The sequence below is a fragment of the Streptomyces flaveolus genome (genome assembly GCF_000716535.1).
In the GTDB taxonomy this organism is placed as follows: domain Bacteria; phylum Actinomycetota; class Actinomycetes; order Streptomycetales; family Streptomycetaceae; genus Streptomyces; species Streptomyces flaveolus_A.
This window is the reverse complement of the sequence record NZ_JNWV01000028.1, coordinates 57,332-113,920: the sequence shown is the minus strand read 5'-3', so window position 1 is coordinate 113,920 and position 56,589 is coordinate 57,332. Positions and strand designations below refer to the sequence as shown.

52 protein-coding genes and 2 pseudogenes (2 of these 54 only partly in view) are annotated in these 56,589 nt (G+C 72.5%); 18 read left to right on the top strand and 36 right to left on the bottom strand.

The window, feature by feature from the left end:
• From OO52_RS28905 to OO52_RS28870, 8 genes are all read right to left on the bottom strand, one after another.
• Positions 1 to 371 carry the 5' portion of an acyl carrier protein gene (locus tag OO52_RS28905; RefSeq protein WP_030652511.1) on the bottom strand. 31 nt of this gene lie to the left of the window's left edge, so only the first 371 of its 402 coding nucleotides appear in the window; it begins with the start codon at positions 369 to 371; the stop codon falls past the left edge of the window.
• Between the two features lie 96 nt (positions 372 to 467).
• Complete coding sequence (locus OO52_RS28900; RefSeq protein ID WP_030652514.1) at positions 468 to 1,502, bottom strand: AvrD family protein; 1,035 nt, start codon at positions 1,500 to 1,502, stop codon at positions 468 to 470.
• 2 nt (positions 1,503 to 1,504) lie between these two features.
• The gene (locus tag OO52_RS28895) at positions 1,505 to 1,786 is read right to left on the bottom strand and encodes a phosphopantetheine-binding protein (protein WP_030652517.1); all 282 of its coding nucleotides are present in this window, start codon (positions 1,784 to 1,786) and stop codon (positions 1,505 to 1,507) included.
• Complete coding sequence (locus OO52_RS28890) at positions 1,780 to 2,550, bottom strand: SDR family NAD(P)-dependent oxidoreductase (protein WP_030938671.1); 771 nt, start codon at positions 2,548 to 2,550, stop codon at positions 1,780 to 1,782. The genes OO52_RS28895 and OO52_RS28890 overlap by 7 nt, the downstream gene beginning before the upstream one ends.
• A complete protein-coding gene (locus tag OO52_RS28885; protein ID WP_030657099.1) occupies positions 2,547 to 3,893 on the bottom strand; it encodes a class I adenylate-forming enzyme family protein in 1,347 nt (448 codons plus the stop codon). Before OO52_RS28885 ends, OO52_RS28890 begins: the two co-directional genes overlap by 4 nt.
• Positions 3,890 to 4,690: an HAD family hydrolase gene (locus OO52_RS28880; protein ID WP_030657098.1), complete on the bottom strand. Its 801-nt coding sequence runs from the start codon at positions 4,688 to 4,690 to the stop codon at positions 3,890 to 3,892. The genes OO52_RS28885 and OO52_RS28880 overlap by 4 nt, the downstream gene beginning before the upstream one ends.
• Before the next feature lie 431 nt (positions 4,691 to 5,121).
• Positions 5,122 to 5,976, bottom strand: a complete 855-nt coding sequence (locus OO52_RS28875; protein ID WP_051819018.1) for an MBL fold metallo-hydrolase — start codon at positions 5,974 to 5,976, stop codon at positions 5,122 to 5,124.
• Between the two features lie 78 nt (positions 5,977 to 6,054).
• Entirely contained in the window at positions 6,055 to 7,500 is a 1,446-nt protein-coding gene (locus OO52_RS28870; protein WP_030657096.1) for an MFS transporter, read from the bottom strand.
• Positions 7,501 to 7,745: 245 nt separating this feature from the next.
• On the opposite strand from OO52_RS28870, the gene OO52_RS28865 reads away from it, so the two are divergent.
• Entirely contained in the window at positions 7,746 to 8,168 is a 423-nt protein-coding gene (locus OO52_RS28865) for a MarR family winged helix-turn-helix transcriptional regulator (protein WP_030657095.1), read from the top strand.
• Positions 8,169 to 8,202: 34 nt separating this feature from the next.
• On the opposite strand, the gene OO52_RS28860 is transcribed toward OO52_RS28865, so the two are convergent.
• On the bottom strand, positions 8,203 to 9,171 hold the full coding sequence (locus OO52_RS28860; RefSeq protein ID WP_234339814.1) for a helix-turn-helix domain-containing protein: 969 nt from the start codon (positions 9,169 to 9,171) through the stop codon (positions 8,203 to 8,205).
• A 290-nt stretch (positions 9,172 to 9,461) separates the two neighbouring features.
• Here OO52_RS28860 and OO52_RS28855 point away from each other — a divergent pair, with 290 nt between their 5' ends.
• The gene (locus OO52_RS28855) at positions 9,462 to 10,091 is read left to right on the top strand and encodes a TetR/AcrR family transcriptional regulator (RefSeq protein ID WP_030657090.1); all 630 of its coding nucleotides are present in this window, start codon (positions 9,462 to 9,464) and stop codon (positions 10,089 to 10,091) included.
• A gap of 198 nt (positions 10,092 to 10,289) precedes the next feature.
• Here the strand turns inward: OO52_RS28855 and OO52_RS28850 are convergent, their stop codons facing one another.
• From OO52_RS28850 to OO52_RS28840, 3 genes are all read right to left on the bottom strand, one after another.
• The gene (locus tag OO52_RS28850; protein WP_078877111.1) at positions 10,290 to 11,042 is read right to left on the bottom strand and encodes an SDR family NAD(P)-dependent oxidoreductase; all 753 of its coding nucleotides are present in this window, start codon (positions 11,040 to 11,042) and stop codon (positions 10,290 to 10,292) included.
• Between the two features lie 75 nt (positions 11,043 to 11,117).
• Positions 11,118 to 12,038 (bottom strand): NAD(P)H-binding protein, encoded by a 921-nt coding sequence (locus OO52_RS28845; RefSeq protein WP_037630888.1) that lies wholly within the window; start codon positions 12,036 to 12,038, stop codon positions 11,118 to 11,120.
• Positions 12,035 to 12,676, bottom strand: coding sequence for a ScbR family autoregulator-binding transcription factor (locus tag OO52_RS28840; RefSeq protein ID WP_030657084.1), 642 nt, complete (start codon positions 12,674 to 12,676; stop codon positions 12,035 to 12,037). The genes OO52_RS28845 and OO52_RS28840 overlap by 4 nt, the downstream gene beginning before the upstream one ends.
• A 130-nt stretch (positions 12,677 to 12,806) precedes the next feature.
• Here OO52_RS28840 and OO52_RS28835 point away from each other — a divergent pair, with 130 nt between their 5' ends.
• The 9 genes from OO52_RS28835 to OO52_RS28795 all read left to right on the top strand — a co-directional run bounded on the left by OO52_RS28835 (position 12,807) and on the right by OO52_RS28795 (position 23,485).
• Positions 12,807 to 13,814 carry a ScbA/BarX family gamma-butyrolactone biosynthesis protein gene (locus tag OO52_RS28835; RefSeq protein WP_030657083.1) on the top strand — a complete coding sequence of 336 codons (1,008 nt, stop codon included), beginning with the start codon at positions 12,807 to 12,809 and terminating at the stop codon, positions 13,812 to 13,814.
• Between the two features lie 245 nt (positions 13,815 to 14,059).
• Complete coding sequence (locus tag OO52_RS28830) at positions 14,060 to 14,764, top strand: AAA family ATPase (RefSeq protein ID WP_014672609.1); 705 nt, start codon at positions 14,060 to 14,062, stop codon at positions 14,762 to 14,764.
• Positions 14,765 to 14,861: 97 nt separating this feature from the next.
• Positions 14,862 to 15,461, top strand: coding sequence for an AAA family ATPase (locus OO52_RS28825; RefSeq protein WP_030657082.1), 600 nt, complete (start codon positions 14,862 to 14,864; stop codon positions 15,459 to 15,461).
• 120 nt (positions 15,462 to 15,581) lie between these two features.
• The gene (locus tag OO52_RS28820) at positions 15,582 to 16,736 is read left to right on the top strand and encodes an LLM class flavin-dependent oxidoreductase (protein ID WP_030657081.1); all 1,155 of its coding nucleotides are present in this window, start codon (positions 15,582 to 15,584) and stop codon (positions 16,734 to 16,736) included.
• Between the two features lie 243 nt (positions 16,737 to 16,979).
• Positions 16,980 to 18,605, top strand: a complete 1,626-nt coding sequence (locus OO52_RS28815) for an ABC transporter substrate-binding protein (RefSeq protein WP_030657080.1) — start codon at positions 16,980 to 16,982, stop codon at positions 18,603 to 18,605.
• Between the two features lie 4 nt (positions 18,606 to 18,609).
• The gene (locus OO52_RS28810; protein ID WP_030657079.1) at positions 18,610 to 19,566 is read left to right on the top strand and encodes an ABC transporter permease; all 957 of its coding nucleotides are present in this window, start codon (positions 18,610 to 18,612) and stop codon (positions 19,564 to 19,566) included.
• Positions 19,566 to 21,545: a dipeptide/oligopeptide/nickel ABC transporter permease/ATP-binding protein gene (locus OO52_RS28805; protein WP_030657077.1), complete on the top strand. Its 1,980-nt coding sequence runs from the start codon at positions 19,566 to 19,568 to the stop codon at positions 21,543 to 21,545. The genes OO52_RS28810 and OO52_RS28805 overlap by 1 nt, the downstream gene beginning before the upstream one ends.
• A complete protein-coding gene (locus OO52_RS28800; RefSeq protein WP_030657075.1) occupies positions 21,542 to 22,546 on the top strand; it encodes an oligopeptide/dipeptide ABC transporter ATP-binding protein in 1,005 nt (334 codons plus the stop codon). Before OO52_RS28805 ends, OO52_RS28800 begins: the two co-directional genes overlap by 4 nt.
• Positions 22,547 to 23,485, top strand: coding sequence for a dihydrodipicolinate synthase family protein (locus OO52_RS28795; protein ID WP_030657072.1), 939 nt, complete (start codon positions 22,547 to 22,549; stop codon positions 23,483 to 23,485).
• A gap of 77 nt (positions 23,486 to 23,562) precedes the next feature.
• On the opposite strand, the gene OO52_RS28790 is transcribed toward OO52_RS28795, so the two are convergent.
• The 3 genes from OO52_RS28790 to leuA all read right to left on the bottom strand — a co-directional run bounded on the left by OO52_RS28790 (position 23,563) and on the right by leuA (position 27,489).
• Positions 23,563 to 24,798: a sialidase family protein gene (locus OO52_RS28790; protein ID WP_030657070.1), complete on the bottom strand. Its 1,236-nt coding sequence runs from the start codon at positions 24,796 to 24,798 to the stop codon at positions 23,563 to 23,565.
• A gap of 87 nt (positions 24,799 to 24,885) precedes the next feature.
• Positions 24,886 to 25,581, bottom strand: coding sequence for a TerB family tellurite resistance protein (locus OO52_RS28785; protein ID WP_030657068.1), 696 nt, complete (start codon positions 25,579 to 25,581; stop codon positions 24,886 to 24,888).
• A gap of 186 nt (positions 25,582 to 25,767) precedes the next feature.
• The gene (gene leuA / locus OO52_RS28780; RefSeq protein ID WP_030657066.1) at positions 25,768 to 27,489 is read right to left on the bottom strand and encodes a 2-isopropylmalate synthase; all 1,722 of its coding nucleotides are present in this window, start codon (positions 27,487 to 27,489) and stop codon (positions 25,768 to 25,770) included.
• Between the two features lie 341 nt (positions 27,490 to 27,830).
• Here leuA and OO52_RS28775 point away from each other — a divergent pair, with 341 nt between their 5' ends.
• Genes OO52_RS28775 through OO52_RS28765 form a run of 3 tightly spaced genes read left to right on the top strand, consistent with a single transcriptional unit; the run spans position 27,831 to position 30,569 of the window.
• Positions 27,831 to 28,901 (top strand): M4 family metallopeptidase, encoded by a 1,071-nt coding sequence (locus OO52_RS28775; RefSeq protein ID WP_030657064.1) that lies wholly within the window; start codon positions 27,831 to 27,833, stop codon positions 28,899 to 28,901.
• A 21-nt stretch (positions 28,902 to 28,922) separates the two neighbouring features.
• On the top strand, positions 28,923 to 29,189 hold the full coding sequence (locus OO52_RS28770) for a protealysin inhibitor emfourin (RefSeq protein ID WP_030657061.1): 267 nt from the start codon (positions 28,923 to 28,925) through the stop codon (positions 29,187 to 29,189).
• Between the two features lie 57 nt (positions 29,190 to 29,246).
• Positions 29,247 to 30,569: a GH1 family beta-glucosidase gene (locus tag OO52_RS28765; protein WP_030657059.1), complete on the top strand. Its 1,323-nt coding sequence runs from the start codon at positions 29,247 to 29,249 to the stop codon at positions 30,567 to 30,569.
• On the opposite strand, the gene OO52_RS28760 is transcribed toward OO52_RS28765, so the two are convergent.
• A complete protein-coding gene (locus tag OO52_RS28760) occupies positions 30,564 to 31,409 on the bottom strand; it encodes an NAD-dependent epimerase/dehydratase family protein (RefSeq protein WP_030657057.1) in 846 nt (281 codons plus the stop codon). The genes OO52_RS28765 and OO52_RS28760 overlap by 6 nt on opposite strands.
• A gap of 134 nt (positions 31,410 to 31,543) precedes the next feature.
• Here OO52_RS28760 and OO52_RS28755 point away from each other — a divergent pair, with 134 nt between their 5' ends.
• The gene (locus tag OO52_RS28755) at positions 31,544 to 32,398 is read left to right on the top strand and encodes a helix-turn-helix transcriptional regulator (RefSeq protein ID WP_030657055.1); all 855 of its coding nucleotides are present in this window, start codon (positions 31,544 to 31,546) and stop codon (positions 32,396 to 32,398) included.
• A 221-nt stretch (positions 32,399 to 32,619) separates the two neighbouring features.
• On the opposite strand, the gene era is transcribed toward OO52_RS28755, so the two are convergent.
• Positions 32,620 to 33,573, bottom strand: coding sequence for a GTPase Era (gene era, locus OO52_RS28750; RefSeq protein WP_030657053.1), 954 nt, complete (start codon positions 33,571 to 33,573; stop codon positions 32,620 to 32,622).
• Between the two features lie 174 nt (positions 33,574 to 33,747).
• On the opposite strand from era, the gene OO52_RS28745 reads away from it, so the two are divergent.
• On the top strand, positions 33,748 to 35,055 hold the full coding sequence (locus OO52_RS28745; protein ID WP_030657051.1) for an ammonium transporter: 1,308 nt from the start codon (positions 33,748 to 33,750) through the stop codon (positions 35,053 to 35,055).
• Between the two features lie 3 nt (positions 35,056 to 35,058).
• Complete coding sequence (locus tag OO52_RS28740; protein ID WP_030657043.1) at positions 35,059 to 35,397, top strand: P-II family nitrogen regulator; 339 nt, start codon at positions 35,059 to 35,061, stop codon at positions 35,395 to 35,397.
• Here OO52_RS28740 and OO52_RS28735 read toward each other — a convergent pair.
• The 11 genes and pseudogenes from OO52_RS28735 to OO52_RS28685 all read right to left on the bottom strand — a co-directional run bounded on the left by OO52_RS28735 (position 35,291) and on the right by OO52_RS28685 (position 46,861).
• Positions 35,291 to 36,325 (bottom strand): WxL protein peptidoglycan domain-containing protein, encoded by a 1,035-nt coding sequence (locus OO52_RS28735; protein WP_037630887.1) that lies wholly within the window; start codon positions 36,323 to 36,325, stop codon positions 35,291 to 35,293. The genes OO52_RS28740 and OO52_RS28735 overlap by 107 nt on opposite strands.
• Positions 36,326 to 36,384: 59 nt before the next feature.
• Positions 36,385 to 37,710 (bottom strand): beta-xylosidase, encoded by a 1,326-nt coding sequence (locus OO52_RS28730; protein WP_030657038.1) that lies wholly within the window; start codon positions 37,708 to 37,710, stop codon positions 36,385 to 36,387.
• Positions 37,711 to 37,860: 150 nt separating this feature from the next.
• A pseudogene (locus OO52_RS28725) lies at positions 37,861 to 38,338 on the bottom strand (hypothetical protein).
• Positions 38,339 to 38,570: 232 nt separating this feature from the next.
• Entirely contained in the window at positions 38,571 to 38,924 is a 354-nt protein-coding gene (locus tag OO52_RS28720) for a cytidine deaminase (RefSeq protein WP_030657037.1), read from the bottom strand.
• A 47-nt stretch (positions 38,925 to 38,971) separates the two neighbouring features.
• Entirely contained in the window at positions 38,972 to 39,331 is a 360-nt protein-coding gene (locus OO52_RS28715; protein ID WP_030657035.1) for an MmcQ/YjbR family DNA-binding protein, read from the bottom strand.
• The gene (locus tag OO52_RS28710) at positions 39,328 to 40,629 is read right to left on the bottom strand and encodes a hemolysin family protein (protein ID WP_030657033.1); all 1,302 of its coding nucleotides are present in this window, start codon (positions 40,627 to 40,629) and stop codon (positions 39,328 to 39,330) included. The genes OO52_RS28715 and OO52_RS28710 overlap by 4 nt, the downstream gene beginning before the upstream one ends.
• Positions 40,630 to 40,638: 9 nt before the next feature.
• Complete coding sequence (gene ybeY, locus OO52_RS28705; RefSeq protein WP_030657030.1) at positions 40,639 to 41,136, bottom strand: rRNA maturation RNase YbeY; 498 nt, start codon at positions 41,134 to 41,136, stop codon at positions 40,639 to 40,641.
• A gap of 12 nt (positions 41,137 to 41,148) precedes the next feature.
• Positions 41,149 to 42,228: a PhoH family protein gene (locus OO52_RS28700; protein ID WP_030657027.1), complete on the bottom strand. Its 1,080-nt coding sequence runs from the start codon at positions 42,226 to 42,228 to the stop codon at positions 41,149 to 41,151.
• 1,115 nt (positions 42,229 to 43,343) lie between these two features.
• Positions 43,344 to 44,501: a carbohydrate kinase family protein gene (locus OO52_RS28695; protein WP_030653733.1), complete on the bottom strand. Its 1,158-nt coding sequence runs from the start codon at positions 44,499 to 44,501 to the stop codon at positions 43,344 to 43,346.
• A 75-nt stretch (positions 44,502 to 44,576) separates the two neighbouring features.
• A complete protein-coding gene (locus OO52_RS28690) occupies positions 44,577 to 45,866 on the bottom strand; it encodes a glucarate dehydratase family protein (RefSeq protein ID WP_030653735.1) in 1,290 nt (429 codons plus the stop codon).
• Positions 45,863 to 46,861 (bottom strand): annotated as a pseudogene (locus OO52_RS28685) (5-dehydro-4-deoxyglucarate dehydratase). The gene OO52_RS28690 and the pseudogene OO52_RS28685 overlap by 4 nt, the downstream one beginning before the upstream one ends.
• A gap of 199 nt (positions 46,862 to 47,060) precedes the next feature.
• Here OO52_RS28685 and OO52_RS28680 point away from each other — a divergent pair.
• Complete coding sequence (locus OO52_RS28680; protein ID WP_030653737.1) at positions 47,061 to 48,308, top strand: MFS transporter; 1,248 nt, start codon at positions 47,061 to 47,063, stop codon at positions 48,306 to 48,308.
• Here the strand turns inward: OO52_RS28680 and OO52_RS28675 are convergent.
• The 8 genes from OO52_RS28675 to OO52_RS28640 all read right to left on the bottom strand — a co-directional run.
• A complete protein-coding gene (locus tag OO52_RS28675; RefSeq protein WP_030653739.1) occupies positions 48,281 to 49,285 on the bottom strand; it encodes an adenosine deaminase in 1,005 nt (334 codons plus the stop codon). The two genes, OO52_RS28680 and OO52_RS28675, sit on opposite strands and share 28 nt — an antisense overlap.
• Positions 49,286 to 49,305: 20 nt before the next feature.
• On the bottom strand, positions 49,306 to 50,211 hold the full coding sequence (locus OO52_RS28670) for a ribonuclease Z (RefSeq protein ID WP_030653742.1): 906 nt from the start codon (positions 50,209 to 50,211) through the stop codon (positions 49,306 to 49,308).
• 6 nt (positions 50,212 to 50,217) lie between these two features.
• Positions 50,218 to 50,571: a histidine triad nucleotide-binding protein gene (locus OO52_RS28665; protein ID WP_030653744.1), complete on the bottom strand. Its 354-nt coding sequence runs from the start codon at positions 50,569 to 50,571 to the stop codon at positions 50,218 to 50,220.
• Between the two features lie 42 nt (positions 50,572 to 50,613).
• Complete coding sequence (locus tag OO52_RS28660) at positions 50,614 to 53,868, bottom strand: S41 family peptidase (RefSeq protein ID WP_199819985.1); 3,255 nt, start codon at positions 53,866 to 53,868, stop codon at positions 50,614 to 50,616.
• 46 nt (positions 53,869 to 53,914) lie between these two features.
• Positions 53,915 to 54,427 (bottom strand): hypothetical protein, encoded by a 513-nt coding sequence (locus OO52_RS28655; protein ID WP_234339813.1) that lies wholly within the window; start codon positions 54,425 to 54,427, stop codon positions 53,915 to 53,917.
• A gap of 405 nt (positions 54,428 to 54,832) precedes the next feature.
• Positions 54,833 to 55,225, bottom strand: a complete 393-nt coding sequence (locus tag OO52_RS28650) for a VOC family protein (protein WP_030653750.1) — start codon at positions 55,223 to 55,225, stop codon at positions 54,833 to 54,835.
• Positions 55,226 to 55,240: 15 nt separating this feature from the next.
• Positions 55,241 to 55,993 carry a 16S rRNA (uracil(1498)-N(3))-methyltransferase gene (locus OO52_RS28645; protein ID WP_030653752.1) on the bottom strand — a complete coding sequence of 251 codons (753 nt, stop codon included), beginning with the start codon at positions 55,991 to 55,993 and terminating at the stop codon, positions 55,241 to 55,243.
• Positions 55,990 to 56,589: the 3' portion of a nitronate monooxygenase gene (locus OO52_RS28640; protein WP_030653755.1), read on the bottom strand. The gene runs 477 nt beyond the window's last position; the window shows 600 of its 1,077 coding nt (coding positions 478-1,077); its start codon lies beyond the right edge, outside the window; the stop codon is at positions 55,990 to 55,992. The genes OO52_RS28645 and OO52_RS28640 overlap by 4 nt, the downstream gene beginning before the upstream one ends.

Here is a 56,589-nt window from a genome sequence, read left to right as displayed (position 1 = left end):
CCGAGCAGGTCCACGAGACGCAGGGCCAGGACGTGGGTGTTCTCGGCTCGCAGGATCGTGGGGAGGTCGGGTGCGACGCCGAGGGCCGCCCGGATCCGCCGTTGCAGCTCCAGGCCGGTCATGGAGCCGACGCCGAGGTCGGTCATCGTCTGGTGCCGGTCGACCTTCCCGGCCGGGCAGCGCAGGACGCGGCCGATCTCCTGGCGCAGGTAGTCGCCGAGCAGGCGCTCCTGCCGGGCGGGGCTCGCCGCCGCCAGTTCGGGGCGGGTGGGCGGGGTCACGTGGGCCGGGAGGGCGTCGTCGTCGGGTGCGCCGGACTCGTCCGGGTCGCCGGGGGCGGTCCGGAACCAGTCGAGCAGTGCCTGATCCACTGTGCCGCAACCTCCGTTTCAGGGTGTCGGTGAGCGATGCGCCGCCGCGTCCGGGACGGACACGGCGGCGCATCCGGGGGTCGGTGCCGCTGTGCGTCAGGCCGCGGTGGCGGCCGCCTGCGCGGGCAGTTCATGGGCGAAGCCGCAGCGCAGCCGGACGCCGGCCAGGCCCGCCTTGATCTCGACGCTGCGCCAGATGCCGCCGCGCAGGGGCAGCAGCCGCTTGCCGGTGAGGGCGGCCTCGGCGGCGATCGGCGCGTCCGGGCGGCCTGGCACCGGGGAGCCGTCCTGCGGCGCCTCCAGGACCGTCTGCATCATCCACAGGGTGTTGCTCTCCGCCCGGCTGATCGAGTCCAGCTCGTACATCAGGACCTGGACGAGCTGGAGGTTGACCACGAAGGCGTCGATGAGGGAGACGGACGGCTGGGTGTCGCCCTCGATGCCCTCCCGGCCGCCGTCCGGCTCCGGGGCGAAGTGCACGTCGGCCCGGGCCGCGAGGGCGTCCAGGTCGACGCGGACGTCACGGATGAAGTGCCGCCGGTTCTTGAACCCCTCGCCCCAGAAGCGTTCCGTGCCGGGGCCGAGCGCCTTCTCCAGGCTCTCGTGGCGCGCCTCCTCCACGGTGCGGGTGGCGATGTCGTGCTCGATCTCGCACCGCACGCGCAGGTTGCCCACGGTGCAGTCGTGCACGGACAGGTGCCGTGCGGACGGCCCGGGGAGCTCCTCGGTCCGCACCAGACGGGCCGCGAGCGGGATGTCCGTCAGCTCCTCCTGGGGGGCGCCGCCGGCCCGCAGGACGACCTTGCGCAACCGCATCCGGGTCCGGGCCGCGCCGTCGAGTCCGTAGCCGTGGGCGAGGTGGAGTTCGGCGAGCTGGACGCCGAGGACGAGCGCGTCGACGGTGCTCAGGTGGGGCCGCAGGTCGGTACCGTCCTTCTTGCGGGACCAGTCGGCGGGATAGGTGACGTCCACCGTGGCCCGCACGCCCGCGTCGGGGGCGTCGGCCGGGGTGACGACGACGTCCCTGACCTGGTATCCGGCGCGCTGGTAGCCGCGGGAGAAGAAGCGGGTCTCGCTCGGGCCGAGGTAGTCGTCGATGGACGTGAGCGACAGCTGCTGGCCGGTTCCCACGGTCACACCCCCGCCGAGGCGGCGCGTATCGCCTCTTCGTAGACGTCGATCAGTTCGCCGACGGTGCGGACGTCGGTGATGGAGCGGTCCTCGCCGAAGGGGTCGACGCCGAGTTCGGCCTCGAGCTGGAGCAACAGCTGTGCCAGCAGCAGGGAGTTGAGGCCGGCCGTCAGCAGCGGGTCGTCCAGGGAGTAGCCGGTGCCGCCCTCCTCGTCGAGCAGGACGCTGTCGATCTCGCGCTGGACGGCTGCCCTGACGTCGGACGTCCGCGTGTTGTTCAGCATGTGATGCCTCCATCGATGACAAGGGTGTGTCCGGTGATGAACCGGGCCTCGGGCGAGGCGAGGAAGAGGACCGCCTCGGCGATCTCGTCCACGGTTCCCAGGCGGCCCAGCGGGGTGCGGTGCTGGATCTTCTCCCGGTTGGCCGAGGTGACGTCCGCGGTCATGTCGCTGTCGAAGAAGCCGGGCGTGACGGTGTTGACCCGGATGCCCAGGGGCCCGAGTTCGCGGGCCAGGGCGCGGCCGAGCCCTTCGAGGCCGGCCTTGGCCGCGGCGTACACGGCGACGCCCCGGTAGCCGCGGATGGCGTTGATGGACGAGACGTTGACGATGGTGCCGCTGCCCGTCCGCGTCATGACGCGGGCGCAGGCCTGGGCCAGGTGCATGGGCGCCAGGAGGTTCGCGCCGACGAGGTCGTTCATCCGGGCGGGGGCGCCGGTCAGGAAGAGCTCCTGGTGGAGCACGCCCGCGTTGTTGACCAGCAGGTCGATCCGGCCGAAGCGGCGCGCGCTGTCGCGGGCGAACTCCCGCAGCCCGGTGAAGTCCGTCAGGTCGGCGGCCGCCCAGTGGAAGGAGTCCGGGTGCTTGCCGGCCATCGCCTCGGTGAACTCGTTGGGCCTGCGGCTGAAGGTGGCCACGCGCCGGCCGTCGGCGAGGAGCCGTTCGACCAGGACCCGGCCCAGTCCCCGGCTGCCGCCGCTGACGACGGCGACGGGGGCGTCGGGGCCGTCGGCCGCGGAGCCGGAGGGGCCGGTGGCCGGGTTCACGCGGCGCTCCGGATCTTCTTGAAGCGGTCGGAGTGCTGGTCGTCGTCGGTGATCTCGACGAGCAGCGGCACCTTGTAGGCCTCCAGCCGCCGGCTGCAGTACGTGCGGACGCGGCGGGCCACTTCCCGCGGGTCCGCCGGCTCGGTGAGCTTCACCCTGGCCTGCACCACCTGGCCGGTGATGTGGCTGTGCCGGCCGGAGACCGTGGCGTCGGCGATGATGTCCATCTCCAGCAGGACGTTCTCGACCTCGCTGGGGTAGACCTTCTCCCCGGCCACGTTGATGATCTCGGACTTGCGGCCGAGGATGCGGACGTAGTCGCCGTCGGTCTCCACCGCGTCCTGGGTGTTGAAGTACCCCTCCTCGTCGAAGGGCGCGGGGGCGTTGAGGTAACCGAGCATGGCCATGTCGGAGCGGATCCACAGGATGCCGTCGCGGATCCGGTACTCGAAGCCCTCGCCGCCGAGCTTCACCCAGAGGCTGTCGTTGTCGCGGGACCGGGTGGACAGGATGCCTAGCTCGGACAGGCCGTAGGTCTGCTTCAGGCGGACGCCGGGCAGCGTCGCGTCGAGCCGCTGCAGCACCCCGAGCGGCATGGGCTCGGTGCCGTAGGTGATCAGTTGCAGGGAGCTGAGGTCGTGGCGCGTGTAGGCGCGCGAGATGAGCAGCATGTTCAGGAACGTGGGCGTGGTGGGCAGCACCTGGATCCGGTGGGCGGCGATCGCGGCGCACACGGTGTCGGGGGTGCGGTCGTCGATGGTGGCCAGCGCCCCGCCCTGGCTGAGGGTGTGCAGCAGCGTGTTGATGCCGCCGATGTGGTCCAGGTTGAGGAAGCCGAGGGTCCGCTTGGGCTTGCGGGCCTCCCCGTACTTGCCCAGCACCTTGGCGAAGTCGAGGACCGTCGCCTTGCTGCGGCCGGTGGTGCCGGAGCTGAACAGCACGAGGCCGGGGGTCCGCGCCGCGCGCAGCCGGCCGTACAGTTCGTGGTCGGCCGTACGGCCGGTGGCCTCGAACCGGTGCCGGCCGCCCAGGGCGTCGACGGTGATGGCGGCTTCCACCTCGGCGATGTCCAGGAATTCCGACCGCTTGGCGGGGGGCAGCCGGGTCAGGGGTACGACGATGGCGCCGCGGTCGATCAGGGCGAGCAGTCCGGCGCAGGCCTCGACGCTGCTTGCTCCCTCCAGGGCGACCACCTGTCCGGGCCGCACCTCCTGCGCGTCGAGGAAGGCCTTCCACCGGTCGGTCAGTCTCAGCAACTGGGCGTAGCTGTGGCTCCGGCCGTCGAAGACGATCGCGTCGGCGTCACCGAAGCTGTGCATCCGTTCGAAGAACCAGGCAGTCATGCGGTCTCCGGCATCTCGTAGCGGGCGGGTGGGGTGGAGGCGAAGGACGAGCAGGGGGAGTTGAAGGTGGGGCGGGTACGGGCCCCGGCGGTGCCGGGGCCCGTCCGCGGCAGCGGCAGCGCGGGCGGGGGAAGGGTGCCGGGCAGCAGCGGCCACCCGTGGGCGCGCGCCGAGGTGCGCAGCCGCTCGTCCCCTCCGACGACCACGGCGGAGCCGACGGCCTTGAACATCGGCAGGTCGGAGATGTGGTCGCCGTACGCGACGCAGTCACCGGGGGCGACACCGTGCCGGGCGAGGACGGTACGGACGGCCTCGGCCTTGGCGGCGCCGATCATCGGCGGGCCCTTGAGGTCGCCGGTGTAGCGCCCGTGCAGGATGTCCGGCTCGGTGCACCAGACTTCCTCGACGCCCAGGTCGGCGGCGATCGGCCGGAGCGGCGCCGGGAACGACCCGGACACCAGGACGACGTGGTCGCCCTGCTCCTGATGGCGGCGCAGCGCGGCCAGGGCCGGCTCGTGGTAGTAGCCGCCGGTGGACAGCTCGGCCGCGAACCACGCGTCGGCCACGCCGGCGAGCACGGCGGCGTCCACTCCCTGCAGACCGCTGAAGTAGGCCCGGTTGGTGGCCTCCCTCGGGCAGCCGATCGCGGCCATGGCCTTCAGCTCGCGACGCCGCTCCTCGTACACGCGCGGCGGGTGGCCCATGGCGGCGAGGTAGAAGGCGAGGAGACGGAACATGCTGCCGGACGTGGTCAGGGTGCCGTCCACGTCGAAGAAGGCGAGTCGCGTGCGGTTCATGGGTCGGTACGCTCCTGAGGTCTGGGGGCGAACGGGCCGGCCGCGCGCCGAGATGTCCTCCACCCGCTTTCCGGGGCTGCGCTCACATTTCCGTTGACGGCCCGGTTTTCCTCGGCCGGAGGGAATTCGGCCGGCAGGCGGAAGAAGACGCCGCAGGCCGTTCCGGCGCGCTGCCGGGCGAGTCGGCCAGGGTTCTGCCGGATCCATGAGCACCGCCCACGGCGATGTTCTGGCTCATGTCAGGAATCATTTCACCGGCGGCCTCCCGGCCCCAGACTTCAATGTCACCGGCTTCCCCGACGCCATCACCGAAGATGCTGCCGCCCGCACCAACATGTTCGTCCGCGGCACCTCACCCGCGGCGGACGCGAAAAAGCGGGCCCGGCCCGGGAATTCCCCGGTGCCGGGCCCGCTCTTCGGACGGGAACGCGTTATGCGGTTTCTTCGGGCAGCGGCTGCCAGCGCGCCCCGCCCTCGCCGTGCACGACCCGTCCGAGCTGCCCCTGCGCGAAGTGGTTGGCGAAGGCCAGGGTGTCCGGGCGCGTCAGCTCGGCCAGCATCTCCCGCCGTGTGCGCACCGCCTGCTCCGGCAGGGCGTCCATCGACACCCGCCAGTCGGGGCGGGCCAGTTGGGCGGGGCTGTGGAAGACGTCCCCGAACGCGATCACCCGCCGTCCGCCGGCCGAGACGACGTACGCCGTGTGGCCGCGCGTGTGTCCGGGGGCGGGCCACGCGGTGACGCCGGGGAAGATCTCCTGCCCCGGGGCCACCGCGGGGCCGGCGGCCTCCGGGGGTGCCGGCCAGTCGGCCCATTCCTCCGCGGAGGCCAGCAGCGTGGCCCGCGTGAACGGGGAGGGACGGTCCGGGCCGGGCCGGAACGCCCATCCGATGTGGTCGTCGTGCAGGTGTGTGAAGGCGACGGCGTCGATGTCGGCGGGGTCGCGGCCGGCCCGTGCGAGGGCGTCGGGGAGCCGTCCGCCGTGGATGGCGCCGATGGTGTCGATGGTGTCGGCGGCCGGGATGTCGTGCGGCCCGAACCCGGCGTCGAGGAGCAGGGCCCGGCCGTCGTACTCCACGAGCAGGCTTGCCACGGACGTCCCGAGGTAGCCCTGGTCGTCCAGGAGACCGGCGTGGTCGTCCGTCCAGTCGCGGTCCGTCGAGTCGGGCAGCCAGCGCCGCGGGTGCAGTTGCACCGCGCCGTCGGGGACGACCGTGACGGTGTGGTCGCCCAGGCGCAGCGAACGGAGCGCGCCGGGCGGGGAGCTGAGCCCCGTGGGGAGCGGCATGGTGATCCTTCGATGGGTGACGTCGTCGTGGCCGCCCGGCAGGCCGGAACCGGTGTCCGGCCCCACCGGGCGGACCCGTCAGACCGCCTCGTTGGCCCGGACGGGGGTCTCGGCCGGTACCGGCGTCTCCTTGACGGCCGCGGCCGGCTTCGGCAGCGCCAGCGCCAGGCCGACGGTGAGCAGGATCAGCACGGCCGAGGTGAAGGTGGCCGCCTGGAGCCCGTCGGACAGCTCGGCCGGGGCCGGGTCGGAGCCGCTGACCGCGTTGGAGACGGCGACCAGCACGGCCAGGCCCACGGCGGCACCGACCTGCTGACCGCTGGTTGCCAGGCCGGACGCCAGGCCCTGGAGCTTCTCCTCGACACCCGTGGTCGCCGCGGAGAACATGGCGGTCCAGATCACGCCCTGCGCGATGCTGAAGATCACGATGCCGGGGACCATCTGCGCGTACGTCGAGCCGTTGCCGAGGAAGGCGGCGAACACCGCCGTACCGATCGCGCCGACGACCAGGCCGATGACCAGGGTGCTGCGCACGCCGATCGCGGTGGACATCTTGCCGCCGATCACGGTGCCGACGAGGATGCAGGCGCACGGCAGGATGAAGGCCAGGCCGGTGGCCAGGGCGCTCCAGTCGCGCACGGTCTGCAGCGCGAGGGTGATGAAGTACGCGCTCGCACCGAAGGTCGCCATGAACGCGAACGTGATCATGGAACCGAGGCGCAGGCTGCGGAAGGAGAACACCCGCAGCGGCACCAGCGGGTCGGCGGTGCGCGACTCGATGACGACGAAGCCGACGATCAGGGCCGCCGCGGCGACGAAGCTGACCAGGGTGACGGGCGCGGCCCAGCCGGCCTCGGGCCCCTGCACGAGAGCGAAGACCAGCAGCAGGGCACCGCCGGTGACGGTGATGCCGCCGGGCAGGTCGAAGCCCTGCCGGCGCTCGGTCGGCTGGTCGGCGGGGATCGCCCGGAGTCCGAGCAGCGCGACGCCCAGGGCGAGGGGGACGTTGACGAAGAACACCGCGGCCCAGCCGAACGCCTGCGTCAGCACACCGCCCAGCAGCGAGCCGACCACCATGCCGCTGCTGCCGGTGGCACCCCACACGCCCAGGGCCCGGTTGCGCTCGGGCCCCTCCTCGAAGTTGCCGGTGAGCAGGGACAGGGTGGCCGGTGCGAGGAAGGCGCCGCCGATGCCCTGCACCGCTCGAGCGGCGACCAGGACCCAGGGGTCCGAGGCCAGACCTCCGAGCACGGAGGCGAGCGCATAGAGCGCCAGGCCGGTCAGGAACATCCGGCGCCGGCCGAGCAGGTCGGACATGCGACCGCCGAGCAGCAGGAAGCCGCCGAACGCGACGGCGTACGCGCCGATCACCCACTGGAGCTGCTGGTCCGAGAAGCCCACGCCGGAACCGATGTCCGGAAGGGCGACGAACACGATGCTGTAGTCCAGGGCGATGATCAGCTGGGCCAGCGCCAGGGCCGCCAGGATGAGCCCTTTGTGACGCGCGGAACCAGACGAAGTCATGGCTCTGAGTACCTCTCTGAATAGAGCGGAAGGCAGGGAAGGGACGGGCCGGACCGGACGGCGGATCCGTCCGGCGGGCCACCGAGCCAGAGATACTTCTAGCTCGGATACTACTAGCTCGAACTATCCGAGTCCGAAGCTAGGGCTTGGCGGGCAACTTCCGCAAGGGAAGGCCGAGTTCGGATGTTTCCAACTCGCACGATCCGACCGGCCGCGTGTGCGAGGCCGCCGGGTACGATGACGACATGGCGCACTCGAACACCCCCGGCCGGCTCGCAGACGGCGACGTGTGCAGCCTGGTCAACGCCCTGTCACAGGCGATCGAACGGCACACCCGGCAGGTCTCCGACCGGTTCGGGCTCACCTCGGCGCAGGCGGTCGCCCTGCGCGAGCTGCCCGAGCCGCGGACCCTGCGGGAACTGGCCCGGCGGATGCACTGCGAGGCGTCGAACGCGACGTTCGTCGCGGACCGGCTGGAGGCCATGGGCCTGCTGGAGCGCCGGCCGCACCCGACCGACCGGCGCGCCAAGCTGCTGCACCTGACACCCGAGGGGGCGGCGCTGCGCAGGAAGGTCGTCAAGCAGCTCCAGGTGGACTCGCCGATCGGGCGGCTCACCGACGAGGAGCAGACGACCCTGCGCGACCTGCTGGCCCGGGCCGCCGACTGAGCGACCACGCACCGGCAGCCGTTCGGACGGCCGGTCAGGCAGGCACCGCGGAGACGGAGAAGGCCGGTGACACCTCCCGGATCCAGTGGCCGATCCGTTCGGCGTCACCGCCCGAGTGCGGCCGGAGCAGGATCAGTTGGCGACCCGGCCGGCAGGACAGGTCGAGACAGACCTGGTTCAGGGACACCTGCCCCAGGCCGGGATGGCGCACCACCTGGGTGATGCCCGACCCGTCGCTGATGCGGTGCTGGTCCCACAGGTCGGCGAAGAACGGACTGCGTTCGCGCAGGCGGCCCACGAGGGAGGCGAGCCGTGGATCGCCCAGGAACTCGCCGCTCTGTGTGCGGAACCGGGCCACCGCGTCGGCCGCGTCGCGCTCCCACAGGGGGAACCGGCTCCGGGCGCCCTGGTCGAGGAAGAGCGTCTCCAAGTAGTTCGAGTGTCCTCCTTCGACGCCCAGCAGACGCTCGGCGGCGATGTTGGCGGCCGTGATGTCCCAGTAGCGGTCCAGGAAGTACGCCGGGCCGGGCAGGAAGTCGTCGACGATCCCGGCGCCGAGCGGATCGTCGTCCTCCACGCCGGCCCGGGGGCGGCGGGGTGCGGTGTAGCCGGCCAGCCGCATCACGTACAGACACTGCGCCTCGTCCAGCCGCAGGACACCGGCGATGGCCGCGAGGATCTCCGGGGAGACGTTCTTCGCCCTCCCCTGCTCGATCCACGCGTACCAGGACGCCCCGATACCCGCCAGCATGGCCACCTCCTCGCGGCGCAGACCGCTCAGCCGGCGGGATCCTCCGCCCGGCAGCCCGACCTGCTCCGGAGTGACCTCCGCACGCCGGGCCGCCAGGAAGCTGCCGAGTTCGGCGAACCTCAGGTCGGCCGGCTTGGCCGGCGCCGGAGCCTGGACGGCATCCCGCCGCGGGGCGGGCATCGCCTCCCGGCGCTTGCGGCGGATCACTGACAACGCGACGCCGGATGCCGGAGATCCAGTACCAGTCATCATGGTGCCCCTCCTCCGTGTACAACGTTCGCGCCCCCCGTCTCGGTGCGCTCACAACATAATAGGTACCGTTATTTTTCCTGAGGCTGGAAGAGAGTAATATTTTTTATTTTTACTGATCCTTGACCGTCGAGAGAGAGGGTCCGGCCCGGTCTGTTCCCGCCACCTTGCTGACCATGGGGTTGCGGCCGGACGTACCACACATAAAGATAACGAGCGCTATCATTGTTCGACGGGCGTGCGGGTCTCCGCAGCCGCGGGAACAGCCCACCGAACGTGCGGAGGCCAGGAGCATGGTCAGTCAGGAGCGGGCCGAGCGGACGCGAGGGCGTCTACTGGAGGCGGCTGCCAGGGAGTTCTCCCTGCAGGGGTACAGCGGTACGTCGCTCCAGCGCATCAGCAGGTCCGCCGGCGTCACCATGGGCGCCCTGACCTTCCACTTCCCCACCAAGCCGGCCCTGGCGGAAGACGTGCACGCCCGGGGGTCGGAGATCACCCGCGAGGCGGTGGCACGCACCGGCGCGGAGCCGCTGGAGGAGCCCGACCACCCGCTCCTCCAGCGGGTCATCCGCATCTCGCACACCGTGGCGGCCCTGCTCTGCGAGGAGCCGACCGTGCGGGCCGCCGGCCGGCTGACCCGGGAAGGGGCGCCCGGTCCCGCGGACTGGACCGACTCCTGGCTGCCCGACGTACGCGGCCTGCTGGACCAGGCGAGCCGGGAGAAGGAGCTGCGCACCGGTGTCGACCCCGAGATCGTGGCGCTGCTCCTGCGGTACCTGATCCTGGGCGTGCTGGACTCACCCCAGCCCACCGAGGGCTGCGCCTCCCACCTCGCCCGGCTGAACGCGGTCTGGGCCGTCCTGTTGACCGGCCTGATCGGCAACGCGGTGGACGCGGCCCAGGCGGGGGACGGGCCGGGCTGAACGGCCCCGCGGGCGCACCGGGCGCGATGACGCCACGGCCACCCGCCCGGCCGCCCATCGGCCGGCACCCGGCACCACAGCCACTCGCCCACCGCGGCCGCCGTCGGCCGGCGCCCCGTGCACGGCGGTCATCCGGTCGACTGCCGTTGCCGGACGCTCGTTGACCGCCGCGCGTCGGGTGAGCCGGGACCGGGTCCGTCAGACCGCGCTACAGCCTCCGTCGACCGGGACGGCCGCGCCGGTGACGAAGGACGACTGGTCGCTGAGGAGCCAGGCGGCGGCTCGGGCGATCTCCAGGGGGTCGGCCATGCGCCGCTGGATGGCGCGGGAGACGCCCTGGGTCTCCACCTCGGGGTACCGCTCGATCACCGCCTCCATCAGTTCCGTCCGCGTGGTGCCGACGACCAGGGCGTTGACCCGGATGCCCTGGTCGCCGTACTCGGCCGCCGCCGCCCTCGTCAGACCGATCAGCGCGTGCTTGGCGGCGACGTACGGAGCCGCGGCCCCGGTGGCGAACTGCCCCGCCGTGCTGGAGGTGTTGACGATGGTGCCGCCCTGGTGGGCGAGCATCGCCGGGATCTGGTAGCGCATGCAGTTCCATCCGCCGCGCACGTTGACGTCCATGATCTGGTCGTAGACTTCGTCGGGCAGCTCGTGCAGCCGCACGCCCGCCGTCCCCCAGCCGGCGTTGTTGAACGCCGCGTCCAGGGAACCGAACGAGGAGACGGCGGTGTCGACGACACGGCGCACGTCCTCCGCCGAAGTGACGTCACCCGGGCACGGCAGCGCCCGGCCCCCCTCCGCACCGATCTCCGCCGCCAGCTTCTCCAGCTTCTCCTCGCGCCGCGCCATGAGGACGACCGCCGCCCCCTGCGCCGCGAGATGGCGGGCCGTCGCGGCGCCGATGCCGCTGGACGCCCCCGTGATCATGACCGTCTTGCCCGTGAACACGTCGTTCCCCTCCCCGTTGTCTCCGGACAACCGGTTCGGTCCCCGCCGAACCGGCCCCTCCTTGTCATGCCTGAGTCAGATGAACTCCCGGGCGTGATCGGTGGCCCATTCCCGGAAGGTCCGCGGTCGCCTTCCGAGCAGCCGCGCCAGCGTGCCGTCGTCACACGCGGCGGCCGCTCCCCCGGCTCGCCGTCGTGCGCCGGACACCAGGGCGTCGGCGATCCGCTCGCCGTACCGGCGGCTCCAGCCGGCGCGGGCCTCTTCCTCCGCGATCTCCTCGAACGCCAGGTGCCTGCCGAGGACTTCGGCGAGGACACCGGTCTGCTCGCGCGGTGACAGTGCTTCCGGGCCCGCCAACGCGTAGGTGCGGCCCAGGTGCTGAGGATCCGTCAGCGCCGCGACCGCCGCCATGGCGACGTCCCTCGGGTCGACACAGGCCGTGCGCGCCGCGCCGCCGAAGGCCCGTACGGCGCCCCGGTCGCGGATGGACGGCGCCCAGGCGAGCGCGTTCGACATCGGCGTGCGGATGCGCAGCACGGTCCAGGACAGCCCGCTGTCGCGCAGCAGTTCCTCGCTCCGCCGGTTCCAGCGGGCGACCAGGTCGTCGGCGCCCGGGTCGGCGACACCGCACCAGGAGAGCTTCACGGCGTGCCGCACCCCGCCGGCGCGGGCGGCGGCCAGGACGCGCTCGTCGTCCTCCGGCCGCAGCGGGTTCGCCGTGACCACGAAGACGGCGTCGGCGCCGTCGAACGCGCGGCGCAGCGACTCCAGGTCCGTGTAGTCGCCCCGGACGGCCGGGCCGGGCAGTCCGAGCGCCGCGGCCTTGCCCGGGTCCCGCACGAACAGGCTGTGCCGTGCCGGTGCGCGCTGCGCGAGGAGCCGTGCCACATGACGTCCGACGGCTCCCGTGGCACCGGTGACGACGATCCTCGGGCCGGCGGTCCCGGTGGCGGGTTCGCCGGTGCGGGACCGGGCGGGCGTGCCGGGTGTCGTCACGCGGACTTCCCGCGCGACTCGTCCAGTTGCATGCGGTTCAGCGCGCTCGGGGTGGCGATGGTGGGCAGCAGCACGTTCCACATCTCCGTCACTCGCTGGGGCAGGTCCCGACGACCGCTCTCCAGGTGGGCATGCATCTGTGCGCCGGTGCACGCGTTGACGATCAGGCGTGCCACCGCGTTCACGTCGACGTTGGCGCGAACCTCACGCTCCTTCTGGGCGAGGGCCAGGTCCTGCCCCATCACCTCGGTCCACTGCTGGTGCGAGTTCTCCTCCGGACCGATGAACAGGTCCTGCTCCATGACGAGGCGAGCGCCGGCCAGCAGGAAGGGATCGTCAAGGAGCTTGTGTGCCCATGTCAAGGTGATGTCGATCGCATGCTGGAGGCCCCGGGACTCGTGCGGCGGCGTCACGCGGTCCGGCTGGCTGCGCACGATCTCCCGGGCCAGGGCCTCCTTGTTCTCGAAGTGGAAGTACATCGCCCCGAGCGTCAGGCCGGCCCGCTGCGTGATCTTGGTGACGCTCGCACCGGCGAAGCCGCTCTCCGCGAACACTTCGGCGGCGGCGCGCGCGACGAGCGCACGGGTGCGCACCGCGCGCTCCTGCTTGACCTCCCGCTTGCCCGTGAGTTCAGCCATCGACCAGCCCTCCGCAGTCACCCTCGACAAAAAAAAGAACTATCTCTATCTTACGACGTGGCTCCGGCCGGCACCACGCTGTCACCCACCTTTGCGCAACTCGCGCCGACACCTTGTTCGGGGGACTCCGATGGCTACGCCCACCAGGCAGAGAATCGTTTCATCCCGCTCCTCTGCCTCCGACGTCAAGCAGTACGCAGGCAAGGTCGACCTCACCGAGGTACTGGTCGCCGACTGGCACCCGGTGACCGATCGCACCCACGCGGTGACCGTCGAATGGCCCGCGCACCACCCGTTCTACACCACCACTGCGCACCGGCACGGTCTGCTGTTCTTCATCGAGAGCGTCCGCCAGGCCCTGGCCGTGGCGAGCCATCTCGGGCTCGGTGTCCCCCGGGGCTACCGCATGGGCTGGGAGAGGCTGACCTGCACCGCATCGCCCGAGGCCCTGGTCACCGGCCCGGACCCGTCCGTCGTCCGGCTGACGATCACGCACGACGACGTCGTCCGGCGCAAGTCGGGCGTGTGCCGGCTCACCGCCCGGGTGCAGGCCACCCGGAACGGAATGCCGCTGGGCACCGCCCACATCGGCTACACCGCCTATCCGCCGGCCCTGTACGACAGACTGCGCGGCGCTCGCGCCGACGCGAAGGCGGCCTTCGCCCGCGCCCTGCCGCCGGGGCCCGCCGTCGAACCCGCGCTGGTGGGCCGTACCGACACGCGCGACGTGACGCTCGCGCCGGACCCCTCGGGCACTTCCGCCGGTCCGGGCGGCACACCGCGCCGGTGGGCCCTGCGGAGCGACACCACGCACCGCATCCTCTTCGACCACCCCCACGACCACATACCCGGCATGGTCCTGCTGGAGGCCGTGATCCAGGCCGCCCACGCCGACGCGGCCCCTCTGGCGGCCGTCCCGGTGGAACTCGACACCGTCTTCCACCGCTACGTCGAGTTCGACCTGCCGTGCGCCATCGTCACGGACGACACCGGGACGGACGAGCCCGGCCGGCAACGGCGGCGCGTCAGCGGCGTCCAGGACGGGCAGACCGCCTTCACCACGCTGATCACCAGCATCGTCCCGGACCAGGCACCGCCGCTCCCCCACGACCGGCGGATCGGAACGGTCGCCGGCTGACCCCAGGCGCAGCGCACCCACACCCGGGAAGCCGCGGTGGCTCCACGCCACCGCGGCTTCCCCCTTTTTTTCGCGGGCCGCTACGGGCCACGGGCCGGCTCGGCTGCTTGTTGGTGACAGCAATCGTGTTTGTGGTGATGGGCTCGCCGACGCTGTTGAATTTGGAGTCTGGGTAACTCGGGCGGCTGTTGCCATGATTCTTCTGTCCCGCTCAGCCCGACCCGAATTCCCACGAGGAGACAGAGATGAATCTGTCCATTTCCGGTACCTATTCCGTCGGCAAGACGCTCACCAGCATGGCGCTCGCACACCTCACCGGCATTCCGCGCACCTCCGCCCCCACCATGCGGGAACTGCTCCCCATATCGCTCCCCGGCAAGACCCTGGAGGAGTGCAACGGCGCCGAGCTGATCATGCTGATCACACGGCGGATCCAGGGCCGGGCGGTCGCCGAGAGCCACCTGCCGAACGGATTCATCTCGGACGGGTCCGCCCTGCACGAGTGGTCCTACGCGACCGTGCGCGTCAAGGTCGGCATCAACCCGAACGAGTCCGTGGACCTGGACAACGTCGAGATGACCGACGAAGTCCGGTTCTACGCCGAGGTGATGAAGCAGATCGCCATTCCGGCGAAGCAGCACACCAAGCAGTCGTACGACGCGTTCGTGCACCTGCCGATCGAATTCCCCATCGTCGAGGACGGCCACCGCCCGGTGAACGAGCGCTTCCGGCAGCTCGCGGAGGAACTCCTGCTGAAGACGCTGGAGGAGCTGGAAATCCCGGTGCACGTGGTCGGCGGAACCATTCCGGAGCGGCTGGCGAAGATCGTGGACATCTTCGGCTTCACGCCCGTCATGAGCATCGAAGAGGCCATCGACCGGGCCGAGGACGAGTACTCCAAGATCGACACCCGCAACGAGCTGGAACGGCTGGCCGACGTCGCCGCGTGAACCGCGCCGCGCACAAGCGCGGCACCACCGCGGCACAGCCGCATCGTGGAAGAACGCATCGCGGAAGAACGCATCGCAGAAGAAGGAGAGAGACCACGTGAGAATCGCATTCGTCGGCGCCTACGGAAACGGCAAGACGACCCTCACCACCGAACTGCCCGAGCGGCTCGGTCTGGAACGGGTCCACGGCAGCGCCATGCGCGACCCGGCCGGCGGCACCCCCAAGGCGCTGGAGGAGACCAACGAGCCCGAGCTGATCCAGCTCGCGGTGCGTCGCTTCACGGAGCGCGCCGTCGACGAGGCCCGGCTCCAGGACGGTTTCCTCTCGGACGGTTCGGTGCTCCACGAGTGGGTCTACAGCAAGGTGCGGCTCGCCGTGGGCCGTTACCCCGAGCCGTCGGTCACCCTCGCCGACGTGCACGCCTCCACCAGCCCCTACGAGGAGGTCGTGGACCAGCTCGCCCTGCTGGGCAAGGAGCACGCCACGGCGAACTACGACGTCGTCATCCACTGCCCGGTGGAATTTCCGCTGCCGGAGGGCGTCGACCCGATCAGCGAGCGCTTCCGCACCCTGTCCGACGAGCTGATGCTGGAGATCGTCAAGACGCTCGACGTCCCGCTGCACATCGTCACGGGAAGCCTCGAGGAGCGCATCGAGCAGGTCCTGAAGATCGTCGGCCTGCCGCAGACCGTGTAGCGGCCTGACCGGTAGCAGGCCCACCCGCCGGCGTCGTCCACCTCCGTCCACCTCCGGGCGTCGCCCCCCAATCCCCCCTCCAGCCCCCTGACTGCCCTCGTTCACGGCAAGGAGAGCACCGTGCACAGCGGAATCGGAGTGTTCCTTTCCCCCCTCCACGCCCCGGGTCAGGACCCCCACCTGACCATCCGGCGTGACCTCCAGCTCGTCGAGCACCTCGACGAGCTGAACTACGACGAGTGCTGGTTCGGCGAGCACCACTCCCTGGCCTGGCCGACGATCGGCGCCCCCGAGACGATCATCGCGGCCGCCGCCGAGCGGACCCGGCAGATCAAGCTGGCCAACGGCGTCGTGCCGCTGCCCTTCCACCACCCGTACAACGTGGCGACCCGTGCCCTGATGCTCGACCACCTCACCCGGGGCCGCTACATCCTCGGCGTCGGCCCCGGCGCCACCCCGAACGACTCGCACCAGTTCGGGGTGGCGCAGGACGACCTGAAGCGCATGGCGAGCGAGGCGATCCCCGTCGTCCGGGAGCTGGTCAACGGCGAGGAGCGGGTGAGCGCCAAGACCGACTGGTTCGTGCTCCAGGACGCCAAGATGCAGCTCCCCCGCTACAGCAAGCCGGGCATCGAGATGGCCATCTCCAGCATCGGCACGCCCAACAGCCCCAGGGTGGCCGGGCAGTTCGGGCTGAGCCTGGTGTCGTGGGGCGCCCCGCCGCCCGGACTGCCGGCCGTGGACCTGGCCCAGCAGTGGCGCTACGCCGAGGAGTCCGCCGAGGAGCACGGCAACACGATGGACCGGGCCAAGTGGCGGGTCGTCGTACCGCTGTACATCGCCGAGACGCGTGAGCAGGCCTACCAGGACGTGCGCCAGGGCTTCTCCGAGTGGCTGTGGGGCTACTGGGGCAAGGCCGCCGGCTTCGACGTCGCCGCGAGCATGGAGGGCGTCAAGTCCTCGCAGGAGCTGGAGGCGGGGGTCGAGCAGGGCCTGGCGATCGTCGGCTCCCCCGAGGACGCCGTCGCCGCGATCGAGCGGCTCCAGGAGCAGACCGGCGGCTTCGGCACGTTCCTCGTCTACGCCATGAACTGGGCGTCCTTCGAGAAGACGAAGCGCAGCTACGCGCTGCTGGCCGAGCAGGTGGCCCCGCGCTTCTCGGGCTCCACCGCGCGCGGTGACGAGTCCATCCAGTGGAGCATCGACAACCGCCACATCTTCCCCCACACCGAGGCCCGTCGCGCCCGGGAGGCACGCGAGACCCAGCCGGCCTGACCGCCCGAGCACGCCCACCGCCACCCAGACCGACAGCGACCCCGGACGGGCGCTGTCGGTCTGCCGCGTCGTACCGCCCCGGCGCAGCGCGTCCAGTGGTGCGACCTCTGGCGGCTGGGCCATTCGTGTGTGCCGTCTTGACCGCCCCCGGGGGTCCTCCTATGGTCGCGCTACCGACCGGACGTAGGACGTAGGACGTCGTATCTCCCTCCCACCCTCCCCCATCCACCCGCTGGAGGACCCGTGCGCGACGACGACGTGAACCCCGGCGTACCGGCACCGCTTCGCCGGCAGTTCCTGAAGTACTCGGGCGCGCTCGGCGCGGCCCCCGCCCTGGCCGCCTGTTCCGCCGGTCCGGAGTCGACGAACGACACCGGAGGCGGCGGCAGCGGCGAGGACCGGACGCTGACCGCGGTGATCGGGTACGGCAACGACGGCAGCTGGGACCCGACACAGACCGCGTCGGCGTTCGCGATGGCCGCCAACAACCACATCTACGAAGGCCTGTTGGACACGGACCCGATCACCCGGGAGCCGTATCCGGCGCTGGCCACCGCGATCCCCGGCGACCCGTCCGCCACCACCTGGCGGTTCTCGCTCCGCCCCGGTGCCACCTTCCACGACGGCAAGCCCGTCACCGCCGACGACGTCGTGTTCGTCTTCGACCGGATTCTCGACCCGGACACCCAGACGCTCGCCAAGGGGTTCTTCGCCTCCTGGCTGGACTCCGTGCGGAAGGCCGACGCCCGGACCGTCGAGCTCGTCCTCAAGTTCCCCTTCCCGGACGGTCTTTCCCGGCTCACCCTCGCCAAGATCATGCCCCGGCACGTCTTCTCCCGGCCCGGCGCCTGGGACGACGCCATCAAGGGACTGGCCGTGGGCTCGGGGCCGTACCGGCAGACCGCGCACCACCCGAAGTCGAACACCACCTTCGAGGCGTTCGCCGCCTACAACGGTCCCCGCAAGCCCGCCTTCCGGAAGATGAACTGGCTGACCATCGTGGACGCGGCACCGCGCGTCGCGAAGATCTCCGGGACCGGCGCCGGCGCGCAGATCGCCGACAACATCCCCTACGCCAACATCCCCCGGCTGGAACAGGGCGGGCTGAAGGTGGCCGGCGGTGCCGGGATGAACAACCTCTTCCTGATGTTCAACACCCGGCACGCGCCCTTCGACGACGTCCGCGTCCGCCAGGCCCTGCACTACGCCGTCGACACCGAGAAGATGGTGCGGGTCGCGCTGAAGGGCCACGGCAGGCCCGCGTCCTCGTTCCTCAACGAGGGCAACCCCGGCTACCGCCGGGCCAAGACCGTCTACGACCACGACCCGGACAAGGCCAGGGCCCTGCTGAAGGCCGCCGGGGTCACCGGCCTCGAGATCGAGATCCTCGCCGTCAACGTCAGTTGGATCGTGGACTGCCTGCCGACCATCAAGTCCTCCTGGGACGCGATCGGCGTACGGACCACCCTGGCGCCGCAGGAGACCACGGCCGTCTTCACCAAGATGGACCAGAAGCAGGACTACCAGGTGGTCGCGGCGGCCTCCAACCCGAACCAGTTCGGCCGCGACGCCGACCTGATCATGCACTACAACTACGGGCCCGGGAACCTGTGGATGCGGTACACGCGGTGGGCCGGCCACCCCGTCGCCCAGCGGCTCTTCAAGGACATGGACCGGGCGACCCGGGAGCCGGATCCCGCGAAGAAGAAGGCGATGATCCAGGACTACATCGACGTCGTCGCCGAGCAGGCCGTGCTCTACCCGGTGGTCCACAACGAGCTGATGACCGCCTGGGACCCGCGCGAGCTCAGCGGGATAAGGGCCCAGCCGTACCCGGGCGTCAACCTGCTCCAGGCCAAGTGGGTCTGACGGCATGACGGCCGTCGTACGGATCCTGCTCCGCCGGGTCGCCCTGCTCGTGCCCCTGCTCCTCGGCATCGTGCTGTTCGTGTTCCTGGTGATGCGGTTCTCGGACGTCGACCCGGCGTCCGCGTTCTTCCAGGGCGCCAACCCGACCCCCGGGCAACTGCACGACTTCCGGGAGCGCAACGGGCTGCTGGACCCGCTCCCCCTGCGGTACGTCCACTTCGTCGGCGACCTGCTCCACGGCGACCTCGGCACCAGCGCCCTCACCCGCGCGCCCGTGGCCGGCCAGGTCACCACCGCGCTGCCCCTCACCCTCCAGCTCACCTTCCTCGGTCTCGCGCTCGCCGTCGTGCTGGCGCTGGCGGGCGGGGTGACGGCGGCGGTGTACCGGGACCGGCTGCCGGACCAGGTCATCCGGGTCGTCTCGCTGGTCGGGGTGGCCGCGCCCGGCTTCTGGCTGGCGCTGCTGATGATCCAGTACCTGGCCGTGGACCGCGGCTGGTTCCCGACCGGCGGCTACGTCAATCCCGCCGACTCCGTCACCGGCTGGCTGAGGACCATGGCCCTGCCCGCGTTCGCGCTGTCCCTGCCGGTCGCCGCCCAGCTCACCCGGATCGTCCGGACCTCCGTGGTGGAGGAGCTGGACAAGGACTACGTCCGGACGGCGATCGGGAACGGACTGCCGCCCCGGGTCGTCGTCGGGCGGAACGTGCTGCGCAACGCGCTCGTCAATCCCCTCACCGTGCTCGGGCTGCGGGTCGGCTACCTCCTCGGCGGTGCCGTCGTCATCGAGACGATCTTCTCGCTGCCGGGCATGGGGAAGCTGATGATCGACGCCGTGCAGAACGGCGATCCGGCCGTCGTGCAGGGCGTCGTCCTGACCACCGCCACCGGGTTCGTCGTCGTCAACCTCGTCATCGACATCCTGTACCTGCTGGTCAACCCACGTTTGAGGGCGGCCTGATGGTCACGCGCGCGCACCTCGTCGAGCGGCTCTCCCGGCCCGGTGGCCTCCGGCTGCGCGGCCGGCGCCGGCTGCCGCCGCTGTCCAGGATCGCCGTCTGCTTCCTGGGTGTCGTCATTGTCGTCGCCGTCCTCGCTCCCGTCCTCGCCCCGCACGATCCGCTCGACCAGCAGGACCCGGCCGGCGGGACCGGGGCGCCGTCGGCCGGGCACTGGATGGGGCAGGACAGCCTCGGCCGGGACGTCCTCAGCCGGCTGATGTACGGCGCCCGCTGGTCCCTCGCCATCGGGCTGGGCGCGACCGCGCTGGCCCTCGTCGTCGGCGCCCTTCTCGGGGCGCTGGCCGCCACCTCCCGCAAGGCGGTGGACGAGACGCTGATGCGCTGCCTGGACGTGGTGATGGCGTTCCCGGGCATCGCGCTCGCGGCCGTGCTGGTGGCCGTGTTCGGCGGCGGGATCGGCGTGCTGATCTGTGCCATCGCGTTCCTGTTCACCCCGCCCGTGGCGCGGGTCGTACGGGCCAACGTGCTGGACCAGTACGGCGAGGACTACGTCACCGCCGAGCGGGTCATCGGCGCCCGCACCCCGCACATCGTGCTGCGGCACGTGGCCGTCAACTGTGCCGCGCCGGTGCTGGTGTTCTGCACGGTCCAGGTCGCCGAGGCCATCGTGTTCGAGGCCTCGCTGTCCTTCATCGGCGCGGGCGTCCGGCCCCCGGACCCGTCCTGGGGCAGTGTCATCGCGGACGGCAAGAACATGGTGCTGACCGGAGGCTGGTGGGCGACCGTCTTCCCCGGGCTGCTGATCCTGCTCACCGTGCTGGCGCTGAACATCCTCTCCGAGGGCGTCTCGGACGCGTGGGCGGCGCCCGCGCCCCGCGAGGTGGCGGCACCGGCGGACCGGCTCCAGACCCCGGAACCCGGCACCGGCGGGGTGCTGCCGCTGCCCGGTCTCGCCGAGGCCGCCCGGCGGCTGCGCTCCCGGGCCCGGCCGCTGCCGGACCGGAGCGGGCAGCCGGTGCTCGCCGTGGAGCACCTCGCCATCGGCTTCCCGGACCGGCACCGGGGCGTGGACGTCGTCGCCGGCGTCGGCTTCGAGGTGTACCCCGGTGAAGTGCTCGGGCTGGTGGGCGAGTCGGGCTGCGGGAAGTCGCTGACCGCGCTGACCGTCATGGGGCTCCAGCCGAAGGGCGCCCGGATCAGCGGGCAGGTGCGGTTCCGGCAGCGGGACCTGCTGGCCGAGCCGATGCGGGTGCGGCGGCGGCTGCTGGGCCACGAGATGGCCATGGTCCACCAGGACGCCCTGTCCTCCCTGAACCCGGGCATGACCGTCCGGGCCCAGCTCAGGCAGCTCGTCCGGCGCGGGGGCAGGCACGGTCCGCGCGAGCTCATGGAGCTGGTCGGCCTGGACCCCGACCGCACCCTGCGCAGCTATCCGCACGAGCTGTCCGGCGGGCAGCGCCAGCGCGTGCTCATCGCCATGGCCCTCTCCCGCGACCCGAAGCTGATCGTCGCCGACGAGCCGACGACCGCCCTGGACGTCACCGTGCAGGCCCAGGTCATGGAGCTGCTGCTCAGGCTGCGGGCCGAGCTGGGCTTCGCACTGATCCTGGTCTCGCACGATCTGGCGCTGGTCGCCGACATCACCGACCGGGTGGCGGTGATGTACGGCGGGCAGATCGTGGAGACCGGGGTGACCGCCGACCTGGTGGCGGCGCCGGCCCACCACTACACGCGCGGGCTGCTCGGCAGCGTGCTCTCGCTGGAATCGGCCGAGGAACGGATGACCCAGATCAAGGGGGTCGTACCGGCCCCGGCCGACTTCCCGGCGGGCTGCCGGTTCGCCGACCGCTGCCCGCTCGCCACCGAGGTGTGCCGGACGACCGCCCCGGTCCTCGCGGGCACCCCCACCCATACGGCCGCCTGTCACCACCCGGCGGTGGAGCTGGCATCGGCGGACAGCGAGGAGGCCCTGCAGTGACCGCTGTCGTGGAGGTGCGGGACGCGCACGTCGTGCACAGGGCGCGCAGCGGCGGCCTGTTCCGGCGGGACCGGGTGTACGCCCTGACCGGCGCCGATCTCTCCGTCGGGCCCGGTGAGACGGTCGGGGTGGTCGGCGAGTCGGGGTGCGGGAAGTCGACGCTGGCGAAGGTGCTGGTGGGCATCCAGCGGCCGGTGTCCGGGACGGTGGCGTTCCGGGGCCGGGACCTGTGGGCGATGCCGGCCGCCGAGCGCAGGACCACGGTCGGCGCGGGCACCGGCATGATCTTCCAGGACCCGTCGACCGCGCTGAACCGACGGCTGACGGTCCGCCGTGCCCTGCGCGACCCGCTGGACGTCCACCGGCGCGGCACGCGTGCCGAACGGGAGGAACGGGTCCGGGAGTTGATGGCCCTGGTCGGTCTGCCCCCGGCGCTCGCCGACGCCCTGCCCGGACAGCTCTCCGGCGGGCAGCGGCAGCGCGTCGCCATCGCCCGCGCGCTCGCCCTGGACCCGGCCCTGGTCGTCGCCGACGAGCCGACCAGCGCCCTGGACGTCTCGGTCCGCGCACAGATCCTCAACCTGCTGCTCGACCTGAAGGAACGCCTCGGTCTCGCCCTGGTGTTCGTCTCGCACGACATCCAGACGGTACGGCGGATGAGCGACCGGGTGATCACCATGTACCTCGGCCGGATCGTGGAGGAGACCCCGGCCGGCCGGGTCACCGACGCGGCCCGGCACCCGTACACCCGCGCCCTGTTCTCGGCCACGCCCGGCCTGCTGGACCCCCTCGACCCGATCCCGCTGACCGGGCCGGTCCCCTCGGCGACCCGCCCGCCGAGCGGCTGCCCGTTCCGCACCCGCTGCTGGAAGGCCGACGAGGTCTGTGCCGAGTCGATGCCGGACTTCTCGGCCGCGTCACGGCCCGGACACCGCTACCGGTGCCACCATCCTGTTCAGGAGGACCAGCCGACCCGAGACCTAGCGCGCCAGGAGCCGTGAATGTCCCTTCCCACCCCGCTCACCGGTGTCGTCCCGCCCGTCTGCACGCCCCTGACGCCGGAGCGCGAGGTGGACGTGCCCTCGCTGCTGCGTCTGGTCGACTTCCTGGTGGAGGCCGGGGTGCACGGGCTGTTCCTGCTGGGCTCGACCTCGGAGGCGGCCTTCCTGACGGACGCGCAGCGCGCGCGGGTGGTGAAGGCCGTGACCGCGCACGTGGGCGGTCAGCTGCCCGTCCTCGCCGGGGCCATCGACATGACCACCCCGCGCGTCCTCGACCACGTCACGGCGGTCACCTCGGCGGGCGCGCGGGCCGTCGTCGTCACCGCGCCCTTCTACGCCCGCACCCACCCGTCCGAGATCGTCCACCACTACCGCCGGATCGCCGCCGCCAGTCCGGTCCCGGTGATCGCCTACGACATCCCCGTCGCCGTCCACACGAAGCTCCCCGCCGACCTGTTGCTAGGGCTGGCCGGGGACGGCGTACTGGCCGGGGTCAAGGACTCCAGCGGGGATCTGGCGGCCTTCCGGGAGGTGGTCACCGGCGCCCGCGCCCACCCCGGGTTCAGCGTGCTGACCGGCTCCGAGCTGATCACCGACGCCGCGCTGGCGCTGGGCGCCGACGGGGCGGTGCCGGGCCTGGCCAACGTCGACCCGCACGGCTATGTGCGCCTCTACCGCCAGTGCCGGGCGGGCGACGCCGAGGGAGCGCGGGCCGAACAGGAGCGGCTGTGCGCGCTGTTCGGGATCACCGGCGTCGGGGACCCCGCGCGGATGGGCGGCAGCTCGGCGGCGCTGGGCGCGTTCAAGGCGGCGCTGCACCTGCGCGGGATCATCGACTGCCCGGTGACCGCCGAGCCGCAGGTCCCGCTGTCCGGCGCGGAGGTCGAACAGATCGGCAAGCTGCTGGCGGCGGCGGGCCTGCTCGGCCTCGACTGCTAGGCACTCCCGTGGACCCCGCCGCCCCGCCCGGCCGCCCGGGCCGCCGCCTTCGGTGACGGCCTGGGCGAGGTCCTCGGTCACCGACCGGCCCGCGTCCCCGACGGCAGGCGGAGTCTGCGGAACTCCAGGGACTCGTACGGCTCCCGGACGCCGGTCTCGTAGAGGACGCCGATCGTGTCGGGGGCGAGCTGGACCAGGTCGGAGTAGGCGGCCCGGTGGTCGGAGAGGGTGAGCAGCCTGCGGAAGGTGCGGCCGGCGTCCGTGCTCGCCCAGAGGGCCAGGGCACGGCGGGCGGTCGGCACGGAGGGCGCGGAGAACAACAGGGGCGCGCCCGGGCCGCGCGGCTGGAGGACGCTGCCCTGGACCACCGGGACGGCGTTCAGGGCCGGCTGGACGGCGTAGGGGCGGTCCAGGGTCCGGCCGCCGTCGCCGGAGTAGGTGTCGAGGCGGTTGCCCGGGGCGCTGCCCTTCTGGTCGCGGGAGCTGAAGTAGACGCGGCCGTCGGGGAGTTGGGCGGCGCTGGTCTCGTTGGCGTTGGTCACGCCGTCGTAGCCCTCGTCCACGAACCCCAGGTGCCAGGTGCGGCCGGAGTCGTCGCTGTAGAGGGCGTGTCCGCCGTAGTACTTGGCCTCCTGGCCGGTGTCCCGGGAGCCGGCCGGCGGGGCCGCGGAGAGGTTGGCGGGGATCAGCAGGCGGCCGGGGGGCCCTCCTGCGGGGGAGTGCGGGCCGCGGGTGAGGGCGACGGCGTGGCCGGGGCCGGTGGCGTACCAGCGCCAGTCGGGCCGGGCCACCTGGGCCGTGATGTCCCGGGGGGCGGTGAAGTGGCGGCCGTCGTCCCGGCTGCGCTGCACGAAGACCCGGCGGCCCTGTCGCGGGGTGACCTCGCCGCGCATGATCTGCGCCTCCGTCACGGTGCCGCCGTTGGCGCAGCTGACCAGGACGACCGCGCCGGTGCGCGGGTCGACCACGGGTGCCGGGTTGCCGCGGGTGTGGCCCCGCCCGGCGGCCACCACGGTCAGCGGGCCCCAGGTGCAGCCGCCGTCGGTGGAGCGGCGCAGCACGACGTCGATGTCCCCGGTGTCCCCCGCGCCGTCGCGCCGGCCCTCGGCGAAGGCCAGGACGGTGCCCGGCCCGGTCCTCACCACGGCCGGGACGCGGTAGACGGCGTACCCGCCCCGCCCCGACACGTACGGCACCGAGGAGGCGCAGTCGGCGGGCGCCGTGTGGGCGCGCGCCGTGTGGGCGGGCAGCCCGGCGGTGAGCGTGGTGAGGAGCGCCAGGCTGGTGAGGAGGGAGCGGCTGCGCGGGGTCACGCCCTGATGCTCCCCACAATCACCGGGGCGGTCTTACTCCGTCCGGGTGGTCGGGACGGGTTCCCGGACGGGTGCCGGCGCGGGTGGTCAGGACGGGGTCCGGGCGGCGGCCAGCAGCCGGGTGACGTCGTCGGCGCAGATGGTGAGGGCCGCGCCGACGGTGGCGAGGGCGTCGCGTTCGGCGGTGGTGTAGGGACCGTCGGCGAGGGCGATGCGGGCGGCCTGGAGCAGCAGGGACTCGCGTCCGGCCGGGGCCAGGTGCGGGGCGAGCGGGTCCAGGGCCTCGTGCAGCTCTATGGTCAGCCCGGCCCCGCAGGGCTGCTCGAAGTACCGGCCGGTGTCGGCGGCGAGGGCGTCGACCAGGGCGGCGAGCTGGTCCTCGGTGCACTCGGCGAAGCCGGCCGCGCGGACCGTGGCGGCGGCCGTCTCCAGGGCCGCACGCGAACTGGTGCCGCCCGCGGCGAGCACGGCGAGGACGACGGTGTGCACGGCGTCGCGGAGCATCGCGGAGAACCGGCGGGTGGTGGGGTGGTCCAGCACCTCGGTGCCGAAGTGGTGCCCGCAGGCCGCGCACTCCACGACCGGGCCCGCCGTCCCGCGCGGCAGCACGGGGACGCCGAGGAGGGTGAGCCGGCGTCGTCCGGTGAGCCGCTGGTAGTTGCGGTCGCCGCCGCAGCCGGGGCAGAAGAACTCGCCGTCTCCCACGGGTGTCCATGCGGTGCGGGTGCCCAGGATGCGCACAGCCCTGGCGGCACGGCCGTCTCGTCCCCGTACTGGCAGCACGTCGCACCTCCGTAACCGCACGGCAACATCGCCGCGCTGGCGTGATGTTAGCCACATCACCGAGGTGGAGTCAGTACCCCGTAAGAGACCTTTCTGTGACCTGAGGGGCGCGGTGGCCGATAAACGACGGCGCCCTGGCCGCCGTGTCCAGCGGTCAGGGCGCCGAAAGGGCCGGTCGGACGGGGTCTATCGGGTCGCGCGGTTCACCGCGGAGACGACCGCCTTCAGCGACGCACGCGTCGTGTTCGCGTCGATGCCGATGCCCCACAGGACCTTGTCGTCGATCGCGCACTCGATGTAGGAGGCGGCCTGCGCGGAGGCGCCCTCGCTCATCGTGTGCTCCTGGTAGTCCAGCAGGCGTACGTCGATGCCGATGGACTGCAGGGCGTCGAAGAAGGCCGAGATCGGACCGTTGCCGGAGCCGGTCAGGACCCGGTCCTCGCCGTCGACGGTGGCCTCGACGGTGAGGGTGTCCACGCCGTCGGTGTCGGTGGTCGACTGGCCGGTCCTGACCTGGATGCGGCCCCACGGGTTCTCGGGGTTCGGCAGGTACTCGTCCTGGAAGACCGCCCAGATCTCCTTCGGCGTGATCTCGCCGCCCTCGGCGTCGGTCTTCGCCTGGATGATCTTCGAGAACTCGATCTGCATCCGGCGCGGCAGGTCGAGCTTGTGGTCGTTCTTCAGGACGTAGGAGACACCGCCCTTGCCGGACTGCGAGTTGACGCGGATCACGGCCTCGTAGGAGCGGCCGACGTCCTTCGGGTCGATCGGCAGGTACGGCACCGCCCACTCGATGTCGTCCACGGTGACCCCGCGAGCCGCCGCGTCGGCCTCCATGGCGTCGAAGCCCTTCTTGATGGCGTCCTGGTGGGAGCCGGAGAAGGACGTGTAGACCAGGTCGCCCACGTACGGGTGGCGCGGGTGGACCTCCATCTGGTTGCAGTACTCCCACGTACGACGGATCTCGTCGATGTCGGAGAAGTCGATCTGCGGGTCGACGCCCTGCGAGAACAGGTTCATGCCCAGGGTGACCAGGTCGACGTTGCCGGTGCGCTCGCCCTGCCCGAACAGGCAGCCCTCGACGCGGTCGGCGCCGGCCATCAGCGCCAGCTCGGCGGCGGCCACGGCCGTGCCGCGGTCGTTGTGCGGGTGGACGGACAGGCAGACGTACTCGCGGCGGGAGAGGTTGCGGTGCATCCACTCGAAGCGGTCCGCGTGCGTGGACGGCGTCGAACGCTCCACGGTGGCGGGCAGGTTGAGGATGATCTCGCGGCCCGGGCCCGGCTGGTAGACGTCCATGACCGCCTCGCAGACCTCCAGCGCGAAGTCCAGCTCGGTGTCGGTGAAGATCTCCGGCGAGTACTGGTAGCCGAACTCGGTCTCCGGGCCCAGCAGCTTCTCGGCGTACTCCATCACCAGGCGGGTGCCGTCGACGGCGATCTGCTTGATGTCGTCCTTGGAGCCGCGGAAGACGACGCGGCGGAAGACCGGGGCGGTGGCGTTGTACAGGTGGACGGTGGCGCGGCGGGCGCCCTTCAGTGACTCCACGGTCCGCTCGATCAGGTCCTCGCGGGCCTGGGTGAGGACGGAGATCGTCACGTCCTCGGGGATCGCGCCCTCTTCCTCGATGATCGAGCGTACGAAGTCGAAGTCGGTCTGGCCGGAGGCGGGGAAGCCGACCTCGATCTCCTTGTAGCCCATCTTGACCAGCTGGTCGAACATGCGGCGCTTGCGCTCGGGCGACATCGGGTCGATCAGGGCCTGGTTGCCGTCGCGCAGGTCCGTGGAGAGCCAGCGGGGGGCGACGGTGACACGCTGGTCCGGCCAGGTGCGGTCCGGGATGTCGACCTGCTCGTAGCGGCCGTACTTGTGGATCGGCATGGGGCTGGGCTGCTGGCGGTTGGCCATGATGGCGTGGGCTCCTCAGGATGTCCGGATATCCGAGTGGACGGCCGACGACGCAACGCCAAGCTCCGCGGGGAGGGAGTCGGCCTCGACTACAGGCCCTCGCCGCGGCAGCTAAGAAGAAGCAGCCAGAAACGCATGATGTTCCGCAGCCTAGCCGAGCCGTTCCGGGCGCGCGGGCCTGTCCCAGTATGCGGGACCGCACGGCAAAAAGGGACAAAAAGTGCGCTGCACCACATCGTCGTACCACACCGTCACGAAGCGTCGCGTTCCCTGTCCTGGTATTTCACCAATCATGGTGGCAGGTAGTGACACCGGCGTCACACAGTGCGATCGTGCGGAACATGACGACCAACGGGGGCTTCCAGCCCGTCTTCTGCACGATCGTGCCGCCGCACGTCCTCGACAGGCTCGCCCGCAACGAGGACCCCGCGCTCTCCGGCCCGGCCCGCCGGTCCCTGGAGCACGACGCCTACCAGCGCACCAAGCGCCGCCTGACCACGGTGATCGGTGCCGCCTCCGTCGCCCCGCCCTCGGGTGCCGCCGCCGACCAGCCGCACCGCACCATCTACGACGCCGGGCACACTCAGGACCTGCCCGGCACCAAGGTCCGCGAGGAGGGCTCCGAGCCCGGCTCCGACGCCACGGTCAACCGCGCCTACGCGGGCCTCGGCGCCACCTTCGAGCTGTACCTCGGGGTCTACGGCCGGCACTCCATCGACGACAACGGGATGCCGCTCGACGCCACCGTGCACTTCGGCGAGAACTACGACAACGCCTTCTGGAACGGCGAGCAGATGGTGTTCGGCGACGGCGACAACGAGATCTTCCTCGACTTCACCATCCCGGTCGACGTCATCGGGCACGAGCTGACCCACGGCGTCACCCAGCACACCGCGAACCTGGAGTACTACGGCCAGTCGGGCGCCCTGAACGAGTCGGTGTCGGACGTCTTCGGTTCGCTGATCAAGCAGTACACCCTCCGCCAGACCGCCGCCGAGGCCGACTGGCTGATCGGCGCCGGGCTCCTCGCACCGCGCGTCACCGGCACCGCCCTGCGCTCGATGAAGGCCCCGGGCACGGCGTACGACGACGACGTCCTCGGCAAGGACCCGCAGCCGGCGAAGATGGAGGACTACGTCCGCACCGGCCGCGACAACGGCGGGGTGCACATCAACTCCGGCATCCCCAACCACGCCTTCTACCTGGCCGCCACCGCCCTCGGCGGCTACGCCTGGGAGAAGGCCGGGCAGATCTGGTACGACGTGCTGACCGGCGGCGAGCTGAAGGAGGACGCCCTCTTCGCCGACTTCGCCACGCTGACGGTGAAGGCGGCCCGGGAGCGGTACGGCGCCGGGGACGAGCTCCAGGCCGTGCAGAAGGCGTGGGAACAGGTCGGGGTGCGGACGCTGTAGTTCCGTACTACACAGAGAGCCATGCGTATTCGAGTGCGGCGCACGGGCGGTTTCGCGGGCATCGAGCGCCGGGCCGAGGTGGACACCTCGGGCCGGCCCGACGCCCAGGAGTGGCAGTCCCTGGCCGAACGCGCCCTCGCGTCCGGCCGGGACACCCCTCCGGCGGGCGTCCCGGACGGCTTCAGCTACGAGATCACGGTGGACGGCCGCACGGTGTACGCGGCGGATCCCCGGCTGACCGAGGCCCAGCGGGAACTGGTCTCCCGGGTGCTGAAGGAGGGCGCGTAACGGCCGCCCCGCGCACGGGCGTTGACTTCCGTTACCGCCGGTACGGATGATCCGGCCATGGCGACTGACGCAGGCACGGCGATCCCCCCGTTCCCGCCCGGCTTCCTGTGGGGCGTGTCGACCTCCGCCCACCAGATCGAGGGCGCGGCCGAGGAGCGGGAGCCGTCCGTCTGGGACGTGTTCACGGCCGGGCCCGGGCGGGTGAAGGACGGCTCGACGGCGGCGGTGGCCTGCGACCACTACCACCGCTACCGGGAGGACGTGGCCCTCCTCGCCGGTCTCGGTGTGGACGCCTACCGCTTCTCGGTCTCCTGGCCCCGGGTGAACTCCCCCGGCGGCCTGGACTTCTACGACCGCCTGGTGGACGAGCTGTGCGCGGCCGGCGTACGGCCGGTCCCGACCCTCTTCCACTGGGATCTGCCGGCGGACCTGGACTGGCTGGACCGGGACACGGCGGCCCGGTTCGCCGACCACGTGTCGGTGGTCGCGGACCGGCTCGGCGACCGGGTGCGCGACTGGATCACCCTCAACGAGCCCGCCGAGCACACCCTCCTGGGACACGCGATCGGCGCCCACGCCCCCGGCCGGCGACTCCTCTTCGACGCCCTCCCGGTCGCCCACCACCAGCTCCTCGCGCACGGCCTCGCGGTACGGGCGCTGCGCGCGTCCGGCGCCACGGACATCGGCATCGCCAACTCCCACGGCCCGACCTGGCCCGCCTCACGGGAGCGGGCGGACCTGGAGGCGGCCGGCTTCTACGACCTCCTGCTGAACCGGCTGTTCGCCGAGCCGGTCATCCTGGGCGCGTACCCCGAGGGCATGGACGCCCTGATGCCGGGGGACGTCGGGGCCGACCTCGAGGTGATCGCCGAGCCGGTCGACTGGTACGGCGTCAACTACTACGCCCCGACCCGGGTGGGCGCCCCGCAGGGCACCGACACCGAGTTCGGCGGCCTGACGATGCCCGCCGAACTGCCCTTCTCCGTGCGGGAGATCGAGGGCCGGCCGGTCACCGACTTCGGCTGGCCGGTCGTACCGGAGGGGCTGACGGAACTGCTCACCGATTTCCGTGAGCGCTACGGGGACCGGCTCCCGCCCGTCGTCATCACGGAGAACGGCTGCTCGTACGAGGGCGTCGACGACCAGGACCGCATCGCCTACCTGGACGCCCACATCCGGGCCCTGCACCGGGCGATCGGGGCCGGGGTCGACGTGCGCGGCTATTTCGTGTGGTCACTGATGGACAACTTCGAGTGGGCCGAGGGCTACGCCCGCCGGTTCGGCCTGGTGCACGTCGACTTCGAGACGCTGGAGCGCACGCCCAAGGCCTCCTACCGCTGGTTCCGGGAGCTGCTGCGGGCCCAGCGCATGCCCTCATAGGGCTCCGGCGTCCCGCGCGGCCCACAGGGTCGGGAAGTAGGGCCTGTACCCCAGTTCGCGGCGGATGCGGTCGGTGGAGGCGATGCCGTACCAGGGGTCGGGGTCGGGTCCGTCCGCCGGCGGTTCCTCGCCGAGGAGCTGGTGGATCTCCAGAGCGGTGACCGGGGCGTCGTCGGCGATGTTGTAGACGCGGCCGTCGGCGCCTGGGGCGTGCAGCAGGCGGAGCAGGCCCTGGGCGGTGTCGGCGACGTGCACCAGGTGGTGCCGTTTGGTGGCCGGCTGGGTCGCGGTCCAGCGGGTGATGCCCGGCAGGTGCGGGTCGCCCTCGCCGTAGACGAAGCCGAGGCGGCCGATCCGGACGTCCAGCCCGTCCAGCGCCAGCAGCCCCTGCTCGGCCTCCCGTTTGGACTCGGGGTACGTCATCCACATCGGGCCGCCGGGCACGGTGGGGTCGTCCTCGACGTGCGGCCGGCCGCGTCCGGCGCCGTACACCAGGATGGTGCTGGTCTGCACGAACCGCCGTACCCCGGAGGCGAGGGCCGCCCGGCCCAGCTCCAGCGCGGCGTCCCGGTTGACGGCCCGCATCTCCTCGTCGGTCACGCCCCGGAAGGAGGCCGCGATGTTCACGACGGCGTCCGCTCCGGTGAGCGCCTTGCCGAGGACGTCGGTGTCGCGCAGGTCGCCGACGACGACCTCGGCGCCGCGCTCGGCGAGGGCGGCGGCGCGGGCCTCGTCGCGGACGATCACCCGCACCCGCTCGCCGGGCCGGGCCTGGGCGAGCAGGCGGGGGACGAATCCACGGCCCACCTGTCCGGTGGCTCCGGTGACCAGGGTCAGCATGTGGTGCTCCTTCTCGGTCGCATCTCGTTCGGTGCGCCCAGCCTCGGCCGCGGGTGGCGCCGACGGGAGAGACCTCTCGATCGGGGGATCGGCAGTCCCTGGATAAGTCGGCCGGTCTGCCGCAGCCTGGAGGGGTGAACCGAGCCGAACTCGCCGACTTCCTGCGCCGTGGCCGCGCCCGTCTGGAACCGTCCGACGTGGGCCTGGCGCCCGGCGCCCGCCGCCGCACCCCCGGACTGCGCCGGGAGGAGGTGGCGGCGCTGGCCGGGATGTCGGCCGACTACTACACGCGGCTGGAGCAGTCCCGCGGCCCGCGCCCGTCCCGGCAGATGCTCACGGCGCTGGCGCGGGCGCTGCGGCTGACCGACGACGAACGGGACCACCTGTTCCACCTGGTGGGCGAGGAGCCGCCGCGCCGGGACGCGGCCTCGGCGCACGTCCGGCCCGGGCTGCTGCTGGTCCTGGACCGGCTGTACGACTCACCGGCGCAGGTGGTCACGGACTTCGGGGCGGTACTGGCGCAGAACGCGCTGGCCAAGGCGCTGGTCGGGGACGCGCTCGCCCGCCCGCCACACGAGCGGAACCTCACCCGCCGGTTCTTCCTGGATCCCACCGCCCGCGCGCTCTTCCCGCCGGAGGACCTCCCGGCACACGCCCGGGACCACGTGGCCAACCTCCGCGCGGTGGCCGCGGCCCGCCCCGACGACCCCGAGCCGGCGGCTCTGGTGGCCGAACTCCGCGCGCAGAGCGAGGAGTTCGCCCGGCTCTGGGAGCAGCACGAGGTGTCCCTGCGCCGCCCGGGCACCAAGCGCTTCCTGCACCCGGTGGTGGGCCTGCTGGAACTGGACTGCGAGGTCCTGCTGAGCCACCACAGCCACCATCACCTCATCATCCACACGGCCCGCCCCGGCACCGAGTCACACGAGAAGCTTCAGCTGCTGCGGGTGGTGGGGACGCAGGACATGACACCCACCGAAGCCATCGGTTAGAACCCCAGCTTGCGAAGCTGCTTGGGGTCCCGTTGCCAGTCCTTGGCCACCTTCACGTGCAGGTCCAGGCTGAATCGATGTGCGGCTGCCGCCGCGCGGCCGGCGTACCCGGGCAGGACCTCGACGAGCTCGCGGGACCCGATGCCACACCCCGGGGGCGTCAGAGCGCAGCCCCAGGAGGCGCATCCCCGCCGAGCAGGACGAGCAGGCGGCAACCGGGCTCAGAACCCCAGCTTGCGAAGCTGCTTGGGGTCCCGTTGCCAGTCCTTGGCCACCTTCACGTGCAGGTCCAGGAAGACGGGCGTCCCCAGCAGTGCCTCGATGTGCTTGCGGGACTTGATGCCGACCTCCTTCAGGCGCTTGCCCTTGGGGCCGATGATGATGCCCTTCTGACTGGGGCGCTCGATGTAGACGTTGGCGTGGATGTCCAGCAGCGGACGGTCGGCGGGCCGGTCCTCGCGCGGCAGCATCTCCTCCACGACCACCGCGATCGAGTGCGGCAGCTCGTCCCGGACGCCCTCCAGCGCGGCCTCCCGGATCAGCTCGGCCACCATCACCTGCTCGGGCTCGTCCGTCAGGTCGCCCTCGGGGTAGAGGGCGGGCCCCTCCGGCAGCAGCGGGATCAGCAGGTCGGCCAGGAGGTCCACCTGCTTGGACCCGACCGCCGACACCGGCACGATCTCCGCCCACTCGATGCCCAGCTCCTTGCCGAGCTGGTCGATGGCGATGAGCTGCTCGGCGAGGGCCTTGGGGTCGACGAGGTCGGTCTTGGTCACGATGGCGACCTTCGGGGTCTTCTTGATCCCGGCCAGTTCCTTCGCGATGAACCGGTCGCCCGGGCCGATCTTCTGGTCGGCCGGCAGGCAGAAGCCGATCACGTCGACCTCGGCCCAGGTGGTGCGGACCACGTCGTTGAGGCGCTCGCCGAGCAGCGTGCGCGGCTTGTGCAGCCCGGGGGTGTCCACCAGGATGAGCTGGGCTTCGGGCCGGTGCACGATGCCCCGGACCGTGTGCCGGGTCGTCTGGGGCCGGTTGGAGGTGATCGCCACCTTCTGCCCCACCAGAGCGTTCGTGAGGGTGGACTTGCCCGCGTTGGGGCGGCCCACGAAGCAGGCGAAGCCGGCGCGGTGGACGGTCTCGGCCGGCTGCTCGGAAGTCTGGGTACGAACGCTCATGCCGCCCATTCTCCCTGATCCACAGAGCGCCGCCGCACCACGGCCACCGCGCACCCCCGACCGTGAGCTTCCGGAAACCCGCACGCAACGAAACGTCACGGAAACACACCCGTACGCGACCGGAAACGCACACCGGTGACCCTCTGACGCAGCCCCCACCCGTTGGAGACGCCCGTGACCTTCTCCGCAGCCCACGTGAACACCGGCGACACCGCCTGGCTGCTCGCCGCGACCGCCCTCGTCCTGCTCATGACCCCGGGCCTGGCCCTGTTCTACGGCGGCATGGTCCGCACGAAGAGCGTCCTCAACATGCTGATGATGAGCTTCGTGTCGATCGCCCTGGTCACGGTGGTGTGGCTGGCGGCCGGCTACTCCCTCGCCTTCGGCGACGACATCGGCGGCGGGCTGATCGGCGGTCTCCATCAGGCCGGAATGCGCGGGCTCGGCCCGGACAGCGTGCACGGCACGGTCCCGACCGTCCTGTTCGCCACCTTCCAGCTCACCTTCGCGATCGTCACGGCCGCCCTGATCAGCGGCGCGGTCGCCGACCGGACGAAGTTCTCGGCGTGGCTGGTCTTCGTACCGCTCTGGACGCTCCTCGTATACGTTCCCGTGACGCACTGGGTGTGGGGTCCCGGCGGCTGGATCCTCGACCGGCTCGGCGCGCTCGACTTCGCCGGCGGTCTGCCCGTCGAGATCACCTCCGGTGCCTCCGGACTGGCCCTGTGCCTGGTCCTCGGCCCCCGCCTGGGCTTCAAGAAGGACGCCATGCGCCCGCACAACCTGCCCATGGTGGTCCTCGGCGCCGGTCTGCTCTGGTTCGGCTGGTTCGGCTTCAACGCCGGCTCCGCGCTCGGCGCGAACGGCCTGGCCGCCGCCGCGTTCCTCAACACGCTCGCCGCCGGCTGCACCGGCCTGCTCGGCTGGCTCTTCGTCGAGCAGCGGCGCGACGGCCACCCGACGACCCTGGGCGCCGCCTCCGGCGCGGTGGCCGGCCTGGTCGCCATCACCCCGTCCTGCGGCACGGTGTCCCTGCTGGGCGCCCTGGTCGTGGGCCTCGCCGCCGGTGTCGTCTGCTCCTACGCGGTGAGCTGGAAGTTCAAGCTGAACTACGACGACTCCCTGGACGTCGTCGGCGTCCACCTGGTCGGCGGCGTCATCGGCACCCTGCTGATCGGCCTGTTCGCCGAGAAGGCGATGACCGGCGGGGCGGAGGGCCTGTTCTACGGCGGCGGGCTCGCCCCGCTCGGCAAGCAGCTGCTCGCCGTGGTCGTCGTCGCGGTGTACGCCTTCTCGGTGACGTACGGCCTGGGGAAGCTGCTCGACAAGGCGCTGGGCCTGCGGGCGAGCGAGGAGCAGGAGCACACCGGCCTCGACCTTACGGTGCACGCCGAGACCGCATACGATCACGGCGTCCTGGGGCACGGCGCCCCGGTCGGCTCGTCCGTCCTCTCCCCCTCCGCCCAGAAGGTCAAGGCCTAAGGCATGAAGCTCATCACCGCGATCGTCAAGCCGTACCGTCTGGACGAGGTCAAGACCGCCCTTCAGGAGCTGGGGGTGCACGGGCTGACCGTGACCGAGGCGAGCGGCTACGGCCGGCAGCGCGGCCACACCGAGGTGTACCGGGGGGCCGAGTACCGCGTCGACCTGGTGCCGAAGGTGCGCATCGAGGTCGTGGTGGAGGACGCCGCCGCCGACGACGTGATCGACGCGATCGTCAGGGCCGCGCAGACGGGGAAGATCGGGGACGGGAAGGTGTGGGCCGTTCCCGTGGAGACGGTCGTCCGGGTGCGGACCGGCGAGCGCGGGCCCGACGCGCTCTGACCAGCAGCGCCCCGGTCAGCGCACCGGCGGCGAACACCAGCGCAACCGGCAGCCAGGGCAGCGCGAGGAAGGCGGCGCTCGCCGACTCCCGGGTGTCCTGGGCGCTCGCGGTGAGCGTGACGTCCCCCCGGTCGAACTGGGGTGCCCCGCGCCAGGTCTCGGTGAGCCGCACCCGCTGCCCCGGCAGCAGCTCGGCGGGCACCCGGGCCGACCGCCGGTCGAGCAGCGTACGGCCGAACAGCCCACGCGCCGTCAGCTCCACCGTGGGGCTGAGGGTGACGTTCCCGGTGTTGCGCAGGGTGTAGGAGATGGTCGCCGTGCCGGCGCCGAGGCCCGGGACCAGCGGCTGGTGGTGGCTGATCCGCACGTGCTCGACGGAGAGCGCGGGCAGCGCGGGCCCGCCGACCCGCAGGTAGACGCGGGCGCCGACGGCCCGCCGCACCCCGAGCGCGAGGTTCCCGCCGCCGGGGTCGACGTGTTCGTCGAGGGCGACGATGGCGCCCGGATGGTCGCCGGGCTCGGCGCCGTCCGGGACGCGCAGGGTGAAGGGCACGGTGACGGCCCGGTGCGCGGGCACGGTGATCCGGGACTTCGCGGGCCTGGCCCAGGCGCCCACCCCGCGCATCCTCTCCTTCAGCGTCCGCACGGCGAACCCGCCGTCCCGGGCGGTGTTGTAGGCGTCGGCCGCGTACAGCCGGAAGGTGAGCGGCCGGCCGGTCCTGTTCCGGACGGCGACCGTGTCGGTGAGGGTCTGGCCGGGCTCGGCGGAGAGGGTGAAGTAGGGCCGCGCGGCGATCTTGGAGGCGACCGGGTAGACGGACCAGCTGCCGTTGTCGGCGGCGCGGGCGGGCGGGGCCTGCGACGCCGGCAGGAGGCTCAGGAGAAGGCCCGGCAGAAGGCCCAGGAGGAGGACGTACGGCTTGCGCATGGGTGCGGACCCCCATGGACGGGTGAGAGGGGAACGGGCGGGTGCGGACGCCCGCACGCTCACGTGAGCGTCAGCGTGAGCACGCCGGAGTACGCGCCGGGAGGCGTGAACGCCGGTACGTCCAGGGACAGCCCGGCGTCGACGGTGAACTCACCGCCGGTGAGCGTGCCGTTGGGGGTCGACGCCAGGGTCGCCCCCGCGCTGCCCACGGTGCCCGCCGAGCCGGCCTTGCAGGTGCTGGGGCTGCCCGCCTTGGTCACGCAGGCAGGGGTCCAGCTCAGCTTCCCGGCGTCGAGCCTGGCGCCGGGCCCGGTGAAGTCGGTGACCTTGCCGGTCAGGGACCATCCCGCGGGCCCGCCGCGGAAGTCCTTGACGGTCACCGTGTTCAGGCTGCCGGTCGAGGCCCCGCCCCGGCCGAAGTCGACCGCCGACAGGGTGACCGAGTCCCCGGTCTGGGACATGGACAGGGTGCCCGCCTTGACGGTGGTGGTCAGCTTCTGGCTGCCCGCCGGTACGGGCGTGGTGTCGTTGACGACGTAGGCGGCGGGCCCGGCACCCTTGTCCGCGTTCCAGGAGCCGCCCTCGTAGGCCACGATCCCGGTCGTCGTCTTGTCCCTGACGACGAGGGAGCCGCTGAAGGAGGGCTGGGCGTTCGCGGTCACGGTCGCGGTGTCCGCGGTCTGCTTGTCGCCGGCCCGCCCGGCCAGGGTGACGGTGGCGCCCGGCGTGAAGTTCGTCCCGCTGACGGTGACAGCGGCCCCGGGGTCACCGGAGGGGGAACTCAGCGAGACGGCCCGGGTGTTGGCGGGTGTCCCGTCGGTCGCGGTGACGGTCTGCGACACCGGGGCGGGCGGGGTGATGACCGTGCAGGGGGTGTCCAGCTCCAGGATGTAGCTGGTGTGGATGTTGTAGCCGCCGGGCGAGAGGGTGATCTGCCCGGCCTTGGTGACGGTGAACGTGCCGGTCATGGAGAAGGACGGGAAGGCGGCCTTCCCCGGCACCGGCGGGTTCTTCTTCGGCCCGGCGACGGTGACGTCACCGCTCTGCGCGCCGCCGAGCGTCACCTTTCCGGTCGGGGTCATGATGTCGGCCGGCAGGGCCAGGTCGGTGGGGTTGCCGGCGGCGGCCGTGACCACGGTGTAGGTCACGGTGACCGTGTCGCCGACCTTGGGACTGGTCTTGTCCACCGACACGTTCGCGGTGGTGGTGCCGTCGATCGGCGGGATGCCGGCGATGTCCGGCGGAATGCAGTGCGTGGCGAAATCCACGTTCGTGCCCGCGGCGCCGGCCGGACAGGCCAGTGCGCCGCCCGCGGTGACCGTGAGGGCGGTCGCCCCGAGCAGTGACGCCCAGCGCCACCGTCGGGCTCGGGGTGTCGGACCCATGGGCCCCCTCCTGAGGGTTGCGGGCGCAGCGGCTCGGCTGCGCCGACAGGGGGCATTGATGTGGAGCGGGGGTGAGAAGTCAATGGAGACGCCGCAGGAATCTGACGGTCATCAGTTTCTGCGGCGTCCGGAATCAACTGCTCAGTTCAGTCAGTCGAAGACGAACGGTCCGGGCGACTGCTTGGCCGAGGCCGTGCAGGTCACGGTGATGCCGAAGATGACCATCTTCAGCGAGCCGCCGTACGCCTCCGAGGCTGTCACCGGAGGCCACGGTGCCGCTGAGCGGGCCGACGGTGACCGCGGCGCCGCCGGCCATGGCCGGGTTCTTCGTCCCGCTGAAGACGGCGGTGCCGCCGCTCGCCCTGACCATGGTGAGGGTGGAGGCGATCGAGTCCTGGGCGACCGCGACCGGCGTCTTGATCGCGGTGGAGGTGAGGGTGAGGGTGGCCGAGCCGCCGCTCTGGGTGGCGGTGAGCGTGGCCGCGCCACCGCCGAAGATGCCGCAGTTCGCGGTGATGGTCGCCGACTGGGGAGTGACGGCGGCCGCGGTGGGCGGGAAGGCGAGTCCGGTGACCGCGAGGGCCCCGGCAACCAGTGCCGCACCCGTTGCCGTGCGCTTGCCTCTCATGGGGATCCGCTTCCCTTTCGTGGCGGGGAGTGCCGTGGGGACGGCCGACGGACGAGAGGCCTGCGCGGGCGGGTGCGGGCACGCTGCGCGGGAGTGCGGATCTGACGGTCCGTCGGATTCTTACGGGTCCATTGACGCGCGGAGGCAGGACGGCAACAAGGTTGAATTCCGGCCGACCTGCTCTTCGGTCGGCGAGTTCTCAGAGGAGAGTGACGGGCGGGCGGCGCATCGCTCAGCCGGCGAAGACGGTGCCCCGCACGGTGCCGTCGGGCGAGGCCAGGAAGACCGGCGTCCGAGGACCACCCAGGTCGGCGACAGCGGCCCTGTCCTCGTCCGGCACGGAGTCGGCGTCGCTCACCACTGCCGCCGCCTCCAAGGACCGCGCCCCCGAGGCCACCGCCATGGCGACCGCCGTCCGCAACGCGCTCAGCTCCAGCGAAGCCAGCGCGACCGACCCGGCGACATACGTGCGCCCGGTCTCGTCCCGTACGGCCGCCCCCTCGGGCACACCGTTGCGGGCCCGCGCGGAACGGGCCAGGGTGACGATCTTGCGGTCCTCGGGATCAAGCGCGTTGCTCTCGGTCATGCCCCGAGCATACGAAGCCCCGGTGGAGACGTCCGGCACGGGTGCGCTCACGGACGGTCGAGCCGCAGCCGCTCGGCCCGGGGCAGACCGGCGACCACCAGGTCGTACGAGTCCTCGATCAGCTCCCGGACCAGCCGGTCCGGCAGCTCCCCGTCGACCGTCACGGTGTTCCAGTGCCGCTTGTTCATGTGCCAGCCGGGGAGGATGAGCCCCTCGTGCTCGGCCCGCAGCCGGATGGCGTCCTCCGGGTCGCACTTGAGGTTGACCGTCAGGGGCCGCGCGTCCAGGTGCGTCAGGGCGAACATCTTGCCCAGCACCTTGAAGACCGAGATCTCCGGGCTGAACGGGAAGTCCTCCACGGCCGCGTTGAAGGACAGGCAGAAGGCGCGCAGCTCCCGGGGCGTCACTCGGCCTTCTCCTCCTCGACGACGCGCACGGGCACCGGCTCCACCAGCACCGTCACGATCTTGTTCCGGCGGCCGGCCGCGGCCTCGGCCGTCAGCCGCAGGCTGCGCCCGTCGGGCAGTTCGACCTCGGCGGAGGCCCCGGCGATGGGCACCCGGCCGAGCGCCTTGGCGAGGAGCCCGCCGACGGTCTCCACGTCCTCGTCGTCGTACTCCTCCAGGCCGTACAGCTCGCCGAGGTCGGTGATGTCCAGGCGGGCGGTGACCCGGAAGCGGTCGTCGCCTAGGTCCTCCACGGGCGGGATCTCCCGGTCGTACTCGTCGGTGATCTCGCCGACGATCTCCTCCAGGATGTCCTCGATGGTGACGATCCCGGCCGTGCCGCCGTACTCGTCGATGACGACGGCGACGTGGTTGCGTTCCTTCTGCATCTCGCGCAGCAGGTCGCCGGCGTTCTTGGTGTCGGGCACGAACACGGCCGGGCGCATGGCCGTGGACACCAGGTCGCCCTCCGTGTCCCGGCTGATGTGCGTCTTGCGGACCAGGTCCTTCAGGTACACGATCCCGACGATGTCGTCCTCGCTCTCGCCGGTGACCGGGATGCGGGAGAACCCGGAGCGCAGGGCGAGGGTGAGGGCCTGCCGGATGGTCTTGAAGCGCTCGATGGTGACCAGGTCGGTCCGCGGGACCATGACCTCGCGCACCAGCGTGTCGCCCAGCTCGAAGACCGAGTGCACCATCCGGCGCTCGTCGTCCTCGATCAACGACTCCTTCTCGGCGAGGTCGACCAGCGCGCGCAGCTCCGCCTCGGAGGCGAAGGGCCCGCGCCGGAAGCCCTTGCCGGGCGTGAGCGCGTTGCCGATGAGGATCAGCAGGGAGGGGATGGGGCCCATGATCCGGGCCAGCGGCAGCAGCACGTAGGCCGCCGCGGTGGCGGTGTTGAGCGGGTGCTGACGGCCGATGGTGCGCGGGGACACCCCCACGGCGACGTACGACACCAGGACCATGACCCCGATGGCGACCAGCAGGGCCTGCCAGGTGGCGGCGAAGGCCTGGAGGCAGGCGTACGTCACCAGGGCCGCGGCGGCCATCTCGCAGGCCACGCGGACCAGCAGGGCCACGTTCAGATAGCGGGTGGGGTCGGCGGCGATCTGGGCGAGCCGGGCGCCGCCCCGCCGGCCGGACTTCACGGCCTCCTCGGCGCGGAAGCTGGAGACGCGGGCGAGGCCCGCCTCCGCGCAGGCGGCGAGCCAGGCGACGACGACCAGCGCGATCGCGCCGACCACGATCTGCGGAGACATACGGCCCGCTTACGAGACGGTCGGTGCCGGGGACGGCCCGGTCAGACCGCGCTCGGCCCGCCATCCGTCCACGATGGCGGCCTGGAGCCCGAACATCTCGGCCTTCTCGTCGGGCTCCTCGTGGTCGTAGCCCAGCAGGTGCAGCACGCCATGGACGGTGAGCAGCTGGAGCTCCTCGTCCATGGAGTGCTGCGTCGGGGCTTCCGCCCCCTGCTTCGCGGCGACCTCCGGGCAGAGCACGATGTCCCCGAGCAGCCCCTGCGGCGGCTCGTCGTCGTCCTTGGACGGCGGCCGCAGCTCGTCCATCGGGAACGACATGACATCGGTGGGCCCCGGCAGGTCCATCCACTGGATGTGCAGCTGCTCCATGGCGTCGGCGTCCACGACGATCACCGAGAGCTCGGAGAGCGGGTGGATGCGCATCCGCGCGAGCGCGTAGCGGGCGATGTCGAGGATCGCCTGCTCGTCTACCTCGGTGCCGGACTCGTTGTTGACGTCGATCGACATGGTCGTGCTGGTCTACTTCCCCTTGGTGCCCTTGGCGCCGGACTTGCCACGGACGCCCTTGGGAGCGCCGTTCTCGGTGCCGTACTTGCTGTCGTACTTCTCGTACGCGTCGACGATACGGCCCACCAGCTTGTGCCGTACGACATCGTGGGACGACAGCCGGGAGAAGTGGACGTCCTCGACGCCCTCCAGGATCTCCTGTACCTGCCTGAGGCCCGACTTCTGCCCGTTCGGCAGGTCGACCTGGGTCACGTCACCCGTGATCACGATCTTCGAGTCGAAGCCGAGGCGGGTGAGGAACATCTTCATCTGTTCGGGGCTCGTGTTCTGGGCCTCGTCCAGGATGATGAAGGCGTCGTTGAGCGTGCGACCGCGCATGTAGGCGAGCGGCGCGACCTCGATCGTCCCGGCGGCCATCAGCCGCGGGATCGAGTCCGGGTCGATCATGTCGTGCAGCGCGTCGTACAGCGGGCGCAGGTACGGGTCGATCTTCTCGTAGAGCGTGCCGGGCAGGAAGCCGAGGCGCTCACCCGCCTCCACCGCCGGACGGGTGAGGATGATCCGGTTGACCTGCTTGGACTGCAGGGCCTGCACGGCCTTGGCCATGGCCAGGTAGGTCTTGCCGGTACCGGCGGGGCCGATGCCGAAGACGATCGTGTGCTTGTCGATCGCGTCGACGTACCGCTTCTGGTTGAGGGTCTTGGGGCGGATCGTACGGCCGCGCGAGGACAGGATGTTCTGCGTCAGCACCTCGGCCGGGGTCTCCAGGCCGTCGCTCGTCCCTGCCTCGCTCGCCTTCAGCATGGCGATCGAGCGTTCCACTGCGTCCTCCGTCATCGGCTGCCCGGTGCGGAGCACCAGCATCATCTCTTCGAACACGCGCGAGATGAGGGCGACGTCGACCGGGTCGCCGACCGCGCTGATCTCGTTGCCCCGGACATGGATGTCGGCCGCCGGGAAGGCCCTCTCGATCACGCGCAGGAGGGAGTCGCCGGAACCCAGCACGGTCACCATGGGGTGCTGGGCGGGGACGGTGAACTGCGCTCTCGCCTGCTCCTGCGCGGGGGTGTGAGCTGTGGGTGTCTGTGTCATGGGCCGGCTCTTAAGGCCTGCGCTTCCTCCTCGTCACGGCCGCGTAGCTGAGGGCGGCCTCGCGCTATCCAGAGTACGACGGGGGGCTGACAACACCGTAGGGCTTTTCATACGACCGCCCCCCAACCCCCCGCCCCCCGCCCACCCGAGCCACACCCATGCGGGCCACGCTGAAATGGCCCCGGGACCGACCCGGGCGGGTGGGCACGGCCCCGCGGGGGTGGCTCGGTCGGCTGGGAAGCGGGCGGGGTGTCGCTCGGCGGCTGGGGGTGGGCCTGGGGTGTGGTTCGGCGGCTGGGCGTGGGCCTGGGAGGTCGGCTCGGGCGGGTGGGCGCGGCCCTGAGGGGCGCTCGGCGACTGGGCGCGGCCCCGGGAAGTCGGCTCGGGCGGGTGGGCTCGGTCGGCTGGAAAGCGTGCGGGGTATCGCTCGGCGGCTGGGGGTGGGCCTGGGAGGTCAGCTCGGGCGGGTGGGCCGCTCGGCGACTGGGCGCGGCCCCGGGAAGTCGGCTCGGGCGGATGAGCACGGCCCCGCTGGGGTGGGCTCGGTCGGCTGGAAAGCGCGCGGGATGTCGCTCGGCGACTGGGGGCGGCTCGGGCGGCTGGGCACGGCCCTAGGGGGTCGCTCGGCGACTGGGCGCGGCCCCGGGAAGTCGGCTCGGGCGGATGAGCACGGCCCCGCTGGGGTGGGCTCGGTCGGCTGGAAAGCGCGCGGGGTGTCGCTCGGCGCCTGGGGGTGGGCCTGAGGTGTGGTTCGGCGGCTGGGCGTGGCCCTGGGGGCGGCTCGGGCGGCTGGACGCGGCCCTGGGGGGCGCTCGGCGACTGGGCGCGGCCGAGCCACATCCCCGTGGGCTTCCCAACCACCCGAGTCGCACCCCCGCGGGCCACCTTCCAGCCGCCCGGGCCAACCCCAGCCGCCGAACCACACCCCGCAGGCTCCCCAACAGCCGGACTACACCCCCGCAGGCTCCCCAACCGCCGGACCACACCCCCGCCGAACTGCACCCCGCCCGCTTCCCAGGCGGCCGAGTCGCATCCCCCTGGGGTCACCTCCCAGCCGGCCGAGTCGGGTGGGTGGGTGGGAAAACCGGGGGTCAGCCGGCGGAGCCCCCGGCGCGTCAGCCGGACCGGCGGAAGCCGATGGTCGGTACGGCCCTCCGCAGCGGCCACGGCCGGTCCAGTTTCTCCGGCACCAGGCCCTCCAGGAACTCGTACCGCCGAAGCGCCGCCGGCGACTGCCCCGGCAGGGACTGCACGCGCCGCCACCACGCCCCGATCTCCGACCATCCGGGCGCCGACAGGGACCCCCCGAACTCCTGCACCGACAGCGCGGCCGTGAGCCCCGCGAAGGCCAGCCGGTCGGCCAGCGGCCACCCCGCCAGGGACCCGGTCACGAACCCGGCGACGAACACGTCCCCCGCTCCGGTGGGATCCAGCGCCTCCACCTCGATGGCCGGCACCTCCGCCGTCTCCCCGGTCCGCCGGTCCACCGCGTAGGCGCCGTCCGAGCCCAGCGTGACCACGGCGACCGGCACGTATTCGCTCAGTGCGTGCGCGGCGAGCCGCGGACAGTCGGTGCCGGTGTACCGCTTAGCCTCCTCCGCGTTGGGCAGGAAGGCCTCGCAGTGCTCCAGGTCGGCCAGCCCGGACAGGTCCCACGCCCCCGTCTCGTCCCAGCCGACGTCGGCGAAGATGCGGGTGCCCGCGCGGGCGGCCTGCGCGACCCAGGGCGCGCTGCGGCCGGGCGTCAGGGAGGCGACGGCGGCCCGCGCGCGGGGCGGCCGGGCGGTGGCGCCCTCCTGGAGGAGCACGGCCTCCGCGGGGGGCTCGTGCCCGTGGGAGACCATGGTCCGCTCGCCCTCGTAGGCCATGGAGACGGTCACCGGCGAGTGCCAGCCGCGCACGGTCCGCGAGGCGGACAGGTCGATGCCCTCGCCCTGCTCCAGCGCGTCCCAGCAGTACTCGCCGTAGTGGTCGTCGCCGAAGGCCGCCGCGAGGGCGGTCCGCAGGCCGAGCCGGGCCAGGGCGGCGGCCATGTTGGCGACGCCGCCGGGGCTGGAGCCCATGCCCCGGGCCCAGGACTCGGTGCCGCGCACCGGCGCCGAGTCCAGCCCGGTGAAGATGATGTCGAGGAAGACCGTGCCGGTGAGGTAGACGTCCCAGGGCGGGTCACCGGGGGCGCGCAGCGCGGCGAGCGGGTCGACCTGGGTCTGGCAGCGCGCTGCCTGGGTGAGGTGTTCCGGTTCCTCTCCGGTGAGGGTGTGCGACGGCGTCACGGTGCGCTCCCTGGCGTGGTGCGGTTCTGGCCAGTGTGCACCAGGTCACGCACCGGGATGCCGTGCGGCGCCGGATCACCAGCGGGGCATCGCCGGTGTCCGCCAGTCCGGTTCGGCGGCGCGCATCGCCGCCGCGTCGTCGCGGTCGCGCAGCGAGCAGTCGTCCTCGGCCCACCGCCGGTGCAGCCGGGCCAGTTCGTCGCGGTCCAACTCGACGCCGAGGCCCGGCGCGTCGGACACCGCGACCCGGCCGCCGTCGAAGGTGAGCCGCTCGGTGAGGACGTCCTCGGACTGCCAGGGGTAGTGGGAGTCGCAGGCGTGGTGGAGGTTCGGGACCGTGGCCGCCACCTGGGTCATCGCGGCGAGGCTGATGCCGAGATGGGTGTTGGAGTGCATGGACACCCCGACCCCGAAGGCGGCGCAGATCGCGGCGAGGTGCTGGGTGTTGCGCAGTCCGCCCCAGTAGTGGTGGTCGGACAGGACGACCTGGACGGCGTCCTTGGTGAACGCCTCCTTGATCTCCCCGAAGGTGGTGACGCACATGTTGGTGGCGAGGGGGACGTCCGTACCGGCCGCCACCTCGGCCATGCCCGGCGTGCCCAGCGTCGGGTCCTCCAGGTACTCCAGGACGTCGCCGAGTTCCTTCGCGACCTTCAGCGAGGTCTCCACCGACCAGGCGCCGTTGGGGTCGAGCCGCAGTGGGTGTCCGGGGAAGGCCTGGGCGAGGGCGCGGACGGCGGCGATCTCCTCGTCGGGCGGGAACACCCCGCCCTTGAGCTTGAACGAGCCGAAGCCGTGCCGTTCCTGGAGCCGGCGTGCCTGTTCCACCACGCCGGCCGGGTCGAGCGCGGCGCCCCACTCGTCGGGCTCGGCGGGGACTCCCGCCGGGTGCCGGTCCCACTTGTAGAAGAGATAGGCGCTGTACTCGACCGCGTCGCGCACCTTGCCGCCGAGCAGGGCGTGCACGGGCAGCCCGAGCGCCTTGCCCTGGGCGTCGAGGCAGGCGACCTCGAAGGCGGACAGCACGGACATCCGGAGCTTGTCGACGGTCTGCACCCCGCGCAGCCCGCCCGCGTCCGCCTCCCCCTCGACCCGGGAGGCGTCCACGGCGAGGTCGATCCCGAACAGGCCGTTCACGTCCATGACCGACCGTCCGGCGAGCCGCTCGGCCAGCGACCGGGCCGGCTCCAGGTACTTGGTGTCGCCGTAGGTCTCGCCGAGCCCGGTGGTCCCGTCGGCGGTGACGATCTCCACGATCAGCCGCGGGGTGTACGGCTGGTGCACGCCCTGGGTGTTGAGCAGCGGCGGGTCGGCGACCAGGATCGGCGTCAGCCGCACCTCGGCGATGGTCAGGTCACGGGTCACAGCAAGGCTCCTACGAGGTCGGGTCCGGCGGTGAGGAGGGCCTTCAGGTCGGCGAGGTCGGCGAGGCCGGCGGGCGAGGGGTCGGCGAGCGGGGCGCGCACCGGGCCGACGGGCTGCCCGCGCAGCCGGGCCGCCGCCTTCACCAGGGACACGGCGTATCCGGGCGCACGGTCGCGGAGTTCGACGAACGGGACGTGGAAGTCGCGCAGCAGCGTGTCGACGGTGCCATGGTCGTCGTCGCACAGCGCGGTGAAGAAGGCGCCCGCGATCTCGGGGGCGAAGGCATGGACGGCGGAGGAGTAGGCGGGGACGCCGACGGCGGCGATGGGGGTCCCCCCGCGCGAGCACATTCGAGCCTGGGGGAGCGGGCCTGGATCTCGGCGGTGGCGGCGCCGTTGAAGAAGTGGAAGCCGTCGGGGGCGGCCAGGGTGAGGCGCTGGAGCCGGTCCAGGTCGCTGCGGCCGTCCTTGAGCCCGATGACGTTCGGGACGCGGGCGACGCGCCGCAACAAGCTCACGCTGCAGGCGACTTGGCCGCGCCGATAGGCGATCAGCGGCAGCCGGGTGCGGGCGGCGAGGCCGTCCTGCGGGGCCTCGGTCAGGTAGTGCGGCAGCACGAGCAGGGCGTCGGCGCCGGCCTCCTCGGCGATCCGCGCGAACCACGCGGCCTGCGCCCAGCCGTACCCCGTACCGGCCACCACGGGCACCCGGCCCGCGGCCTCCTGGACGGCGAGGGTGACGACCGTCCGGTACTCGTCCTCGTCCAGCGAGAAGAACTCGCCGGTGCCGCACGCCGGGAAGACGGCGCCGCACCCATGTCGCCGGCCGGCCGGCGACATGGGTGCGGAAGCCGCCGGGATCGAGGGTGCCGTCGTCGTGGAAGGCGGTGAGCCGGAAGGACAGCACGCCGCGCGCCATCCCCGCGCGCAACCGCCGCGCCACGTCCTGCGGAGCCGGGTCGCCGCCCACCTGACCATCCCCTCTTGTGAATAACATCCACATATGAGAACAGGGGCTAGGTTCTTCTACCCCCGCCCACCATCACCAAACGCAACCGTGGCCCGGATCACACCCGCCGGACTTCTTCCGCAACCGCGTGCTTGATACAACTTGCTCGCGCGTTCCTGTCCGTCGACGGTCGCAGCCCATCCCCCTTTTTTCCGAGCCGCACTTCTCGCCTGCCCTGGGAACGCCCGTGTCCGCCCCCCGCACCCTGCCCTGGCCCCTCGTCGCCCTGTTCACGGCCGGGTACCTCGCCCCCTACCTGCTGCCCACCACCGTCGGCAGACTCGACAGCGGACTGCCGCTCAGCGCGACCCAGGCGGGCGCCATCGGCAGTGCCCTGCTGCTGAGTTCGGCGACCGCCGGCTTCCTGCTGGCCTCCCGGGTCGAGAGGACCGGCCCCCGTCTCCTCGCCCGCGCCGGTCTCGCGCTCGCCGCCCTCGGCTACGGCGGCGCCGCCCTCACCGGCGCCGTACCGGCCGTCGTCGCGGGCGCGGTCGTCGGCGGCCTCGGGTCCGGCACGGTCACGGCGGTGGCCGCGAGCGGCATCGCCGGCCAGCGTGACCCGCACCGGGTCACCACCCTCGGCCTGCTCGGCGTCTCCGCCCTCGCGGGCGCCCTGTACCTGACGATCCCGCACCTCGGCCCCGGCCACGGCCTCCCGCTCGCCGCCATCGCGCTGACCGCGCTCGCCGTCTGGCCGCTCACCGGCCGCCTGCCCGGTCGTACGGCCCCGGCCCGCGCGGCCGTCGGGTACGACCGCCTCCCCCACCCGCGCGCCGGCCTGCTGCTGGCCGCCGCGATGCCCTGCTGGTCCCTCGCCCAGAACGCCCTGTGGGGCGTCAGCGGGCGGATCGGCCTCGACCAGGCCCACCTCACCGAGGTCACCGTCGGCGCGGTCTTCGCGGTCGCGCTCGGCGCCGGACTCCTCGGGGTCGTGGGCGCGGGCGCGCTCGGCCCGCGGCTGGGCCGGGCCCTGCCCATCGGCGCCGGTACGGCGCTCATCGCGGGCTGCGTCGCGCTCAGCGCGGCGGCCACGGACCTGGCCGCGTTCGCGGCGGGCGAGATCGCCTGGAACCTGCTCTACCCGGTCGTGCTCTCCTACGTCATCGCCCTGGCCGCCTCCCTGGACCCGCGGGGCCGCTGGACGGTCCTGGTCGGCGCGGCGTCCTCGCTGGGCACGGCGGCGGGGCCGCTCGCGGGCAGTGTGCTGGCGGCCGGGGCGGGCTTCCCGGCGATGGGGCGGGTGCTCGGCGCCGGGCTGCTGCTGGTCGCCGTGCCGATGACGGCGGTGGCGCTGCGGACGGGCAGGCGCCCTCTGCCGGTCGTGGAGGTCCCGGTCGAAGCCCCGGTCGCGGAGCTCCCGGTCGTGGAGGTCCGGGTGGAGACGCCCGCCGTACCCGCGCGGGGCGCCTACGACACCGCGTCCCCGAACTCGTAGGCGTCGACCTCGGCGAGACAGCGCGCCCGCCGCTCCTCGTCGTCCTCCAGGAAGGAGGCGAGGAAGGAGTTGCGGGCCAGCTCGCGCAGCCGGTCCCGCGACAGCCCCAGGGTCTGGTGCACGGCCGCGAAGTTGTCGCCCGCGTACCCGCCGAAGTACGCGGGGTCGTCGGAGTTGACCGTGCACAGCAGGCCGGCGTCGAGCATGGCGGGCAGGGGGTGGTCGGCGAGCGTGTCGACGGTCCGGAGCCGGACGTTGGACAGCGGGCACAGCGTGAGCGGAATCCGCTCCCGGACCAGCCGCTCGACCAGCGCCGGGTCCTCCATGCAGCGCAGGCCGTGGTCGACGCGCTCCACGCCGAGCACGTCCAGTGCCTCGGTGATGTACTCCGGCGGCCCCTCCTCACCCGCGTGCGCGACCCGGCGCAGCCCGAGCGCGGCGGCGGCCTCGTAGACCTCCCGGAACTTCACCGGCGGGTGCCCGACCTCGGCGGAGTCCAGTCCGACACCGGTGATCCGGTCCAGGTACGGCTTCGCGGCCTCCAGGGTGGCCAGCGCCGACTCGGCGGACTCGTCCCGCAGGAAGCACATGATCAGCTTCGTGGAGACGCCGTGGTCGGCCTCGCTGCTGCCGAGCGCCCGCCACAGCCCCTCCACGACCGTGCCCATGGCCACGCCCCGGGCCAGGTGGGCCTGCGGGTCGAAGAAGATCTCCGCGTGCCGCACGCCCTGCGCGGCGGCCCGGGCCAGATAGGCGTTCGCCAGGTCGGCGAAGTCCTGCTCGGTGCGCAGGACGGCCATCAGCTCGTAGTAGAGGTCCAGGAAGGACTGGAGGTCCTCGAACCGGTAGGCCTCGCGGAGGGCGTCGGTGTCCGCGTACGGGAGGGTCACGCCGTTGCGGGCGGCCAGCTCGAAGGCGAGCTCCGGTTCCAGGGTGCCTTCGATGTGGAGGTGCAGTTCTGCTTTCGGGAGGGGCATCAAAGCATCGTACGGGTGTTTTACCGGCGTTTCGGAACCGGTACCCGCAGGAGGTCGTGGGCCACGGTCAGCTTCCCCGTGAACCCGGCCGCCCGCGCCTGCCGCTCGAACTCCCCGGGGTCGGTGTAGCGCTGGCTGAAGTGGGTGAGCACGAGGTGCCGCACACCGGCGTCCCGGGCCACGGCGGCGGCCTGCCCGGCCGTCAGGTGTCCGTGCTCGATGGCGAGTTGCACGTCCTCGTCGAGGAAGGTGGACTCGATGACGAGCAGGTCGCAGCCCTCCGCGAGGGCGTGCACGCCGTCGCAGAGCCGGGTGTCCATGACGAACGCGAACCGCTGCCCGCGCCGGACCTCGCTGACGTCCTCCAGCGTCACGTCCCCGAGCCGGCCCTCGCGCTGGAGGCGGCCCACGTCCGGCCCCTCGACGCCGAGCGCGGCGAGCCGGTCCGGGAGCATGCGGCGGCCGTCGGGTTCGATCAGGCGGTAGCCGTAGGACTCGACCGGGTGCGAGAGCCTGCGGGCCTCCAGGGTGTACGACCGGGTCACCGCGAGGATGCCGTCGGCGGCCACCGGGGCCTCGGTGAGACCGACCGTCTCGCGGTAGGCGGTCGCGTAGCGCAGGCGGTCGAAGAAGCGCTGCCCCGAGCGCGGGTAGTGCGCGGTGACCTCGTGCGGCACCTGGTCGAGGTTGATCCGCTGGATGACCCCGGCGAGGCCGAGGGAGTGGTCACCGTGGAAGTGCGTGACGCAGATCCGGTTCAGGTCGTGGGCGGCGACCCCGGCGCGCAGCATCTGCCGCTGCGTGCCCTCGCCGGGGTCGAACAGGATGCCCTCGCCGTCCCACCGCAGCAGGTAGCCGTTGTGGTTGCGGTGCCGGGTCGGGACCTGGCTGGCGGTGCCGAGGACCACCAGTTCACGGACGGACACGGTTGCCTATCCGGGCGGCCACTGCAGGCCACGGCCGCCGAGGACGTGGGCGTGGGCGTGCCAGACGGTCTGACCGGCGCCGCTGCCGGTGTTGAAGACGAGGCGGTAGCTGTCGAGCTTCTCCTCGTCGGCGACGGCCTGGGTCTCGCGCAGGACGTCGGCGGCGAGTTCCGGCGCGCCGGCGGCGAGGGCTGCCGCGTTCTCGTAGTGGGCCTTGGGGATCACCAGGACGTGGGTCGGGGCCTGGGGGTTTATGTCCCGGAAGGCCACGGTCGTTTCGGTCTCGCGGACGATCGTCGCCGGGATCTCGCCCGCGACGATCTTGCAGAACAGGCAGTCGTTCTGCGGCTCTCCGGACATGGGTGTGCCTCCTGTGATCAATACCGTGGGCATCGTAGTCGGTCAGGTGGGCATGCCCGGCGGTGTCTTCGCGGGCCGCTCCTCCAGTGCCTCCAGTGCGAGCCTGATCGCCTCGTCCAGTTGGGCGTCGCGGCCCTCCGCCCAGTCCTGCGGCCTCTGCACGACCTCCACGTCGGGATCCACCCCGTGGTTCTCCACGTCCCAGCCCAGGCCCTCCAGCCACATCGCGTACTTCGGCTGGGTGACCAGGGTGCCGTCGAGCAGGCGGTAGCGGCTGTCGATGCCGATGACTCCGCCCCAGGTGCGGGTGCCGACGACCGGGCCGATCCCCAGGGCCTTGATCGCCGCGTTGACGATGTCGCCGTCGGAGCCGGAGAACTCGTTGGCGACGGCGACGACCGGGCCGCGTGGAGCGTCCAGCGGATAGCTGGTGGGGCGCATGCCGCGCGGGAGGTCCCAGCCGATGATCCGGCGGGCCAGTTTCTCGACCACGAGCTGGGAGGTGTGGCCGCCCCGGTTCTCACGGACGTCGACGACGAGGCCTTCGCGGGCGACCTCGACGCGCAGGTCGCGGTGGATCTGGGCCCAGCCGGGGGCCTGCATGTCCGGGACGTGGAGGTAGCCGAGGCGGCCCGCGGAGGCCGCGTGGACGTAGGCGCGCCGGTCGGCGACCCAGGCGTGGTAGCGCAGGGGCTCCTCGTCGGCGATGGGGATGACGACCGTGTGCCGGGGTTCGCCGCCGCCGGCCGGGGAGACGGTCAGCTCCACCGGGTGGCCGGCCGTGCCGACGAGCAACGGGCCCGGGCCCGTCACCGGGTCGACCTGGTGGCCGGCGACCGCGATGATCGCGTCGCCGGGGCGGACCGCGACGCCGGGCGCGGCGAGCGGGGAGCGGGCGTCCGGGTCGGAGGTCTCCGACGGCAGGATGCGGTCGATGCGCCAGCTGCCGTCCTCGTGGCGGGAGATGTCGGCGCCGAGCAGGCCGTGCCGGGCGCGGCGGCCGGAGCCGCCGCGCGGGACGACGTAGGCGTGCGAGGTGCCGAGTTCGCCGTGCACCTCCCAGAGCAGGTCGACCAGGTCGCTGTGGGTGGCGAGGCGGGCCAGGAGCGGGCGGTAGCGGGCGAGGACGCCGTCCCAGTCGGTGCCGCCGAGGTCGGGGCGCCAGAAGTGGTCGCGCATGAGGCGGCCGGTCTCGTCGAACATCTGCCGCCACTCGGCGGCCGGGTCGACGGTCTGCCGGACCCGGGCGAGGTCGACGCTGACGCTGGTGTCGCCGTCGTCGTCGCTGCCGGTACGGCGGTCGCTCGGGACGACCCGGAGCCGGCCGTCGGCCCACAGCAGGACGCGTTTGCCGTCGCCGCTGACCTCGAAGTGGTCGGCGTCGGAGGCGAGGTGCTCCAGGCGGCGCTGGGCGAGGTCGTAGCGCTCCAGCTCGGTGTGCGGGTCGGGGTCCTCGGGGTGGGCGCGGGAGGCGCCGAGGACGCCCTGCACGGGGTGGCGCAGCCAGAGGACGCCGTCCTTGGCGGCCCGGAGCGTGGAGTAGCGGCCCGCCTCGACCGGGAAGGGGACGATGCGGTCGGCCAGGCCCTCCAGGTCGATGCGGGTGGTCGGCGTGCCCTCGCCGTCGGGGGTCTCGTCCTTGTCGGGGGCCTCGAAGGGGCGGCCGTGGCGCTGCGGGCCGAACGGCGAGGGGGTGGTGGCGGCCAGCGTGATCAGGTGCGGGCGGGCGCCCACCACGAAGGCGAGGTCGAAGACGTGCTCGTCGTAGACCGGGTCGAAGGCGCGGTTGGAGAGGAACGCGAGGTGTTTGCCGTCCAGGGTGAAGGCGGGCGCGTAGTCCTGGAAGCGGAGCGGGGTCGCCTCGGTCACCGACAGGTCGGTGGTGTGGGCGACGCGGAGCTGGGACAGCGGGCGGGGGCCGGGGTGGGACCAGGCGAGCCAGGCGGAGTCGGGGGAGAAGGCGAGGCCGGAGACCTCGCCGTCGTCGCTGCGGTCGACCTCGCGGACCTCGCCGGTCTCGCGTTCGACCAGGAGCAGTCTGCCGTCGTGCGCGGCCACGGCGGCCCGGCTGCCGTCGGGTGCCACGGCCAGCTCCAGGACCCGGCCGAGCTGTCCGGCGGCGAGCCGGCGCGGCGGGGCGCCGGGCACGGTGCCGGTCGCGGGCGCGAACTCCAGGGCGTCCTCGCCCTCGGCGTCCGTCACCCACACCACCCACTCCTCGCCCTCGGCGCGGAAGGCGCGCGGCATCCGGGCGCGCACGCCGGGGGTGGCGGCCAGGGCGCGGGCGGGGCCGGAGCGGTGGGTGACCCAGTGGATGCCGCCGCGCACGCAGACGGCGCTGCCGCGCGCGGTGTGGTCGGGGGCCGCCTCGCCGAACCAGCGGGAGGCGTCGACGGGGTAGGGCCGCAGGTCGACGCGGGGCCCGCCGAGCCGTACGTCCAGCCGGCGCGGCTCGGCGCCCTCCAGGTCGTCCAGGAGCCAGAGCTCACCGGCCGAGCTGTAGACGACGCGGGTGCCGTCACCGGCCGCGTGGCGGGCGTAGAAACCTCCCCCACGCTCGGCTTCGCTCGCGCGGGAGGTGCCCCCAAGCGGTGTGTGCCGGCGCAGGTCGGAGCCGTCGGCGAGGGAGGAGTAGAGCGCGCCGGTGCCCTCGTGGTCGGAGAGGAACGCAATCCGGTCCCCCACCCACACCGGGCACTCGATGTTCCCGTCGAGGTCCTCGTGCAGCCGGACGAACTCCCCGCCGCCGTCCCGGTCGGTCCACAACTTGCCCGCCGTGCCGCCCCGGTAGCGCTTCCAGTGCGCGGCCTCGCGCCCCATCGGCGCGGACAGCAGCACGGTGGCCGGGCCGAGGGCGACATCGCCGACCGGGCCGTACGGCAGGGTCTCGGCGGGTCCGCCGTCCAGCGGGACGGCGTGCGCCCAGGTGTGCCGGAAGCTGTGCCGGCCCTGCGCGCCGAGCGCGAGCACCCGTCCGTCCGGGGTCCAGCCGCGCACCTCGGTGCGGCCGTTGCCCCAGTACGTCAGCCGCTCGGCGCGGCCCCCGTCGACCGGGGCGACATGCACCTCGGGGGCGCCGTCCCGGGTGGAGGTCCAGGCGAGGTGCCGGCCGTCCGGCGATATCCGGGGCCGGGTCACCGGCACGTTGTCGGCGCTGACCCGCCAGGCCCGGCCGCCGTCGACCGGCGCGAGCCAGACGTCGTCCTCGGCGACGAAGGTCACCAAGTCGCCGTGCAGATGGGGGAATCGGAGATAGGCGGAGTTTGCCGTGGTTCCCGTCGAAGCACCCTGAGTCACGCCGTCACTCTACGCAGCGACCGGTGCGCCCGCTCGCGGTTTCGGATCACTTGCCCGGCACGGGCCAGACGGTGCGGGTCACGGTGACGGTCACGGTCGGCCGTCCCCCGGTGGGCGGACGGTACGTCGGCCCGGGCGTGGCGGAGCAGTTGCCGAGCCCGTCGACGCGGAACACCTGTCTGCCGTCGACCTTGGCGGTCAGATCGCCGCGCACACAGGCACCGTCGACGGCCTTGGTCACCACCCCGGCGACGACGATCTTCCGCCTGTCGTCCGTCTCGCCCTGGCAGTCGACCGAGACGACCGTGGTCTCGCTCGGCGCGGGCGAGCCGCCGCGCGCCCCGTCGTCGCGGTAACCGCCGGTGCACATGAGCCAGCTGACGTTCACGTGCCGGTGCTCCAGCGCGGCGGTCGCGGTCTGGTCGGTGGTGTGCGCGACGGTCGCCGACCCGAGCCCCCCACCGGGCTGACAGGCCACGACGGCCCCACCGCCCACCACGACCAGCCCCGCCAGGGCCACCACCCGCGACCGACGCCGTATCCGTCTCGAAGCCCCCATACAGGGCAGCGTGCCACCGGCCCCCACCGCGGGGAAGCCCGGATACGGCCACTCACCCGTTCGGGGGGCCGGCTGTCTACTCTGGCCCGATGCGCAGTGAACGCAGGCTCAGACGGCTCGTTCTGCCCGACGGAACCGAGTACCGGTGGAGGGTCCGGCACCGGCACGTCCACGGCGGACCCTGCACGGAGGTGCTCTCGCTGCACCGGGACGGGACCGTGACGCGCATCGTGTTCCCCGGCGTGGTCGAAGGCGGTTACGGGCACTCCGGTCTGGTCTTCGACCGGCACGGACACACCGTCAACCTGCACGAACCCCGCGTCGTCCGGGCCTTCGTCGACGAACTGCGGGGTCGTGGCGGGCCGGTGGCCGGTGACGTGGACGGGTGGGCGTTGCTGCCCGCCGTCAGCCGCGCAGCAGCAGCCACTCCTGGAGTTCCACCAGGTTGCCCTCCGGGTCCTTGAGGTGGGCCACGCGCATGCGGTCGGCCATGGGGGCCGGCCCGTGCAGCAGGGTCGCGCCCCGGGCGGTGATCTCCGCGCAGTAGGCCTCGAGGTCGTCGACGCGCAGGACGACCAGGGACCGGTGGCCGGTGGCGGTGTCGCCCACCTCGGCCAGCAACTCGGCCATCATCGCGCGGTCCTGGAGCGCGATCCCGGCGGAACCGGCGTGCGGGCTGAACTTCTCGTACGGTCCCTCCGTCGCGCCGGACTGCGCCTTGAGGCCGAGGACGTCGGCGTAGAAGCGGTAGCAGGCGGCGAAATCGGTGACGAGGAGCCGGACTTGGGCGAGTTCCACGGTGTCCCCAGGGGGTCAGGACCAGCGGCCGGTGCGGCCCAGCAGCAGGGCGACGGCGGCGGTGCCGGCGGTGGAGGTGCGCAGGACGGTGGGACCGAGGACGCAGGCTCGCGCGCCCGCCTCCTCGAAGAGCGCCAACTCGTCCCGTGACACTCCGCCTTCCGGACCGACGACCAGGACGATCTCGCCCTCGGCGGGGAGTTCGGCGGTGGCCAGGGGCTCGCTGACGTGGTCGAAGTCGGAGTGGAGCACGGCGGCGAAGTCGGCCGCGGCGAGCAGCGCCGCGACCTGCTTGGTCGTCGCCGGCTCCGCGACCTCCGGGAAACGCAGGCGGCGCGACTGCTTGCCGGCCTCGCGCGCGGTGGCACGCCACTTGGCGAGCGCCTTCAGCCCTCGGTCGCCCTTCCACTGGGTGATGCAGCGGGCGGCCTGCCAGGGCACGATCGCGTCGACGCCGGTCTCCGTCATCGTCTCCACGGCCAGCTCGCCGCGGTCTCCCTTGGGCAGGGCCTGGACGACGGTGATACGGGGGCTGGGCTCGGGCTCCACCGGGAACTCGAAGGGCTCGACCACCAGGTGGTCCTTCCCCGACACGCTGACGACGACCCCGGCCGCGCCCCGGCCCCTGCCGTCGGTGAGCACCACGTTCTCGCCCGGCTGCAACCGCCGTACGGAGACCGCGTGCCGTCCCTCGGGACCCTGGACGTCGACGACCGAGCCGGGGCCCACGCCCTCCAGCGAGTCGACGACGAACACCGGCGCGGTCATCGCGGACCACCCCCGGCCGACAACGCTGTCCGGGCCTCGGCGAGTTCGGCCGCCAGCACCTCCACCAGCCGGCCAGCGGGCAGTTCCCGGGCCATCCGGTGGCCCTGCCCGGCCCACATCGCCATGCCCTGCGCGTCCTCGGCCTTGGCGGCGGCCTTGCGCAGCGGCGCGGTGAGGTGGTTGACCTCCGGGTAGGCGGCGGGGGCGTACGGGCCGTGCTCGCGCAGGAAACGGTTGACCAGCGCGCGGGCCGGGCGGCCGGTGAAGGCGCGGGTCAGCTCGGTGCGCGGGAACAGGGGGTCGGTCAGCGCCCGCTTGTGCAGGGGGTGCGCGCCGGACTCGGGGGTGCCGACGAACGCGGTGCCCAGCTGGGCCGCGCTCGCGCCCGCCGCGAGGACGGCGGCGATCTGGCCGCCGCGCATGATGCCGCCGGCGGCGACGACCGGGATGCGCACGGCCTCCCGGACCTGGGCGACCAGCGACAGCAGGCCCATGCCGGCGCCGTCGTTCTCCGGGAGGTCCCGGTGGGTGCCCTGGTGCCCGCCGGCCTCCACGCCCTGCGCGATCACCGCGTCGGCCCCGGCCCGCTCGACCGC

Excerpts from the sequence above, each read along its gene's own strand:
- OO52_RS28855 (WP_030657090.1), top strand. The coding sequence starts at position 9,462 with ATGGTCAGTCAGGAGCGGGCCGAGCGGACGCGAGGGCGTCTACTGGAG.
- OO52_RS28760 (WP_030657057.1), bottom strand. The coding sequence starts at position 31,409 with ATGCTGACCCTGGTCACCGGAGCCACCGGACAGGTGGGCCGTGGATTC.
- OO52_RS28645 (WP_030653752.1), bottom strand. The coding sequence starts at position 55,993 with ATGACCGCGCCGGTGTTCGTCGTCGACTCGCTGGAGGGCGTGGGCCCC.
- OO52_RS28810 (WP_030657079.1), top strand. The coding sequence starts at position 18,610 with ATGACGGCCGTCGTACGGATCCTGCTCCGCCGGGTCGCCCTGCTCGTG.
- OO52_RS28805 (WP_030657077.1), top strand. The coding sequence starts at position 19,566 with ATGGTCACGCGCGCGCACCTCGTCGAGCGGCTCTCCCGGCCCGGTGGC.
- OO52_RS28795 (WP_030657072.1), top strand. The coding sequence starts at position 22,547 with ATGTCCCTTCCCACCCCGCTCACCGGTGTCGTCCCGCCCGTCTGCACG.
- OO52_RS28775 (WP_030657064.1), top strand. The coding sequence starts at position 27,831 with ATGACGACCAACGGGGGCTTCCAGCCCGTCTTCTGCACGATCGTGCCG.
- OO52_RS28870 (WP_030657096.1), bottom strand. The coding sequence starts at position 7,500 with ATGACTTCGTCTGGTTCCGCGCGTCACAAAGGGCTCATCCTGGCGGCC.
- OO52_RS28730 (WP_030657038.1), bottom strand. The coding sequence starts at position 37,710 with ATGGGTCCGACACCCCGAGCCCGACGGTGGCGCTGGGCGTCACTGCTC.
- OO52_RS28895 (WP_030652517.1), bottom strand. The coding sequence starts at position 1,786 with ATGCTGAACAACACGCGGACGTCCGACGTCAGGGCAGCCGTCCAGCGC.
- era (WP_030657053.1), bottom strand. The coding sequence starts at position 33,573 with ATGAGCGTTCGTACCCAGACTTCCGAGCAGCCGGCCGAGACCGTCCAC.
- OO52_RS28740 (WP_030657043.1), top strand. The coding sequence starts at position 35,059 with ATGAAGCTCATCACCGCGATCGTCAAGCCGTACCGTCTGGACGAGGTC.
- OO52_RS28735 (WP_037630887.1), bottom strand. The coding sequence starts at position 36,325 with ATGCGCAAGCCGTACGTCCTCCTCCTGGGCCTTCTGCCGGGCCTTCTC.
- OO52_RS28875 (WP_051819018.1), bottom strand. The coding sequence starts at position 5,976 with ATGCCGCTCCCCACGGGGCTCAGCTCCCCGCCCGGCGCGCTCCGTTCG.
- OO52_RS28765 (WP_030657059.1), top strand. The coding sequence starts at position 29,247 with ATGGCGACTGACGCAGGCACGGCGATCCCCCCGTTCCCGCCCGGCTTC.
- OO52_RS28700 (WP_030657027.1), bottom strand. The coding sequence starts at position 42,228 with ATGACACAGACACCCACAGCTCACACCCCCGCGCAGGAGCAGGCGAGA.
- OO52_RS28865 (WP_030657095.1), top strand. The coding sequence starts at position 7,746 with ATGGCGCACTCGAACACCCCCGGCCGGCTCGCAGACGGCGACGTGTGC.
- OO52_RS28835 (WP_030657083.1), top strand. The coding sequence starts at position 12,807 with ATGGCTACGCCCACCAGGCAGAGAATCGTTTCATCCCGCTCCTCTGCC.
- ybeY (WP_030657030.1), bottom strand. The coding sequence starts at position 41,136 with ATGTCGATCGACGTCAACAACGAGTCCGGCACCGAGGTAGACGAGCAG.
- OO52_RS28675 (WP_030653739.1), bottom strand. The coding sequence starts at position 49,285 with ATGCCCCTCCCGAAAGCAGAACTGCACCTCCACATCGAAGGCACCCTG.
- OO52_RS28770 (WP_030657061.1), top strand. The coding sequence starts at position 28,923 with ATGCGTATTCGAGTGCGGCGCACGGGCGGTTTCGCGGGCATCGAGCGC.
- OO52_RS28830 (WP_014672609.1), top strand. The coding sequence starts at position 14,060 with ATGAATCTGTCCATTTCCGGTACCTATTCCGTCGGCAAGACGCTCACC.
- OO52_RS28840 (WP_030657084.1), bottom strand. The coding sequence starts at position 12,676 with ATGGCTGAACTCACGGGCAAGCGGGAGGTCAAGCAGGAGCGCGCGGTG.
- leuA (WP_030657066.1), bottom strand. The coding sequence starts at position 27,489 with ATGGCCAACCGCCAGCAGCCCAGCCCCATGCCGATCCACAAGTACGGC.
- OO52_RS28665 (WP_030653744.1), bottom strand. The coding sequence starts at position 50,571 with ATGTCCGGAGAGCCGCAGAACGACTGCCTGTTCTGCAAGATCGTCGCG.
- OO52_RS28655 (WP_234339813.1), bottom strand. The coding sequence starts at position 54,427 with ATGGGGGCTTCGAGACGGATACGGCGTCGGTCGCGGGTGGTGGCCCTG.
- OO52_RS28885 (WP_030657099.1), bottom strand. The coding sequence starts at position 3,893 with ATGACTGCCTGGTTCTTCGAACGGATGCACAGCTTCGGTGACGCCGAC.
- OO52_RS28860 (WP_234339814.1), bottom strand. The coding sequence starts at position 9,171 with ATGATGACTGGTACTGGATCTCCGGCATCCGGCGTCGCGTTGTCAGTG.
- OO52_RS28720 (WP_030657037.1), bottom strand. The coding sequence starts at position 38,924 with ATGACCGAGAGCAACGCGCTTGATCCCGAGGACCGCAAGATCGTCACC.
- OO52_RS28880 (WP_030657098.1), bottom strand. The coding sequence starts at position 4,690 with ATGAACCGCACGCGACTCGCCTTCTTCGACGTGGACGGCACCCTGACC.
- OO52_RS28710 (WP_030657033.1), bottom strand. The coding sequence starts at position 40,629 with ATGTCTCCGCAGATCGTGGTCGGCGCGATCGCGCTGGTCGTCGTCGCC.